This window comes from Fructobacillus fructosus KCTC 3544, assembly GCF_001438695.1.
In the GTDB taxonomy this organism is placed as follows: domain Bacteria; phylum Bacillota; class Bacilli; order Lactobacillales; family Lactobacillaceae; genus Fructobacillus; species Fructobacillus fructosus.
Genome location: NZ_JQBH01000004.1, coordinates 10,787 through 68,457, shown reverse-complemented (window position 1 = coordinate 68,457; position 57,671 = coordinate 10,787). Strand labels below are relative to the sequence as shown.

The following is a 57,671-nucleotide window of genomic DNA, read 5'->3' as shown; positions in this document are numbered from 1 at the left end:
GGCAAGGGTGGAGCTTCAACAGCTACTGAAATCTTTGGCTAACGAAGGCTATGCCATCTTTGTTTCTGATCATGACGATCATGGTTATTTGGATAAAATGACGGCTTTCTATCAATATCAAAAACAGCATTTTACCGAAGTTGCTCAGGCAGATTGGCCAAAGAAAGTGGCCAGTCAAGTTGTTGCCGTCCAAAAGGAAACACTGGGTCGACCAATTTTCCAGCTAAAACAACTGGTATTGGAAAATGATCAGCGCTTGCTCATTGAACAGGCACAGTTAGAAATGAAGTCCGGCGAATGCACGTTAATTACTGGACCCAATGGTTCTGGTAAGTCTTCTTTCCTGAAGGCCTTAGCCCGACTCCAAAAGGCAGAGGGGCAATTAACTTACCTCGGCCAGGACTTTCACCGTTGGAAGAAAAAAGACTATTATCGGCAAGTGACCTTGGCTTTTCAAAGTGCACTTGACCAGTTTTTAGACATTACAGTATCTGAAGAGCTTCAACAGGTGCAAAAAAACACCTACCAAAAGAACTACTGGTCGACGGAAAGAATCGAAAGAAGCCTTCATGCACTCGGCTTAGCGGGACTAGGTAATCGATCGGTTTACACACTTTCCGGTGGGCAACAAAAAAAGCTCCAATTGCTTTTAATGCTCGTGATGGCTAGTCCCGTCTTGCTATTGGACGAACCCTTTGCTGGCTTAGACGAACAATCCGTTGGGGTCGTTTTGGCTCTCTTTAAAGAAGTGAGGCGAGACCTAGACGTGACGTTGGTCATTGTTTCGCACCAAATCGCTCCGTTAGCTCCGATTGTGAACCGGCACTTAGCGCTTGAACATGCGGAGTTCGTGGATAAAGAGGGGGTGGCCGTATGATGAATGCCAGTCAACGGTTATTCTTAGCCTTACTACTGTCACTGGAAATTGTGTTAACCAACTCGCTTTCTTTCAATGTGATTCTCTTGCTGTTCTTTAACGGCTTGATCTTGTACCAGGGTTTGCCATTGAAACGCTATTTGTATTGTTGGGCGGTTGGGTTTATTCCGGCCATTGGATCATTCTGGTCCTTTTACCTGTACGCGCAGGGTGATTTGAGTCATCGGTTGCACGTTGGGTTGGTCATGGGGTCCCGTGTCTTCCTGCTCATTTTTGTGGGCGCTTGGTTGCTCAATAAGACAAAAGAGGCGGTTTTACTTCAATCGCTTCAGCAAAACCTCCACTTATCGAATACCTTTATCTACGGATTGATTGCGGCATTGAACTTTATGCCACGATTCAAGCAAGCCTTCCAAAATATTCAAGCGGCCAGCCAAATGCGTGGTGTTAGCCTACATTGGTACCAGCCGACCCTGTATTTCAAGGCGCTCATTCAAGCCATTCAGTGGTCTGAATCGTTGGCAATGGCCATGACAGCCCACGGATTTCAAGAAGGTGCGGAGCGGTCTGTGTATCAGACTTATCCATACAAAAAAGTCGGGTTTGCCTGGTTAGCCTTGGTGCTCATATTGACCATTGGGCTACTTCGACTGCTACCGTATTAGCATATGAAAACATTAATTAATAGCAAGAAATACGCAAGTTCGCTTATTTAATTACACAAGAATATAGGAGAATGAGATGACTTTTATTGAACAGTTTAAGAAGATTATGCAGGACGCCATGCCGGCTTTTTTGGCCAATCCCTTTATCAAGGATTGTGAAGCAGGACGTATCGATGCCCGGGCACTCTATACCTATATCTATCAAGACAACATTTACTTGGATGTCTACTTGCCGCTCTTTTCAAAGGGCTTGGATAACTTTGGTATTGATTCAGAGTCCTTGCGCCAGTTTGAGGGTGACCAAGAAACCGAACCACACTTGATGTTGCAAAAGTTGGCGGATGAAAAGGATCCGGCTGCTAAGGCGACCATCACCAAGGAATGGCTCCCGGCAACGACCGGTTACCTGAAGCATATTCAGGATAGCCAAAAGGAAGGCGACTTTATCTTCCTGTGTTCACTGGCTGCCTGTCCCTATGTATACGGTTACTTAACAGAAAAGATGATTGAGAGTGGGCAGATTAAGAAGGGCAATCCGTTTTACCCTTGGTTTGACTTTTACAAAGGGACGGATGGTCAATTAACGGTTGACTTCATGAAGGTCTTGGAAGAAGAAGCTGACAAAGTCGATGAGGAAATGCAATCGCGGGGATTAACCGCCTTTTACCAAGCCGTTCAGTTTGAAAACGATTTCTTCGAACAATCATTGGAGAAAGAGGGATGAGGGAAGCACAACAATACCCAACTGCTCTGACCATCGCCGGCTCGGACTCTGGTGGTGGTGCTGGCATGCAGGCTGATATTAAGACAATGCAACACTTTTCCGTTTTTTCGACCAACGTGGTGGTTGGTTTGACGGCACAAAACACATTGGGGGTCCAAGGGGCTTATCCAACGGATCCAGCGGCCATTGCCGCCCAGTTTGAGTCGGTGATGACTGACTTTGATATCAGAGCAGCTAAAACCGGTGCCCTTTTTGACGGTGTCCGTGTGTCCGAGGTCGCCAGGAACGTGGAACGTTTTCACATTAAGCAACTAGTCATTGATCCGGTAATGGTGGCCAAGGGTGGTGCACCGTTATTGGACAAAGAAGGGGTGGCAGCCATGAAAAGAGAACTGCTGCCAAAAGCGTTACTTGTGACGCCGAACATCCCCGAAGCCGAATTATTGGCCGGTTTGACAATTCAAACAGAAGCTGACATGGCAGAGGCAGCCCACCGGATTCAAGAACTTGGGGTTCCCAATGTCTTGGTGAAGGGGGGACACCTCGAAGGTGATGAAGTGTTGAACTATGCTTTGTTGGGCGATGATTCCTTCGTTTTGAAGGGAAAGAAAGTCCACACTGCTCGAAAGCATGGAACCGGTGATACCCTATCGGCAGCCATCACGGCTATGTTGGCACGGGGAATTAGCCTTAAGCAAGCCATCCTGATTGGTAATGACTACATGAACCATATTGTTGCCCAGCCACTTTTCATTGGGCATGGACATGGACCACTTAACCAAGCACTTTGGCCAAATCCCAATCAACGCTTTAACAATACGAACGAGCTGGACTTTTCCTGTCAACTCGTGGTTGGGTTGGAAAACGTTGGTGGGGACCGTGCCAAACTTTTTTCCCTAGTTAAGGAAGCCTGTTTAGCCGGTGTGACGGTTGTTCAGTACCGGGAAAAAGGAACGGTTCGACCAAGCTTTTTAGAAGAACTTGCCGTGGCTAAAGTCTTGAAAGAAATCTGTCAAGAAACTAAAACACTGCTCTTCATCGACGATAATGTCGATTTAGCGATTGCCGCTGATGCGGATGGTGTCCACGTTGGTCAGGATGACGCGAGCGTCCAGTCCATTGTGAAAAAAGCGCCAGAATTGCTAATCGGGCTCTCCATTTCTACAATGGCCGAATTAGAAGCCAGCCAAGCGGCGATGCCGGACTTGGCCTATATTGGCGTTGGACCGGTTTTCAAAACGACAACTAAGAAGGATGCGAAGCCAATCATTGGCCTTGAAGGATTACGGGAAATTAAAGAAGCAGCAACGGTTCCGGTGGTTGCCATTGGAGGGATTAATGAAGAACGGGCTCAGGCCGTTTATCAACACGGAGCGGATGGCTTAGCGGTCATTTCTGCCATTACAAAAAGTACAAACATAGCAAAAACTGTCCAACGACTTTGCAAAGATTAGGAGAAGCAACGCATGACTCTTTTAGAACAAATGCACCGACAACCAGCGATGGTCATTATGAATGGTAACCACGTCACGGAGCAGTTGGTTGCTGACGTGATTTCATACTTAGGTGGTTCGCCATTGGTTGCCGAAGATTTTCGCGATGACGAAGTGCTGGTTCCCCTAGCTTCGGCTGTTGACTTAAACATGGGAACGGTGTCGGAGGAAAGCCACAAGCGGTTAATTCATCTTGGTCGCTTTGCCAATCAGAATCAAAAACCAGTCGTTTTTGACCCGGTTGGTGCCGGTGCTTCGAAATTACGGAAAGAACAAGCATTGGCCATTATGGAAGCCGTGTCTGTCAAAGTCGTTCGCGGAAACTTAAGTGAAATTGCTGCTCTCTTGTCTGGGGAGCAGTCCCGACTGGGAATCGACTCGACTAGTGAAGCCGATGCCGTCCAAACTGCTTTGGATTATGCTCGTTGCAGCAAGGCTTGGGTTGTGATTTCAGGAGCAGTCGATACGGTTAGTGATGGTCAACGCGTGTTCCAAATTGACAACGGACATCCGTACTTGGCTAAAAACGTGGGGATGGGGGATGCTTTGGATGGCATTTTAGCCCTCGGATTGGCACATGCAGCGACTTTCGAAGCGTTCGTTCGAGTTGCAGCTATTTTGCCGGTGGCCGCAGACTTGGCCATGAAGGAAGGAACGGTTGAGGGACCAGCCTCCTTCAAGACTTCCTTACTGGATCACCTCTATCAACTCAATGACGACGAACTAACAAAGACGGCTAAAATTCAAGAAGTTTCACTCGCTTAGCTGATTTCGTGCGTCAGTTTCCCAACTTTGTGTTAGTCTAGAACTAATTGAAAAGATAAGGGGAATCGCACATGCCATTAATGAAAATTGATATGGTTAAGAACCAATATAAGCCAGAAGAGATTAAGGAATTGATGCAACTATCGTTTGATGTTGCCAAGGAAACCCTTTCACTGCCAGACCGTGATCGTTTTCAAATTGTGACGCAGCACGAAGATTATGAACTGAACTTCCAAGACGTTGGTCTGGGTTACGAACGAACGGCCAAGGCATTGTTCTTTACCATCTTGTCAACGCCACGACCAATGCCAGCAAAGAAAGCCTTCACTAAAAAATTAGTGGCGACTTTGTCAGATAAGGCCGGGGTGCGTCCCGAAGACGTGATTATTACTTTTGCTACCAATCATGCGGAAGATTGGTCATTTGGTTTGGGAAAGAATCACTTCCTAAACGGCGAATTGTAAAAAGAGCTTCATAAAAGCAGGGTTAACCGAAAGGTTAACTCTCTTTTTATTATGAATGATAGTGATGAAGGCGTTACAATAAAAGGGTAAGGAGTAACTATTTTATGAAAAAAACGCATGGCATTATCGGCCTTTTAGTGATTATTTTGTTGGTCTTAATTGGCTACGCGGTCTTCCAATCACTGAATGCGCAACACAAAACGACGACAAATTCCTCAACTGCTTCTGGTAAAACCGCCACGGTTTTTTTCCATGGTTACGGTTCATCACGCAATGCTGAAAAGTCAATGGCCCAGTATTTGGTTGACCAGGGTTATTCGAATCGGCGCGTGAACGTGACGGTTAAGGACAATAATCAGGTTGAAATGGGTCGGCGCATTCAAAAAGAAGACAAAAACCCGCTCATTTTGGTTCAATTTGATAATAACAAGAACCAAGATTTCACCAAGACGGCCGCTTGGGTGCAGACCATCATGACTAACTTAAAGAAGCAAGGGATCGACCAAGTTAACGTGGTGGGGCACTCCATGGGGAACATGGCCATTGCCTACTATTTGATGGCAACGGCTGATGGTAAAAGTGATTCGTTGCCAGTAGTTAAGAAACAGGTTGACTTAGCCGGTACCTATAACGGTTTGATGTTAACGGAGCCTGAATCTGATTCACCCCTGAAAGACGATGGACAACCGGTTAATCAGTCTGCGTACTACAAACGTTTATTACCACTGCGTGAGTATTATCAAAAGCACCAGGTTCAGGTACTGAACATTTACGGTAATTCACAGGGTTCTGGTAATAACGATACGACGGTTTATAATAATTCGTCTAAGTCCTTAAAGTACTTGGTTCAAAGTCCTTCGACTTATGAGGAAAAACTGATTACCGGTGCGGATGGACAGCATTCTAAGTTGCATGAAAACAAGGAAGTTGATGCGGCTATGCTGGCGTTCTTAAAGAAATAAAGAAAAAAGACGGCTTTGCCGTCTTTATTGATGAGCAGCGTATGGGCCTACAGTTGTCGGGATCTGCTGTTGAACAGCGACTGGAGCAAACACGTCAAATTATTTTAGCGGGAATTTATCAGATTAATTAGACGGAGTCGGTTGCTAAAGCAACCGACTTTTTTATTGTGTGATGCTTGTCAAAAGCGCTTGGACCTGGTTATAATGGTGGTAACAAATAAATAACGTCCGTTTAGGGGAGCTCCTTGGAGCTGAGAGTGCGCAAGCCGACCCTTCGAACCTGTTGTGTTAAGACACGCGTAGGGAAAACAGAAAAGACTAAGACAACCGTCCGTTCGCTTTTGCTGTTTCGGATGGTTGTTTTTTTGTGGACTGATGTACTAAGAGGAGAAAAAAATGCAGAACACGCAGTCGCAAAATTTACGTTTTATTACGGAATTGGCGCTTTTCATCGCCCTATCCGTTGTCTTGAGTTTCTGGTCCATTCGTCTTTGGGGTGAGGGTGGCTCCATTTCATTTCAAATGGTACCAACGGTGATTATGGCGTATCGTTATGGCTATAAGGGTGGGTTAACAGTCGGAATTCTGTTTGGACTCATCAAGTTAATCTTAGGTGCCTACATTTTGACACCCTTTCAGGCGTTCCTGGATTACCCATTGGCTTTCGGGTTGGTCGGTTTCACAGCTGTGACTGTCCCAATGGTTAAGAAGGCCTTTGCGAACAAGGAAATGGGAAAGGGGACACTCTGGTTGATTGTTGGCGTCTTCGTGGGGTCTTTCTTGCGTTTCTTGTCCCATATGCTGTCAGCCGTCATTTTCTTTGGTCAATACGCACCAAAGGGCGAGGGTGTTTGGTTGTATTCCACTCTTTATAACGGATCGTACATGTTACCATCCTTTATTGCCTCAGCAGTTGTCTTGGTCATCATTGCCCGTGTTTATCCAAAGATGATTACGGTTGATTGAGCTTTCTTGACTTTAGTAAGCACATTTGCATAAAAAGTCTTGACAAGGCAATCTCATTTTGTTTTAATGTGAGTATCAAATGAAACGAGAAAAATCATGAACAACTTTTTGACTCACAATTCAGCCGTCGTCGTCAGCGTCGTTATCCGTTAGGATAGGGTGCTGATTTTTGGCCTGCCTATCCGACATTAGGATGGGCAGCTGATTGAGTCATTGACGAAGCCAGTTGCTTAACGCAACTGGCTTTTTTGTTTGTTTTGATTAACGAGTTTCAAAAAAATGAGGAGTATTACCATGCAAGAACAACGAGCGAGTAAGCGACAGCTCTTACTGATCACATCACTAATTTTCGGTCTCTTTTTCGGGGCCGGCAACCTAATTTTCCCCGTTCAACTGGGACAGTTGGCGGGTGGCCACGTCTGGCCCGCCATCTCTGGTTTCCTTTTAACCGGGGCTTTGCTACCATTCTTGGCAATGCTCGGGATGGCTTTGACCAAGTCAACGTCGGTTTTTGACATTGCCAAGCCAGTGGCTCCTTGGTTTGCAACCATCATGGTTGTGGCCATTCACTTTTCATTAGGGCCACTCTTTGCCACGCCACGTACGGCGGCAACGGCCTTTGCTATGGGAATTGCGCCATTGATTCCAACGGCCTATCAGCAACTCGCCATGTTGATTTTTTCAGCCATCTTCTTCTTGATGGTTTACCGATTGACTTTGAAAGAGTCGAACTTAACGAAGTGGGTTGGTAAGTACTTGAACCCACTGTTCTTGATTCTGTTAGCAGTGATTTTACTGCTCGCCTTAATCATGCCGATGGGTGGCTTGGACCAGAAGGTGTCTGGTGCCTACAAAGTCGCACCAGCCTTCCAAGGAATCCTGGAAGGGTATAACACAATGGATTGTTTGGCCCTCCTAGCCTTTGCGGTTTCAGTTGTTTACGCCGTTAAGAACATGGGCTTCTCCGACAAGCAGGTACCAAAGCTTCTGGCTAAGTCAGGATTACTGGCCATCTTATTAGAGTCACTGATTTACATCGCCACGGCACTCTTAGGGGTAACGTCATTGGGCATCATGCCAGTTTCTGATAATGGGGGAACGGCTTTATCGAACGTTATCATTCACTACACGGGAAACGTCGGTATTTTGATGACGGGTCTGATTGTTACATTAGCTGTTTTCACAACGGCGATGGGCTTGTCAGCTTCCTTCTCACAAGATTTGCATAAAGTCTTTCCAAAGATTTCATACAAAAACTGGTTGCGTGTTATCACCGTCGGATCGTTTATCACCGCAAATGCCGGGTTGACTAAAATCATTGCCTTTTCAATTCCTGCCTTGATGATTATCTATCCATTCACACTGGCACTAACCATCTTGGCCGTTTTGAATAAGTGGGTGAAGCAAAGCCCCATCATGTACCGGACGGTGATGGCCTTTATCACCATCCCGGCTTTGCTAGATGGTTTGTTGGCTTCACCCGCTAAGTCAACCGATTGGGCGCTTCAGGTGGCTGATGTTTACCATGCCATCATTCCATTGGCTGCTGAAGGTTTCGGCTGGGTACTACCAGCGATTATTGGTGCTTTGGTAGCCATGGTATGGCAGGCCATTCAACGGAAGCAAACCGCCTAAAGAATTGACAAGTTTTTCTCATTATGTTTTAATTGATTTATCAAATTAAGTGAGTAAACAAATGACGAATTCATTCCAAAACAACCAAGCCATTATTATCAGCATTATTATTCCATAGGGGTAGGTGCTGATGTTTTGGGCTGCCTATCCAAAAACGGATAGGCGGCTGAGCGAATGAATGTTGACCAGCTGCGTTTTACGTAGCTGGTTTTTTTATTTGTCGAAAAACTTAAGATGAAAAATTAAAGGAGTTTTTCATAATGGAAAAGCAGAAATTAACAACGAAGCAGCTCTTCTTAGTGGCTTCGCTCATCTTCGGTATGTTCTTTGGTGCCGGAAACTTGATCTTCCCAGTTCAATTGGGACAACTCGCCGGTCATAACTGGCTGCCCGCCGTGCTTGGCTTCCTTTTGACAGGTGCCCTGTTGCCATTCCTGGCCATGTTGGCGGTTTCTTTAACGGATTCCAAGTCCGTCTATGACATTGCCAAGCCAGTCGCCCCTTGGTTTGGAACGGTTGTGCTGGTGGCAATCCACTTCACCATCGGTCCACTCTTCGGAACGCCACGTACGGCGGCCACGGCCTTTGCCATGGGTGTCGCACCATTGGTTCCTGCTGGTTACCAGCAATTGGCCATGCTTGTTTTCTCAGCCGTCTTCTTTGGTCTGGCCTACTTCTTAACGGTCAAACAGTCCAATTTGATGAAGTGGGTCGGCAAGTATCTAAACCCCATCTTCTTGGTACTTTTGGGCTTGATCTTGGTTTTGTCCTTGGTTTTGCCAATGGGGGACTTGAGTCAACACGTGGCTTCGGCTTACCAGCACCACGCGGCTTTTCAAGGAATTTTGGACGGTTATAACACAATGGATGGTCTAGCGCTCTTAGCCTTGGCCGTTTCAGTTGTCTACGCCGTTCGCGCCCTTGGTTTCACTGGAACAAACGTTTCGAAAGTCTTGGCCAAGTCAGGTCTGGTTGCCATCCTGATGGAATCACTCATCTACGTGGCCACGGTTTTGCTCGGTGTCTCGTCGCTTGGAACAATGAAGGTTGCCGCCAATGGTGGAACGGCTTTTTCTGAAATCATCACGCATTACACGGGGAACGTCGGTGTTCTTTCAACCGGTGTCATTGTGACCTTGGCCGTCTTCACGACTGCCATGGGATTGTTCGTTTCCTTTGCTCAGGATCTGCACCGCGTCTTTCCGAAGGTTTCTTACCTCTGGTGGTTGCGCCTCATCGCCTTTGGTTCCTTTGTCACAGCCAACGCCGGTTTGACCAACATCATCGCTTGGTCAGCCCCCGTTTTGATGCTCTTGTACCCATATGCCTTGGCGCTGACTTTGCTAGGGGTCACGAACAAGTGGGTGAAGCAAGACGGCACGATGTACCGCTTTGTGGTTGCCGCGGTAACGGTGCCTGCCTTCTTGGATGCACTGGCCGCTTCACCATTGGCTAGCCAAGCCTGGGCCGCAAACGTGGTCAAGGGCTACACAACCAACTTGCCGCTGGCTGCCGAAGGCTTCGGTTGGGTGCTGCCAGCACTGGCTGGACTCGTTCTGGCACTTCTCTGGAAGTTCTTGAAGAAAGAAGAGTTTGGAGAATAAGTTTGCTTATCAATAGTGACTATAAAAGTCAGCTCAGATCAGGGCTGGCTTTTTATTTGTTTGACAGTGAAGAATTTCATGCTAAAATTATAACAAAATGAAAAGGAAGGGAAGATTCACGATGTCAATGAAGCAGATGAACTGCTGCTGTTACGAAAAGTAAGAGCTAGCAATCGAAATCCAATATGAACGATTGATTAGCTCCTGTCCAAGGTGACTTTTTAGCGTTCATATTGCATCAACTTGACTATCTTCGTGGATATAAAGCCCGTTAAGTGCCAGTTTTTCAGTATGACGATACTGAGACACTGGCTTTTTTTATGGAGAAAATGATGTTAACAGATGAAAAATGGGAAGACTTATACCGCTTCCGTCACAATTTACACAAGCATCCAGAATTACCGATGCAAGAATTTGAAACAACAGCACGTATCGAAGAACGTCTTAAGACTCTAGGTCTTGAAATCATAACACCCACCTCAATGAGAACCGGAGTAGTAGCTGCTCTTGGACCAAAAGAGGCACCGGTTATTGTGTTACGTGCCGATATTGACGCCCTGCCAATACAAGAAAAAACAGCGCTTTCGTATTCCTCAGTTACTCAGGGAATCATGCACGCTTGTGGGCATGACTTTCATACCGTCAGTTTGCTTGCAGCGGCCGAAAGAATAAAGGAAATGGAAGGTAGTTTGAACGTACGTGTTCTTTTTGTTTTCCAGCCTGCAGAGGAAACGCATCAAGGGGCTGAATTAGTGCTTCGTTCCCACATTTTAGAGGATGCTCAATTCATCATCGGTTTTCATAATGATCCAACAATGTCAGTCGGAACCCTTTCGATTGAAGGAGGGGCTCGAAATGCGGCGATTGACCAATTTAAAGTTAGGCTCCACGGAAAGGGAGGACACGCTGCCCATCCAGATAAAAACGTGGACCCCGTTCTGGGAATGGCCAACATTATCTCGTCTTTGCAAAGCATCGTGTCACGGCACATCAACCCGCAGCACGCTGCTGTGCTGTCCGTCACCCATGTCGAAGCTGGGTCAACATGGAACGTCATTCCTGATGATTCCTGGTTTGAAGGCACGATTCGAACATTTTCAACCGCTGACCAAACGTTGGCCAGAGAGCGATTCGAGCAGATTGTTAAACTTCAAGGCGAAGCATTTGGGCTGTCCTCTGAAATTGATTGGATTTCTGGGCCACCTGTTTTATGGAACAACGTTGATTTAGTAAAGCAAGTGAAGGATTCATTGAGGAAGAAATTGAACATTGTCGAAAGCGCACCATCAGCGGGAGGAGAAGATTTTGCTTTTTATAGCCAATCAATCCCAGCGTTGTTTGCTGAAGTTGGATCAGGAATAAGCACTGGTCTTCATCACTCAGATTTAAAAGTCGATGATGAAGGACTGAAAACGGCAGCCGCTTGGTACGTTGAAACGCTTAAAATCTTGTCTAAAAAATTAAGTGCTTAAAAATTAAGTTGCTAAAGGAGAAGGCAAATGACAAAAAAGAAGATGATTTTGCTGATTGTAGGTTTAGGTATTTTGTTACTGGCTTTTCTTTCATTTGGTCCAAAGCATAAAACTAGTAAAAGCAAAGTGATTACAGTTGCAACGGCCCCCGGGCCTTACAGCGAATTATTCATGAACGGCATTAAACCCATCCTCGAAAAGGAAGGTTATACCGTTAAAAGTAAAAATTTTAGCAACTTATTAAATGCCGACATTGCTCTTGATAATAATGAAGCGGATTTAAGCGTTGACCAACATAGTGCTTATCTCAAAAACTTTAACAAAGAGAAAAAAGGTGTTTTAACTGGCATTATTAAGATTCCAACGATTCCCATGGGACTTTATCAAGGTGCGAAGAAGAGTTTGGCAGCTCTTCAGGACGGCGATCGAATTGCCGTACCTGAAGATGCCTCGAACAAGGCACGAGCTTACCGGATCTTGTCTCAGAATGGGCTGATTCGTTTGAAAGATGGTGTTAACGAAGTGACTGTGACGCAAAAAGATATTGCGGATAATCCGAAGAACTTACAGTTCACAGAGATTGATTCATCGACAATTCCACGCGTGAAGGACGAATTCGACTACGTCGTTTTGCCTGGTTCAGTTGCTTACGCTGCCAAAGTACCAGCAAAGGAGAATCTATTAAAAGAAAAAGTGATGGATGATTATTACTTGGTCCTCACAGTGAACAAGGTAAACAAGAACAAGAAGTGGGTCCAGGTTGTAAAGCACGCTTATGAATCAGAAGAGTTTAAGAGGTACTTCGAAAGTAAAAACGAGGACAATTCCTGGGTAACGGCTGATAAAAGCTGATTTTTACGAAACGAGCAAAAGACTCGTTTTTTTAATGGTCAACTAGTATGCTTTACAAAGTAGTCAGTATCCTGTAGACTGTCGTTATTGATGAAGAAAGGATCAGAAAAAATGGTGCAGACAATTTCTAGTCAACTATTGAAAGGGTTTCTTCAGGGAATTCTGTTGAGCATATTAGAAAAACAGCCGAACTATGGGTACGGAATTGCCATTGCGCTCGACGAGATAGGACTTGGACAGGTTCCGAAAGGAACGATTTATCCTTTATTAGCAACCATGGAAAAGAGAGGGCTGCTGAAATCGGAGAGTCGTCCGTCTTCTGATGGACCAGATCGAAAGTATTATTTACCAACAAGTGCTGGGATTGAAGCCAAGCAAGACTTTTATAATCAATGGCACCAGTTGGAGAAAACGATGGCATTCATGATGACAGGAGAAACAAATGACAGTTGACCAATTAATTGAACGAAATAATGAATTACGTACTGGACTAAATGACGATAATGAAAAATTTTACGCAGATTTTCTCGTTTATGCCCGCACGACGAACTGGTTGAAGGATGAACAGGCAATTGAAGAGCAATTACTGAGCATTCTGCAAGATATTTTAGAAGCGCAAAAGAACGGTCAAAATGCTGCAGAATATTTTGGGACAGATCCGCAACGGGTTGCTGATTCATTGTTAAAGAATTTACCCATTCGTTGGTCTTCCTTTGCGAAATTGCTTTTTTATACATTCTTTGGATACTTAGCCATCGCCTTTATTCCGGCCATTTCCGTTCCTGGTAAAGTCGTGGACCTTGGTTCCTACATGATGGCTGGTTTGTACTTAACGGTTGCCGCCTGTATTGCAACCTGGGTAATGGGTGCCGCTATCTATCGTTTCCAGAAAATAACACTGCCGAACTGGGTGAAGTTAACCATCGGTGCTTTAGCCGGAATTGTCTTGATTTTTCCAGCCTTTGCCATTTCATTGTGGTTAAAAACAACACTTCGATTTTCCTTTGATGGCTGGGTTGGAATCACAACGATTGTGGTCATGCTGGTTGTCTTAGCGATTTACCAGAAAATTGCCAAGGCTAACCAATTCATTAATCGCCCCATCTACTACTACATTATCTTCCAAGCCTTAGTCGGCATCGGCACCCGTTTGCCTTTTATGGAAGGACTCACGAGCACAAAGAGCGGAAAGCTTGTTCTGGTAGCTTTGCTGGTTCTCGGCTTACTCATCTTCTGGCTTGTTTCCTGGCGGACGTTAAAAAAGCTGAAGAATGATGATGAATAAACAAAATAAAAACGAACATCATTTGATGTTCGTTTTTTATTTGACTTTTAAATGGCGGGAACGAAAGGCAATGGCAAATCCGACAACCATCAAGAAAATTCCAAGCTAAGTACCAATAGGAAGAATTGCCCAAAAGGGCAATCAATTATGGCCCTAAAGTTAGACAAGTCTTTTCCAATCATCGTTATAGTGAAGGCTGTGATTTAATTAAAGGAGATCTACTTATGGGAAAAGCATTAAGTCGACTAGGTGGCTGGATATTCAGCCACGCTAAGTCGACAATCACAATCGTTCTGGCGATAACAGCATTAGTCATTGGGGTCGCCATTCATCAGGGAGCAGACTTTGCGGGGGCATCTCTGAACTTACCAAATTCACAGTCGCAAAAGGCGATGTCGGTAATGAACAAGGAATTTTCTCAAACCGATTCGTCGAAGGGAACCATTAAAATTGTTTTCCATAGTGAAAATGGTCAAGATTTAACATCCACTGATAATCAAAATAAGATTCAGGAATTGTTGAATCAAGTTCAGAAACAAGAGCATGTCAAGAATGTTGTCTCACCAGCAAATTTGCATAGTTACAGTGCTGATAAGAAGACGGCCTATGCAAGTGTTAACTACAATCAAAAGAGTGAAGATGTTTCAGCAACAGAAATTAATCGGGTTAAGAAGCAACTCGCCATTACGCGTGATGCAAAAATTCAAACCGAACTTTCTGGAAACGTGACGTTCTCAACAGTTGATCAAAGTGAAACGACTGAGGGCGTTGGGATTATTGTAGCGTACGTGGTTTTGGCCATAACATTTGCTTCATTACTGGTCGCTGGCTTGCCAATCTTGTCGGCTATTCTTGGCTTAGCCGTTTCAATGATGATCGTTATGCTTTTGACAAATGTCATGAGTATTCCTTCTACTTCTTCAGCCTTAGTTGGAATGATGGGGCTAGCTGTTGGTATAGATTACGCTCTCTTTATCATTTCACGTTACCGTCAGGAAATCGCTCTTGGTAAAGAACGCAAAGAAGCAATGAAGGCTGCAATGTCGACAGCGGGAGTATCCGTTGTCTTTGCCGGTGCTACAGTAATGGTCGCCATGGCTGCCATGGTGGTGTTGAAGATTGATTTTCTTGCAAAAATGGGTATCGCTGCTGCCATTGGCGTATTCTTCGCTGTATTGATGTCTTTGACCCTCGTTCCCGCTATTTTATTCTTATTAGGTGATCGTGTGACGGGGCAAAAGAAAAACGGAGTTTTGAATTCATTTGCAAAGTTCCGTATCAAGGGTGGCTTCGGTCGCTTTGTTGTTAAACACCGTATCAAGACCTTGGTATTGGCAATCGCTGCCCTGGTTTTGATTGCCATCCCCGTTCTTCACATGAACCTTGGATTGCCAAATGATGGGGAAAGTTCACCAAAGCAAACCGAACGTCGCGCTTATGATATGCAAAAGGCGGGTTACGGCGATGGCGTTAATGCAACGTTGGTTATTCTTGCTAAAACGGATGATGCTGCTAAGGCTAGTCATGCCGGTGATCAAATTAAGCAACTAAAGAACGTGGCCAACGTGACACCAGCAATGCCTGGAAAGTCAGGAAAGTACTATTTGCTTGCTGTCACACCGAAGACGGATGCAAATGATCCGAAAACAAAGAAATTAGTGACCGATATTCGCGACCTGTCAGTCAAGAAAACACAGGCTTCACTTATGGTCACAGGAGCAACAGCGATTAACGTTGATGTAACGGATGCCATTGCTTCTGCTATACCAAAGTTTGCTTTGTTGATCATTGCCTTTGCCTTCATCCTTTTGATGATGGCTTTCCGCTCAATCCTGATTCCATTAGTGGCGGTTGCTGGATTCGGTTTGTCACTCTGTGCAACCTTAGGCGCCGTCGTTTGGATTGTACAAGATGGAAACATGCTTGACTTCTTCCAAATTCCGTCAAAAGCCTCATTACTTGCTTTTATGCCAGTTTTGGTTATTGGAATTATGTTTGGACTGGCGATGGATTATGAGATTTTCTTAGTTAGTCGAATTCGTGAAGAGTATAATCGAACAAAGGATACGACGCATTCAGTTATTGTTGGCTTACAAGAAAATGGTACTGTCGTCTTTGCTGCTATCGTCATTATGGCTTCTGTTTTTGCAGGTTTCATCTTCTCTCCAGAAGGGATCATTAAGTCAATTGGTTTGTCCTTCACTTTCGGTGTTATTTTTGATGCATTGATTGTCCGAATGATCATTGTACCAGCGGCTATTGCACTATTTGGTAAGGCTAACTGGTATCTACCAAAGTGGCTGGATAAGATTGTGCCACAATTACACGTCGATTAAAATAAGAAAGGCTAGTTCAATGTATGGACTAGTTTTTCGTACATAAACAGGGAATTTAAATAAAATATGACTGACGAACATACGACTATTATTCAGAGAGAAACCTTACGAGGGTTGCGGTTACCTTTTATGCTTTGGGTTATTCTTGGTACGGCGATCGCTCTTTATGCTAGTTTTCATGAATTAACGCCCTTGGATGTGGTGTTGGTATCTGGCATTGGGATGATACAGGCCATTCTCATTGCGGTGACTTTTAAAAAAGTCATGATTCGTCAATGGTCAATGACTGCCCAAATATTAATGTTAATGCTGGTGATGTTTATCATTCATGGACTAGGTTCGGGCGTCATTCTCTTAGCTATTTCACCAATTTTAATTATTCAAGCAATTATTTTTGAACATCTTCGCTGGGCAAATATATCAACAATTATTGCCCTTGGAATTTTCTTTTTGGCATTTATTATTCAGCATAATAATTTTGCCTACGTTCTTTTTTACTGTGAAGTCGCATTGTTAATGCTCTTAATTATTTTCTTGTTTGCTAAAAACTATCAGAGTAGTTTGAATAAGCAAATTGATCTTCGGAATGCCAATGCCGAATTACAAATTGCCTATAATACGGTTGATCAATTAACGGCGGCACGAGAACGAGAACGAATTGCTCGTGATTTACACGATACGCTTTTACAAGATATGACTGGCCTTTCCATGCAATTGGACGTTTTGACTAAGCTACTTGAAAGGGGGAATGTTGATTCAGCCAAGGAAATTGCAGATAAGGCGAATCGATTGGCGAAGGAAACGTTAGTCGCCTCACGTCAAGTGGTAACCGCGATGAGGGATAAAGAGGAGCAGAATGTTTCGTTTCAAAATCGATTAGATATTCTTTTAAAGACGTTTTATTCGAATTATAATTTAAGTGTTCAGCGGCAAATACAGACCCAAGCAGTACTAACTGAACAGAGAGCTGCTTTACTAATTCGTGTGATTTCGGAAGCCTTAATGAACATCGTTAAACATAGTCAGTCAGAATTTGCTCTGATAAAAATAAACGAAGACGAAAAAGATTTGGTCATTCAAATTATCGATTACGGAGCGGGATTTGACGTCAAGCAGGGTAAAAAGCGGATGAAACACTATGGCTTACAGGGGATGCACGAACGTGTAAGTGAACTTAGTGGGACAATTGATGTAGAAAGTAAAATTGGGGAAGGAACGACCGTTACCATTCGGTTGCCAAAGTAAATGAACGTTTTAATTGTTGATGATCATATGATTGTACGAGAAGGATTAAAATTAATTTTAGAAAATGCCGATCGTGACTTTCAGGCTCTTCAAGCTAGCAAGGGTCAGGAAGCAATCAATCTTTTAAAGTCGAAAACCGATATTAAACTTATTTTACTTGATATCAAGATGGAAAAGGTTGATGGGATTGAGGTGATGCGCTTTGTTTCATCGCACTGTCCTGAAATTCCGGTCATTGTATTAACCACTTATGATACTGATGAAGTGGTCAAAGAGATGTTGGCTTTAGGAGCCAAATCATTTTTGCTGAAAGATGCGGATAGCGATAAAATCATCGAAACGATATCGCAGGTATTGGCAGGAAATACCGTTTTATCAACTGAAATGGCAGCAAAGGCTTTCCGTACAAAAAATGATGCCATTGTTTCGAATGCTCGACTAACCGAGCGGCAACAAGACATCTTAGATTGGCTGGTAGCAGGTTTTCGCAACAAAGAGATTGCCGATAAAATTTTTGTCTCGGAACGAACAGTTAAAAATGAGTTAACTCAAATATATAATCAGTTCGGTGTTTCATCGCGATCGGAAGCGGTCGCCTTTGCATTTAAATATGGATTAGTCAACGAATAAGAGCAAAGTGGAAATAATTCTTGCTTTGCTCTTTTTAGTTTTGTTCTTGACCTAAAGTTAACTTTAGGGTTTAAGGTGAATCTATCAAATGGAGGTGAATATGACAGAAAAAGTAACAGCAGGTCGTGATCACTTGGGGCAGGTTGCGTCTGATTTTGCCCGGTATAATGATGATATTTTGTTTGGTGAAGTCTGGGCCGACAAAACGTTGCCACCAAAAACAAGGAGCATTGCCACCGTTTCAGCCCTCATGTCGATGGGGGCTTTTGAGCAATTGCTCGTTCATATGGCAAAGGCCAAAGAAAATGGCGTGAGTGAGAAAGAAATGGCTGCTTTGATTACCCAACTGGCCTTCTATGCTGGTTGGCCAAAGGGCTGGTCTGCCTTTAACATTTTAAAGAAAGTATACGGAGAATAATGATGGCGAACTTTGATAAATTAAAGAACGGTGGAATCTTTGGCAAAGGTGTCTTGAATCCTTATGGCCAGTTTTTCATTGGTGATACCTTTTTGAATGGTTTGACAACAAGTCCGGATGAAAAAATTTCAGTTGGCACGGTGACTTTTGAACCTGGATCACGTAATAACTGGCACATTCACCATGATGGTTACCAAATTCTCTTGGTGACCGATGGGGAAGGATGGTACCAAGAAGAGGGACAGCCCGCACAATCATTGAAGCAGGGTGATGTCGTGATGACGAAAGATGGAATTAAGCACTGGCACGGTGCAAAGGTCGATTCCTGGTTCGAACACATTGCCATCACAGCCGGAACACCTGAATGGTTAAATACAGTGAGTGATGCAGAGTATAACAAGTTGTGAGCTACTTTGCATTCATGAGCTAGGTGGTTCACAATGATCGTAACGAGTATGAAAAAGGAGATATAACAATGAAAGCAGCCGTTTTTGTTAAGCCAGGACAGGTCGAGATGCAAGAAGTGGAGAAGCCAACCATTCAGGGGCCAAAGGACGCCGTGATTAAGACAGTCCGTGCTTCGGTTTGTGGGTCTGACCTCTGGTTTTATCGGGGAATTTCAAAACGCGAATCCGGTAGCCAAGTCGGCCACGAAGCCATTGGAATTGTCGAAGAAGTCGGCGCAGGGGTGACGAATGTTAAGCCTGGCGACTTTGTCATTGCGCCCTTTACTCACGGCTGTGGGGAGTGCCAAGCCTGCTTAGCCGGCTTTGACGGTGATTGTCTTGACCCTAATAAGGGTGGTTCAACTGGTTATCAAGCGGAATACATCGGTTTTAAAAACGCCGACTGGGCATTGGTTAAGATCCCGGGACAGCCAGAAGACTATACAGAAGATCAATTAAAGTCCTTTATGACTTTGTCAGACATTATGGCAACCGGTTATCACGCCGCAGCGACTGCTGAAGTCAAGGAAGGTGACACGGCCGTTGTCATGGGTGATGGCGCCGTTGGTTTGGCCGGTGTTATTTCTGCTAAGTTGCGTGGGGCCAAGCGGATTATTTTAATGTCCCGACACGCTGACCGTCAGGCCCTCGGAAAGGAATTTGGCGCAACGGACATTGTCGAGGAACGTGACCAAGCAGGTATTGACCATGTTATGCAATTGACGGGTGCTGGTGCTGATGCCGTTTTGGAGTGTGTCGGTTCCGAGCAAGCGGTTAATACTGCCGTAAAGTTGGGCCGCCCTGGTGCCATTGTCGGCCGTGTTGGTATTCCACAAGATCCAATGATGAATACCAATAACCTGTTCTTTAAGAACATCGGCTTGCGCGGTGGAATTGCGGCGGTCACGACCTATGACCGGGCCTCACTCCTACAAGCGGTCTTGGATGGCAAGATTAACCCTGGTAAAGTCTTCACCAAGCAATTTGAATTGAAGGACATTCAAAAGGCCTATGAAGCCATGGACAAGCGTGAAGCAATTAAGTCATTGCTGGTCTTTTAATTGCGAAATAAAAAAGCGCCATTGGCGCTTTTTTTAATGTTCATATGGGAAGTTCTCTTGGATTTGTTTTGGTAATTTGTCAAAGGGGATTGCCTTAACGGCCTCTTCAGAGCCTAATTTCATTGCCATTTCGTAATACCAGCACTTATAACGCAGCAGGTTATCGACTCGCTTCAAATCGTTTAACTGTTTTTCAACTTGGGCGCGTTGATTGACAAAGAGGTCTTTTCTTTCTTCAAAAGTTTCGGAACCCATTGTTGTCCAGTCCATGAATTGTTTGATGTCGGGAATGGATAGTCCGGATTTCTTTAAACATTCAATCACTTGAATGCCGGCCAACTCCTTATCAGAAAATTTCCGAATCCCGGATTCACGTTGCAGTCCAGGGAAAAGTCCTTCTCGATCGTAGTAGCGAAGGGTTGGTACGGAAAGGTTTGTTTTCTTTGAAACTTCACCAATTGTCAATGTCATCAAATTTCTCCTTTACCTAAAGTCAACTTTAGGGTTTAACATAAAACATGTTAACAGAATTAATTGAAAAAGAAAAGAAATGAGGTTTTTAGATGGCAATTAAAAACAAAGTTGTGATTATTATGGGAGCAACTTCCGGAATGGGTCGTGCGACTGCTCTGAAGTTAAACAAAGAAGGAGCAAAAGTCTTTATTTCCGGTCGTCGAAAAGAGCGCTTAGAAGAAATTGCTAAGGAAGTGGCTTACCCAGAAAACCTGAAGTACTTAACTGCGGATGTTTCACAGCCCCAGGAAGTGCGGGCGGTAATCGACCAGGCAATTGCGGACTTTGGTCGTGTCGATGTACTCTTTAACAACGCGGGTGTGATGCCGCTTGGACAGTTGTCAGATCCAAATTATGATATCTCGGTTTGGAAGCGTATCTTTGACACGAATTTGATTGGTGTACTAAACGGTATCAAAGCTGTGCTACCACAAATGCAAAAGCAGCAGAGTGGCCTGGTTATTTCGACTTCATCCGTTGTCGGACATGTCGTCATGCCCGCTGGTGCCGCCTACTCCGCATCAAAGTTTGGCGTGCGTGCCATTATGGAAACATTGCGGCAAGAAGAAAACCAGAACGGGATTCGTTCGGCCATTATTTCACCAGGTGCAACGAATACAGAACTAATTCATTCAATTGGTAACGAAGCCATTGAAAAGAATTTATCTGAGTCATTCGGTAATGATGCGGATTACTCACTACGAGCAGAAGACATTGCCAACGCCGTTGCCTACATGGTTGACCAGCCAGAACACGTGGATGTTAACGAGATGATTATTCGTCCACGAAAGCAAGAGATTTAAAATAATTTCTTTTGGATAAAAATGAAAGGGGATTAAAGTGAATAATTTTCAGACATTAAGGAACGGCGTTAAAATGCCCCTAGTTGGATTTGGCGTTTTTCAAATCAGTGATTTAGATGAGACACAACAGGTAGTTGAGCTGGCGATTAAAAATGGTTATCGATTAATTGATACTGCTTCGTCATATGGAAATGAAGAAGCGGTTGGCCGTGCGATTCAAGAATCTGGCGTCGACCGAAAACAACTATTCATTACAACAAAGGCATTTGTAAATGAAATGGGTTATCGACAGACAGTTCAGGCCTTTTATCAATCACTTGACAAGTTAAAGCTTGATTATATTGATCTCTACCTCATTCATATGCCATTCGGTGATTATTATGGCTCTTACCAAGCAATTATTGATTTATATAAGGCTGGTAAAATCCGCGCTATTGGTGTCAGCAATTTTGATGAGGCAAAATTAATTGATCTAGTTAAAAATGTCGAAATAGTACCACATGTTAATCAAATTGAACACCATCCTCACTTCCAGCGGCCCGAGTTACTCAAGTTTATGGCAGAAAATAAGATTCAACCAGAAGCTTGGGCACCCTTTGCTGAAGGGATGAATGGGATGTTTACCGAGCCGGTTTTGACGGAAATTACTCAGGCACATGAAAAATCAGTCGCACAAGTGATTCTTCGCTGGAATATTCAGCAAGGCATTATCGTTATACCAAAATCAACACATGAAAATCGAATTCAAGAGAATTTTTCTGTTTTTGACTTTGAGCTAACACAAGACGAAATGACGAGAATCAATCAATTGGATTTGAAGAAACCATCAATGTTAGATGTTAATGATCCGGCTGAAGTTGAGCGTGTTTATCACTATCTCGAAAATCCGGTCGTTACAACGTTAAAATAATAAGGAGGATTTATGATCTGGACAACTGAAACACTGAACCGCATTAACGAAGCCGACGACTTGCACATCGCACCATTCCGTGCAAACGGTGTTGCGGGAACCCCAACCTGGATTTGGGAGGTTGTTGTTGACAATCGCTTGTTCGTTCGTGCTTATAACGGTCAGAAGTCTTCCTGGTATCAAAGTGCGATGGCAAACAGGACCGGGATTATTCAAGCGGCTGGTCAGGACTTTGACGTGACTTTCCAGCCAATTGACGATGCGTCCTTGCTAAGCAAAATCGACGACGCCTACAAGGCAAAGTACGCACCATCCCCATACGTTACCCCGATGATTGCTGAGCAATCACGGCAGGCGACCGTTGAAATTCAACTGAAAGATAAGAAATGAAAAAATACAAAAAAGTTCTACTTATCCTGATTCCGCTCCTTGTCGTGGTGGTCGCTGCCGCGGCCTTTCTTTATCAACGGCAACAGAACCAAACGAAAAGCAATGAGCCCAAGCCAACGGAAGCAACGGTGTTCTTCCACGGTTATGGTTCATCACGAAATGCCGAAAAAAACATGAGTAACTATCTGATTAAGCAAAAGGTTTCGAACCGTACGATTAACGTCACGGTTTCAAAGAACGGAAAAGTCGACTTTTCAGGCCAAGCCAAGGCTGGTGACAAAAATCCAATTTACCTCGTCCAATTTAACGATAATCGTAATTCAGACTTTTCTAAGACAAACCAATGGGTAACGACTATTATGACCCAGTTGCACAAACAAGGCATTCAATCGGTCAACCTAATTGGCCATTCCATGGGAAACATGGCCATTGTCTATTATCTGAAGAATCATGTGCAGCAGAGTAGCCAGCTGCCAGCGGTTAAGCGCGAAATTGACATTGCTGGTCACTTTAACGGTTTGAACCGTCAAGAGGCGGCTTTCTCGTCATTGAATGAACAGGGACAGCCTAGTCAGGAAACCGACACCTTCAAGGCCTTAGCTGGATTGGAAAAGTACTACCAGAACAACTCAACGAAGGTGCTAAACATCTACGGGAACAGTACGGGATCGACACAGTCCGATTCGACGGTGCCAAACAATTCTTCCAAGTCGCTGAAGTACTTTGTTCAATCACCAAGTACTTACCAGGAACGGTTAATTTCAGGCAAGAACGCTCAGCATTCGAAACTTCACGAAAATCAAGAGGTAGATGAGTTATCAGTCAAGTTTTTGACGGATAAACTATCATAATTTATTTAATAAGGGACAAACATTTATTGTTTGTCCTTTTTTTAATTTGGCCTCACACATGAATGATTCAAAGATTCGTGAAAATGCCGAAAAAAACTACGAAGAATATGCAATTTCAGCCGAACGCATTGCATCGGCGGTCACCAATGTATTGGATATGCCAGCCGATGCTGCAGTGAACGATATTGCGATTCGTCCAATTAATCAGGTGCAGCAATCAGCCCAAACTCTTATTAACACACAAAAAAAACGCTCAACGTGAGCGCCATTTTGTTGCTTATTTTTTCAAGTTGTCAGTTGCATCTTCTTCCTTTGTCAGCAAAGCAAGTTGTTCATTGATGGAAGCTAGCATCTCCATTTGCATCTTTTGAATTTGCATGCTGTTTGGTTGATCTTGTTGGATGAGGTGGTCGACTTTGGCGTGCAGAAGGCGAATTTCTTCTTCAGACTTCAAGTTCACGTGGTAATCGTTTTTTGATTCCATCCGATCATAGTCAGAGGCACGATTTTGCGCCATCATGATTAAGGGCGCCTGAATGGCAGCGACCATTGACAGGAACAAGTTCAACAGGATGAAGGGGAAGGGATCGAAGTTGGCGCCGAAGACGTGCGTCACGTTGATGATAATCCAACCAAGCATGATAGCGACAAAGGAAATCACGAATGGCCACGAACCACCAAAGTGGGCAACACCGTCCGCAATCTTTTGTCCAAGGGTATAGGTGTTTTCGAGCTTCTTACCAACATCGATAATCTTGTAGTTATCGTTGTCGAGAACACGGTGCATCTTTTGGTGAATTTGCTTGTTCTTTTTCTTATCCTCTTGAATCATCTTATCAAGTTTTTGAAGACGATATTTTACCAAGTGTTCAGAACAGATAAAGCTCTGATCAGAAGCTTTCGGATGATCGGCGATAATTAATTTCTTAGTTTCCGGATCTAATTCGTGTAAGAAAGCACCACCCGCAAAGTCGTATTCGGCGTGGTCAATTAAGCATTGAAAGAGGCTGTCCTGTTCTTCTGCCATGCTAGCTCCTTTAGTTTATATTTATGAAGTATTTAAAACGAATACTTTCATTATAAACGTTCGTTATCTAACTTTGAAGAACTTTCACTAAAAAGGTGAAATTTTTCGAAATGTTCGTGTAAATACTGTGTTGTTAAACTGTTGGATTGCTCAGCTAATTCTTTTGGTTGGCCCATCGCCATGACACGTCCCCCCTGGTCACCACCGCGTGGGCCGAGGTCGATTAACCAATCAGCATTGGTCATCATATCAAGATCATGAGTGATAATGACGATAGTTGCGCCCTTTTCTTTGAGTCGGTTCAAGACACCGAGCAGTGTCTGAACATCTAAGGGGTGCAAGCCAATCGTTGGTTCATCAAAGACAAAGAGACTGTTTTTTTGACTTTTGTGTAGGTGGGAAACAAGCTTGAGCCGTTGTGCTTCACCACCAGAAAGAGAAGGCGTTGCCTGGCCAAGATGGAGGTAGTGAAGCCCAATCTCATCAAGTAGTTTTAGCTCTTGTTCAATCTTTTCTTCATCCTGAAACAGGGGAAGGGCCTCTTTAACTGACAAATTCAAGATGTCGACGATCGAATGTCCCCGCCAGAAAATGGTCTGGATTTTCTCGTTGTAACGACCCCCGTCACAGGTTGGACAGGTCTCAACGATGTCTGGTAGAAACTGCACATCCTCCGTAATTACGCCTAATCCTTGACAGGTTGGGCAGGCTCCGGACTTGTTATTGTAAGAAAAGTCGCTTGGCGTAAGGGCGGCTTTTTTCGCCGCTGGCTGAGCTGCAAAGAGTTCCCGAAGACCATCCATAATGTTGGTATAGGTTGCCAAAGTCGAGCGGGCATTCCGGCCGATTGGTTTGGCATCAATGGCGACCGTATTAGTTATTGACGTCGTCAGTGAACTTACCGTTTTCGGCAACCCATCCCCAGCTTTTTTGGCTTGAATGGCCGGTAAGAGGTTATCCAAAATCAGTGACGTTTTACCGGCTCCTGAAAAGCCCGTGATTGTCGAAATTTCGTGTTCTGGAATTTTTACCGAAACGTTGTTGAGATTATGAAAATGATCAACCGTGAGCGTTGTCCAGCCCTGACCCTGTGCATTGACTTTTTGATGGAGGATGTCGGCTTTCCCAGTCAAGAATGGCGCAATGAGTGAGGCTGGCTTCTTGGCTAAATCGCCTGGTGTTCCGGCATCAATGACGTGACCGCCAGCCTCACCAGAACCTGGACCAATCTCGATAATCCAGTCAGCTGCTGCAATGAGGTCCACCTCGTGGTCGACTACGACGAGCGAGTTGCCTTGTGCAATCAGTTGTCGAAAGACTTTGATAAGGCCCCGAATGTTATCCGGGTGTAGTCCAATGGATGGTTCGTCCAGCACATAAAGGACACCGGTAGTCTGGGCCCGGATTGTTTTAGCCAGTTGTAGCCGTTGTAACTCTCCGGTTGAAAGCGATGCGCCGGGTCGTGACATGGTTAAATAGTCCAGACCGAGTTCAAGGATTGGGCGCAACGTTCCCGTTAAGTTTTGAAAGAGCGTTTTGGCCAATTTTGTCATGTTTTTAGGTAAGGAAGAAAGGGTCTGTGTTGCCCAGCCTTCTAATTTTCCTAGTGGTAAATTGGACACCTGCACGATGTTTTGCCCGTCGACCGTCTGTTTTAACAAAGCCGGATTTAACCGTGAACCATGACAAGTTGGGCAGATGGAGAAATGGTAGAATTTGTTCAGTTTTTTGAGCGTTGCCTGACTTTTGACGTTGGCGAGTGAATCCATGACCGCATCATAGGCGTTTTCATAGAGGGAACCGTCCGAGTGATAGACGCGACCAGTTGAGGTATGAAAGTCAACCGGGTAGAGTTTCTTTTCCCCGTGTAAGACAATCTGTTTTTCTTTGTCCGATAAATCCTTGTAGGGGACATCGATACGAACACCCAAAGTCTGGGCAATTGAGGGCATGAAATTACGACCAGGCAGGTGCCAAGAAGCGACGGCTCCGTCCTTGATGGATAGATTCTCATCCTTAATCAACTTCTGTTCATCTAGTTCACGAACCTGTCCGGTACCGTGACAGGTGGGACAGGCACCCGTGCTATTAAAGGAAAAGTCTTCCGCTGAAAAGGCCGTAAAATGGACGCCACAAACGGGACAGGTAAGTTGCCCTTGATTATGGTGTTCACCCGGTTTTTCGGCGGCGTTCATGGCTTGAGCAATGGCAAGGGAAGGGGCCATTCGGTGGCCGTTTGGACAAACTGGCGAACCTAGGCGTGAAAAGATTAGCCTAGTGATATTGGCTAGTTCGCTAATGGAGCCCAAAGTCGATCGTTCCCCCGGCGTTGCCGGTCGCTGCTTTAAGGCAATGGCTGCCGGTATGTATTGAACTGAATCGACCTCTGCCGCTACATCCTTGCCCATTCGATTTTGGGTATAGGTGGATAAGGATTCCAAGTAGCGCCTGGACCCTTCTGAAAAGAGGATGCCCATGGCCAGGGAGGATTTACCAGAACCTGAGCGTCCCGAAATGGCCACAAACTGATTGAGTGGAATGTCCACGTTGATGTTTTTTAAATTATGTACTCGGCCGCCACGAACTTCAATTTGACTGGGGATGGATGGATGTTTGGTCATGTTGCCTCCTAATTAGCCTTTTCTTTTCGGATAGTTCAAGTATAGTACAATTAAGTAACTTTTGATTGGGAGTGTGTAGATGATTAAGCGACCGACTTTATTGAACAAAGGGGATGAAATCCGGATTATTTCACCCAGTTCATCCATCGCCCGTGTTGGTGGATTTAATGAAAATTTACGGGCAAAGAAACGTTTGGAAGCACTGGGCTTTCGGGTCAGCTTTGGACAGCATATTTTGGAAAACGATGTCTTTTACTCAAGCAGCATTGCCTCCCGTGTTGCAGACTTGCACGATGCTTTTCTTGACGAGCAGGTGAAGGCCGTCATGACGACCATTGGAGGTAACAACTCGAACGAGTTATTGCCATACATTGACTATGATTTGCTTGCAAAACATCCTAAGGTCTTTTGTGGCTATTCAGATACGACGAGTTTGCATAATGCTATCCGAGCAAAAACTGGCCTAGCGACTTTCTACGGTCCCGCCTATTCTTCCTTTAAAATGGACGAGTTGCAGGAGTATCAAAGTCAGTCTTTTCTTGAAGCAGTCAGCCATCGTTCTTTTGAATTGAAGCCGAGTGCATCCTGGTCATCCGATGCGTGGTTCGATTCTTCCGTTGCACGACAGCTGAAAGCAGGGGAATGGAAAGCCTACAATGAGGGTTCGGCTAGGGGCACTTCAACAGGTGGCAATATTCAAACTTACAATTTGCAGGCTGGGACCACTTATTTTCCTGAAGTAGCTAATCCCGTTGTTTTTGTTGAACAAGCAAAAGGGGGCAGTCCGCTTGAGTTTTCGAGTCAACTAGCACAGATTTTGCAACTTCATCCCGATCTTGCTGCTTTGGTCATTGGACGTTTTCCAGTGATAAATCAAATGTCTGAGAAGAATCTGCAATTAATCCTCGACAAATATCCCGTTTTGCAAACCATCCCCGTTCTTTACGACGTGGATTTTGGACACACACAGCCGATTTTTACCCTGCCTCTGGGTACTAATTTTTACGTTAAGGCCAGCAAAGACGGCAACAGCAAACTTACTGTTTTGTAAGGTCGTGCTTCTTATCATCCTGACTTAAATGCCTTATAATGAACTTACAAAGATAAAGAACTGAAGGAGCTGTTCATGTCTCGTTTATTTAGCCAGGTGGCTGGTCCGCTGATTTTTTCGCTCATTTTGTCGGCCATCCTAACCTATGTTTCTCATCGTTTAATTCAAAAAAATCGCTACCGACTGCTCTGTGGAATTGTTGTCAACATCACCATTCTTGCTTATTTTCTAACGCTGACATTACTTTTGGTTTCGCTTAATCAGCCAACGCTGCTGAGTGGCTATTTCGTGCTCTTAGTCATCATTACGATTCCAATCTTCTTGTTATTGGCCACGTCGGCCTACCTATTTATTTTTAACGGTTTGGTTGTTTGGCGCCGGGAAAGTCATTCGTTGGGGAATGTCTTAACCTTGATTATTGGCTTTCTTTTAATCATTGTGCCAGCCGGATTCCGTTTGCTAAACAGCTGGTGGCCAAATTCGAAACCAATCGCTTTTTTACAGAACGTTTCGATTCTTTTTGTTCTCTACCTACTCTTTTGGGTGCTGACTTTCTTAACCTCTTTTTTCATCACCAAAGTCTTTCGACCAAAAAATGACCAGGAATACGCCATCGTATTGGGCTCTGGCTTAATTGGTGGTACTAAAGTGTCACCATTACTGGGATCACGAATCCAGGCCGCCATTGATTTGCAAAAGAATCAGTTTGAAAAGACGGGCAAGATGCTGACGATTGTCATGTCTGGTGGACAAGGTGGTGATGAGAAGCTGCCCGAAGGTGTTGCCATGAAAGAATACGCCGTCGAACACGGTGTGCCCGCTGACAAAATTTTGGTCGATGACAAGTCCAAAAACACCTACGAAAACATGCTCTTTTCAAAGCAATTACTGGAAGCACACGGCTTTGATATCAATAAGGGCATTTTTGCCACGAACGATTACCACGTCTTTCGTGCAGCGGGATACGCCCGTTTGGTTGGTTTAAATATTAACGGTATTGGCGCGAAGACTTCTTCTTACTTCCTGCCAAACGCATTGATTCGTGAATACATTGCCATCTTGCTCAATCACAAGCGCTTTCACGTTGTGATGGCGGAGTTGATTGTGGTGATGAGTGCGTTGATTTTTATTTAACGATGCGTACTCTTCCATTTGTTAGTCTGAATAAGCTACTGAAAGGTTGAACGATGAAAAAAGTTGTTCTAATTACTGGTGCAACCGGTGGAATTGGTTTTCAAACAGCCCGATTTCTTCAACGTGAGGGATACATCGTATATGGAGCTGGTCGTGATGAAGAAAAAATTAAAAAACTTGATCAGGCAGGGATCCATGGCATTCAGTTCGACATGACTGACAAAGATTCGATGGTCGCCGCTGTTACAACAATTATTTCGCAAGAGGGACACATAGATGTTTTAATTAATAACGCGGGATACGGTTCGTACGGGGCCATTGAAGACGTTGATTTGACTGAGGCTCGCCGGCAATTTGAGGTGAACTTGTTTGGCGTAGCTGAACTAACAAAGCTTGTTCTCCCACATATGCGCCGACAAAAAGAAGGTCGTGTTATCAACGTTTCATCCATGGGTGGCCGGTTTACCAGTTATTTTGGGGCATGGTATCATGCAACAAAGTATGCGTTAGAGGCGTTTTCAGATGCCTTACGAATGGAGGTTGCCTCATTTGGAATTCAAGTGGTGCTGATTGAACCTGGCCTAATTAAAACGGATTGGGGCTTTATTGCAGCGGAGCATTTAAAAGACTCAGCTCAAAACGGCGCATATGAAAAAGATGCTAATCAGGCGGCTGAGCATTTAAAAGCGATTTACAGTGGTCAGTTGCTTTCTCAGCCAGTAATTATTTCAAAGACAATCAGTAAAGCAGTTTCCAAGAAAAGGCCGAAACCCCGTTATCTAGTTGGTTTCGGTGCAAAACCGTTAGTTTTTCTGCACACGATTTTACCTGCGCGTTGCTTTGATTTTTTGATGGTTCGAGGGCTTCGGTGACAATGAAAGTGAAAAAGACACGCTAAGGTTACGATACCTAAGCGTGTCTTTTTATTTTGTAATAACAATGCCATAGATTTGCTCATTAAATGCTACGTTTTTGGCGATTTTCGCTTGTGATCTTTGTTAATCGACTGTTTTGTTTCAAGCGATAGCGTGGCGAAGTTATTGTACAAGATATTGATAAGAACGGATAACTATCGGATAATTAAAACAGTTATTTACTGACCAAAAAGGAGAGTGACGATGCAATCTGTGACTTATTCAAACGTTCGTAAAAATTTGAAACGGTTCATGCAACTAGTTAATGATAATGCGGAGGTCGTTGTCATTACCTCAAAGCGTTCTGACGATAATGCCGTTTTAATTAGTCAGGATGAATATGAAAACCTCATTGAGAATGCCTATCTTCGTCAATCGAAAGCAAATGTTGACCATATTAATCGTTCTCTTGAATTGCTACGCGCTGGTCAAGGAAAGACTCGCGAGTGAGACGGATGAAGATGATTCGGTCAACCGAACACATGAAAAAGCACGCCCAGACTTTTACATCCTGGCGTGCTCTTTTTTATGTGCTTAAGGAAAGCTTAGCACATGTCCATGCCCATCTTCTTGTAGGATTCAAGGCTTGAAATCTTTAATTCGCTGACTTTGCAGCCGCGTTCCTCGGCGAGGGCGTTCATTAACGTGTCCATGGCCATTAGGTCGTACTTCTTTTCAGGTTCTTCCTTGGTCCAAACTTGCATCTGGGCCATCATACCGCCGTCTTCGTGTTCGATGATGTGGCAGTGGTACATGAAGACACCTTCGTAGTTGAACTTCATCTTGATTCGAACCGTTTCACCAGGGTTAACGGAAACCGTGTCCTTGTAGCCTAATTCGTTAGGGTAAGGGGCTTCACCGTTACGCGAAACAATTTGGAAGGAGCCACCGTGCATGTGGTAAGGGTGAAGCATTCCGCCACAGCAGTCGTTGGTGTTGGTAATATCCCAGTACTCGGACTTGCCAAGTTCTTGCCGGTCATCAATCCGCATCATACCGAACTTCTTACCGTTCAACATGACTTCTTCATCCGTTCCAGACATCACCACTTGGTGCACGTGGGCGTTTGGTTCTGGATCAGGGTATGAAGTGTCGGCCAAGTGCTCTGGAATTTCGGTGTCATCCTTGGCGAATTCCTTGATGTTGAAAGTCAAGATTGGCATATCATCGGAGTACAGGCTGACTTTGTCACCAGGCTTGTAGTCCTTAAAGTCCAAGATGAATTCGGCACGTTCGGCACAGGTAATCATGAACTTCGTCATCTGAACGGGTTCTGGCAAGAGACCACCATCGGAAGCGATTTGGGTCATGACCAAGTCGTCAGATAGGTGCAAGCGCCATTCGCGACGGTTGGAACCATCCAAGAAACGAACGCGCAGCTTTTGGGTTGTGACATCAAATTCAGGGTTGACGGTTCCGTTTAACATCGCTGTTGGACCGGCGGTTCCATCAGGATCGTAGTCGCCATCATAGTCCCACTGGTTATCCTCATGGAAACGACGGTCTTGTAAGACAACAGGGATGTCATCGACACCATAGTTGTGTGGAATTGGCAAGCTTGCTTCGTGCTCATCCTTGACGTAGGCCATGGCAGCAAGTCCGTGCCAAACGTCCCAGCCAGTCAATGGACATGGGTGGGCGTGCAACCATGTAGTTGACGCGGGTTGGTCGACTTTGAACGTGATTTCCTTTGCTTCACCGGGGTAAACGGGGGCATGACAACCACCATCGATGAAGGGACCAGGTACGTCCAATCCGTGCCAGTGGAAAGTCGTGAGTTCCGGCAAGGTGTTCTTCAACGTCACGTGGTAAGTCTTACCACTCTTAAAGACAATCGTCTTACCGAGCAGGCTTTGGTTGTAGCCCCAAGTCCTGGTCTTTGGTCCGGGAACAATCTGGGTTTCACCAGGTTGGGCGTGAACGGTCAACCAAACATCGGTATCGGTTTCCTTATCCGGTTTTAGGATTTCTGGAATGTTCAACGGTACCGTTGGGGAATCATACTTCTCCAAGGGTACATAGCCACCATCGTGGTAATCGTAGGCTGATTCGTTAAAAAAGTAGTCGTTATAGATCGGCTTTTTTGATTCTGTCATCATATTTCCTCCTCTATCTACGGATAGTATACAAGAATAGTTCTAATTTGTGTAATAAATATGTTATGATTTAGTCACACAAGTAGTAATCATCAAAAAAGAGGAGCGGGAGACATGTCATTTAATCGAATTTTCCATTTCATTATGGCCTTAGTTTGGGTTTACACGATTTATCTTTTAGCTAGTATGCAGGGGATGTTAGCCATGTACGTCATGGCTGGCGGTATGCTAGTTGATTCAGTTTACGCCATGATTTCGAATGGGAAGGGCTGCTAACTTCTTAGCCCACTAGTGGACAAACAAAGCCTACAGAATGGGTATTCATGGTCAAAATGAACATGGTTAGCTATTCTGTGGGTTTTTTAACTATAAAGGAGGGTGAAAACGATGCCTAGTCAAAAGCAGAGTTCCGATCAATTGGCACAAATGCCCATCGACCAGTTCTATCAAACAGTAGCAAGTAGTGACAATGGGCTAAATGCCAATCAGGTGAAAACGCAAGAGGCAAAGTATGGGCCGAATGTCATTACTGCCGCAAAGGGTCAAAATAAACTGTGGCAGTTTTTGAAGAACTTCACCAGTTTAATGGCCATTCTACTCTGGGTTTCTGGTTTCATCGCCATCTTTGCCCAAATGTTGGAATTGGGAATCGCCATCTGGGCCGTCAACATGATTAACGGGCTCTTTAGTTTTTGGCAAGAAAACCAGGCCCAGAAGGCTTCGGATGCTTTGAAGAAAATGTTGCCAACCAAGGCAACGGTTATTCGCGACGGCCAGTCACAGCAAATTGACACGGCGGCGATTGTGCCGGGTGATTTATTGGTCATTTCTGCGGGCGATAGTATCTCGGCCGATGCCCGGGTCATTTCTTCTGATTCGCTACAAGTTGACGAATCAGCCTTAACCGGTGAATCTGACCTGACCGACAAAAAAGCAGACTACCACCATGGAGAGGGTAAGTTTGCTGAGCAAAATTTGGTTTATGCTGGAACAGTGGCCTCTGCTGGTTCTGCCAAAGCCATGGCTATCAACACGGGAATGAACACGGAATTTGGACAAATTGCCAAGTTAACTCAGGGACAACAGTCCAAGCCATCCCCACTCGAAATCGAATTGAACCGTTTGACCCGTCAGCTGTCCATTATCGCCATTTCAATCGGGGTTGCCTTCTTCTTGGCGGCGATTTTCTTTGTTCATTATCCGGTGGCCCAGTCCTTCATCTTCGCCCTTGGAATGGTTGTGGCCTTTATCCCTGAGGGCTTGCTCCCCACGGTGACTTTGTCATTAGCGCAGGGTGTCCAGCGAATGGCTAAGAAGCATGCTTTGGTAAAAAACCTAAACAGTGTCGAAACGCTGGGTGAGACGACCGTGATCGCTTCGGATAAAACAGGGACGCTCACGCAAAACCAGATGACCATTAACAATGTCTGGCTTCCTGACAAAGTCTATACGGTGTCCGGCGAAGGATACGTCAATAATGGTCAGGTGATGGATGGGGATCAACCTGTAAAAGCAGGAAAAAATGCTGATCTAGACTTATTGTTAAAGGCAGTGACCTTAAACAACGACACGGCGGTTAAAGCAGCAAACAAGCCCGATGGCCAACCACAAATCGTGGGGACGCCCACCGAGGCCTCACTCGTGATTTTGGCTCAAAAGTATCAGCTCAACAGCGATGAGCTAAATGCGCAAAATCCTCGTCAGAAAACATTGGTTTTCGATTCCGATCGAAAGCGGATGTCGACGATTAATAAAAAAGAGAAGGGGCAACTGACCCTCTACACGAAAGGTGCTCTGGACGGTGTCTTGGCCAAGACTAAGTCCATTTTGACGAATGGTCAGGTTCGGGACATTACGGACAATGATGTTCAACAAATTCAAGCAGCTAACGAGTCCTATGCGAAGCAAGGACTCCGTGCTTTGGCGGTTGCTTACCGTGATTTGTCAGACAGTGAAAGTCAGGATTTATCGAAATCCACTGCTGAAAATACTGAACAGAATTTGACTTTTGTCGGCTTGACCATCATGGCCGATCCACCACGTCCTGAAATCTATGCAGCGGTGAAGAAGGCCCACCAAGCCGGTATTCGCATCATCATGGTTACAGGTGATGGACCAATCACTGGAAAGTCAGTGGCCGTCAAAATTGGTTTGGTATCCAATCAGGCCCGCGTGGTTACGGGAGATGAGCTAACCAACATGTCCGATGATGACCTACGCGAGGCAGTCAAGGGTGAAGTACTCTTTGCTCGCGTGGCTCCTAAACAGAAATACCGCATTGTGAAGGCTAACCAAGCGAACGGTGAAATTGTGGCGTCGACGGGGGATGGTGTCAATGATGCCCCAGCTTTGAAACAAGCTGATATTGGGATTGCCATGGGCGCTACCGGAACCGACGTCGCCAAGGAAGCGGCCGACATGATTTTGACGGACGACAACTTCGCATCGATTATTGCCGCCATTGAAGAAGGCCGAACGGTGTACAGTAACATTCAAAAGTTCTTGCTTTACATCTTGAACTCGAACGTCCCTGAAGCCTTCCCATCCGTTCTTTTCCTCTTTTCTGGGGGCTTAATCCCATTGCCACTGACAGTTATGCAGATTTTAACCATTGATTTGGGAACGGACATGCTCCCAGCGCTGGGATTGGGCTCTGAAAAGAGTGAACCTGGTGTTATGCAGGAACCCCCACGTTCACGAAAAGCACACCTACTGAATAAGTCCATTATTTGGAAAGCATTCGCGCTCTACGGGTTGGTCGCTTCCTTAATTTCATCGGCTGCCTACTTCTTTGTGAACTACGCCTATGGTTGGCCCAAGCACGCGCTGTCAGCCTCTGGTTCCGTCTATGCCGAAGCAACCACCATTACCTTGGCGGCCATTGTGTTCTGCCAGATTGCAGCGGCCATGAACGCTCGTACCAAGTACACGTCTGTCTTTAAGATTGGTTTCTTCAGTAACCGACACATTATCACGGGAATTATCTTCGAAATCTTCCTAATTTCACTGATTATCTATGTACCATTCTTACAGGGCGTCTTTAACACACATGCCCTAGGTGTGGCCGAATGGCTATTCCTGATTGCCATTCCAATCCCATTGATCCTCTTAGAAGAATTACGAAAGTGGTTTGTCCGGAAGTATTTCATGAAGTTGAATCAATAGTTGTTATATTTAGAAGCAATCCACCTTGGGGATTGCTTTTTTCTTTTGAAGATTTTGGACGTTGTTTGACTGTTCATTTTAGAAAGCCTAGAATAGTGTAGCGAACGCGATACCGAAAGTAGAGGGATAATTATGGAACGGTTCATGTTAATTCTGTCATTCATTGGAGAATGGCTACTCTTCATCTTTCCTTTATATCAATCCCGATTGGAATTGGAAGAACAGGAATCAACGATTCGAGCCCTTACCAAGGATGATCGTCAATCTCCGAAAATCTCTTCTTGGTATTGGCTATTGCCATTTTATAAAATTGCTTATGAAAAAAGGCGAGCCATCGAAATCATTCAAAAAGAGGGGTTGAGTTCAGGGGAGCTGAAAGAAATTCTACGGTACTTTGATAAGGCAACGGCTTGGTTCTACGTTTCATTGGCTGGTTTGCTAAACAGTATCCCGACTACTTACGAAGTTTTTGAACATTTTAACCTAGGTCATCACCTTGTTGCTTACTGGTTGACCGTGCTTTTCTTAATCGCCTTTGGGTTCGTTAATTCAAGTTACCGAATGGGTCAACGACGTAAAAAGACAATGTTTGCAAAGGTTCTCTCAAAAAAATAAATCAACTTCTTCTGGTTCTCCATAAGGGAGGACCTTTTTGTTTTGTCTCGAATCTGCTAGTATTTAGCTAACGAAACGATGAGAAGGGTTAGGTTACCATGGTAGAGAAAATTAAAGAGTCCAATATTGCGATGATTTACTTCGCCTATCAGGACTTTTCACAAAACATTGATTTGGATCGTTTTCACATTACCAAAACACAGCACCGGATTCTTTTTTTGGTGAGTCACTTAACGAAGCCAACCATTAAAAAAGTCTTGAAAATCATGGGGATTAGCAAGCAAGGCTTTATCAAGCCATACAAGGACTTGGAAGAACGAAATCTATTGGAAACGAGGCCATCACAGGATGATCCCAGGATAAAAGACTTGTACTTGACTGACGAAGGGCAGGCCATGATTACCGAACTAAACCGAGACCAGAGCAAAAAGATTAATCACTACTTAGAAAAGCACGATGGTGATTGGCAAAAGGCGTTAGAAGACATGGTGACCCATTATTTACAAAGTTTTTAAAAATTAAAAATAAACTCTTTTATTAACAATATTGACAAGAATGTGTTCGGAGGAGTAGACTTTATAGGTAAACTTAGTTGACCAATAAAGATAGGGGTAATACATGAAACCAGTTGTACAATTTGGAACGATGCAAATGTTGGTTGAGAGTCTTCTCGACGGTTTTGTAACGGCTAAAGATGTGTTAGCTTCCGGTAATACTGGAATTGGAACGGGTGCTGGTGTCGATGGTGAGTTGATCATGTTGGACGGTGTGGCTTACCAAGTTGACGTCCACGGACACGTAAACAAGGTTGCCGATGACTTTCCCATCGCTTTTGGTGATGTTCATCAAGCAGATTTCAAGCCACTGAAGCACTTTGACAACATTACGCTTGACGATTTGCAAAAGGAAATTCTGAAGGAAGTTGGCACTGAAAACCTCTTCTTCGCCGTTAAGATGACTGGTGAATTCAAGACGGTTGAGACTCGTGCCGCTGCCAAGTCCAAAAAGCCTTACCCAGGCCTTGGCGAAATTGCCAAGACGCAGGTTATTTTCGACAAAGATGACGTGAAGGGGACGATGGTTGGTTACTTCACACCACTTGTCTTCCAAGGTGTCGGCGTTCCCGGTTTCCACCAGCACTTCTTATCTGATAATTTGGACTTCGGTGGTCATGTCTTAGGCGCCACGCTCAAATCCGTTGATGTTTCCATCCAGATCTTGTCTGGTGTTACGATTAACTTGCCAACGAACAACGAAGATTACAAGAAGGCCGACTTAACGGACCTTTCAAGCTTAAACGGTGTCATTGCTGACGCAGAATCATAAGCAAAATCCCTTATAAATTAGAATGTAAATGAAAGGAAACATGGGTTTCGACTTTTCTCTGATCAAAACCCATAGTAAAAACATGTCTGAACAAAAATTTGGTGCTGATATTGTCACCGACAGCCTTGTCAACCACGACGTTGACATTGTCTTTGGTATCCCAGGTGCAAAGATTGACCGTTTGTTTGAAACTTTGGACCACCCAAAGCCAGGGCAAAAGGTGCCCAAGTTGATCGTGACTCGTCACGAACAAAACGCGGCTTTCATGGCACAAGCTTTTTCACGTATCACTGGTAAGACCGGTGTTGTGGTTGTTACTTCTGGCCCAGGTGTCGGAAACTTGGTTTCTGGTTTGATGACGGCTAGTGCCGAAAACGATTCTGTTTTGGCCATTGGTGGTCAAGTGCCACGTCGTGACTTGAACCGTTTGACTCACCAGTCAACGGATTCTGTGTCATTGTTCAAGTCGATTACAAACTACAGTTCTGAAATTCAAGATCCAAACAACATTTCAGAAATCATCGCCAACGCCTTTGCTGCTGCAAACGGTGCAAAGCGTGGGGCTGCCTTTGTTTCATTGCCACAAGATGTTGATGATTCACCGGTTTCAATCGAAGCTTTGCCTGAAGTGCCTGCTGCTAAGCAGGGGGGTGCTTCATTAGAAGACTTGAAGTGGTTGGCTGAACAAATCAAGCAGGCTGAATTGCCAGTTCTTTTGGTCGGTGCTCGTGGTTCTGATGATGACACGGTTGACGCGTTGCACGCTTTGTTGGGTGACACGAAGTTGCCAGTTGTTGAAACTTACCAAGGTGCCGGTGTTATTTCACGTGACCTTGAAGAGGATTCTTTCTTTGGTCGTATCGGACTTTTCCGTAACCAAACGGGTGATAAGCTCTTGTCAAAGTCTGACTTGGTTGTGACGGTTGGTTACGATTCCATCGAATACGAACCACGCAACTGGAACAAGGAAAACACCTTGAACATCGTGGCTTTGGATACAACGCCCGTCGAAATCGACAACAACTTTGTGCCAAAGCGTCAATTAATTGGTGATCTTAGCCAAAGCTTGAACTTGCTGGCAGAAGACATCAAGGGTTACGAAATTCCAGCAGCCGGACAAGCCGTCTTGAAAGAAATGAAGGAAGACTTGGCCGAGGCAGATAAGCCTACTTACACGCCTGCCTCTGAAAACTTGAGCCATCCGTTGGATGTCGTGGAAGCCATCCAAAACCACGTAACGGATGACATGACGGTTTCAACTGATATCGGTTCTCACTATATCTGGATGGCCCGTCACTTCAAGTCATACGTGCCTCGTCACTTCTTGATCTCAAACGGTATGCAGACACTTGGTGTTGGTTTGCCATGGGCCATCACGGCTGCCATGGTTCGTCCAGGTGCCAAATCTGTTTCCGTTTCTGGTGATGGTGGTTTCTTCTTCTCCGCAATGGAATTGGAGACGGCCGTTCGCTTGAACTTAGATACAGTGCACATCGTTTGGAACGATAACGCTCACTACGACATGGTGAAGTTCCAAGAAGAAATGAAGTACGGTGAATGTGCTGGTGTTGACTTTGGTAACATCGACATCGTTAAGTACGCCGAGGCATTCGGTGCCAAGGGTCTTCGCGTTGATAAGCCTGAAGATTTGAACAAGGTGCTTGACGAAGCCTTCGCTGCCCACGGTCCAGTTGTTGTGGACGTGCCAGTTGACTACACGCACAACTACGAACTTGGTTCACAGTTGATTGAGTCAGAAGGATAATGACAAGTTATTTAAAAAAGGCAACAACCTGAGGGTTGTTGCCTTTTTTGTTGGAAATGTTTATTTAATCTTACTAATTGACTTTTTATGAGTAAAATGCCATAATCGTTTAAAAGTCGTAAGCCGTTTATCATATTTTGATGAAAGGCCGAGTTGCGTCATTCAGAGAGAAGGTTTCTTTTGCTTGAAGTTAAAAATTTAAAGCGGCAGTTCGGTCAGAAAAAACAGCCGTTTACCGCCGTGGCTGATGTTTCATTCCAAATTAGAAAAGGTGAAATTGTTGCCTTACTAGGCCCTAACGGTGCTGGAAAAACAACAACAGTTAAGATGATTGCTGGTTATCTTAGCCCAACGGCTGGCCATGTAATTATTGATGGACAGGATGCCGCCTTGTCGCCAAAATTAGTCCAAAACCAGGTTGCTACTGTTTTTGGTGGGGAACTTGGCTTTTATGCCCGTGCTTCCGCTTTCGATAATTTGAAGTTTTTTTCGGTCCTATTTAAGATTCCTCGAAAAGAGCGCAAAAAAAGGATTGAGGAAGTGCTATCAGCCGTTCAATTACAAGACGTCCAGTATCAGAAAGTTGGTGAGTTTTCTCGCGGCATGCGGCAGCGATTACACATTGCCCGAGCCTTGTTAAAAGATACTAACATTATTCTGTTAGATGAACCAACGAACGGGTTAGACGTGGAAATTGCCCATGAAATCCGGGACCTCATTAGAAAGCTCGCTGACAATGGAAAGACCATTCTACTCACTAGTCACACCATGAGCGAAATTGAAAGTTTGGCAGACCGAGTCTTGCTCATTGGTGCCGGAAAAATCGTTCATGATGGCACGGTTGAAAGTGTTGTTAAGCTTTCCGGCGTAACGAAAGTTAACCGTCCGGCGACGTTAGAAGAATCCTACCTTGCCTTGGCCGACGGTTTAAGGAGGTAGAAAATGAAAGATTTTCTGACGATTGTTTACTTTCACCTTAAACTATTTGCACAAAACAGTTATTTTCGTACCATTGTTTTTGTAACCACTATCAGCTATGTCATGATTCAATACGTGGCAGCCTACGCGGTACATGATCTAGGTAACCCAAACATTTGGCTACGAGCTGGCATTATCGGTACTTGGGCGGCCGGTACGTCAGCTGCTGGCGTTATCCCTTTTCAAAAGTATCAAGGAACCTTGCCCTACATTCTTGATAGCCGCAGGGGCGATGCCTTTAGTCTGTCAGCCCTAATTATTCCAGCGGCTTGTTTTGGACTATTAGCCTTTCCAATTTCGTTTTTGACCAGCTTTCTGCTAGGTATTAATGTCGTTAATGGACACTTTTTTGCCTTATTTTTTGGTATTCTTGGCCTCTGGGCCTCTGTTATTTTACTAGACTTCGTTGTTGCTGGTACTTTTGTATTAACGCCGAACGCAATGCTCTATGAAGGATTATTGATGGCACCAATCTTGATTGGGTCGGGCATTTATCAGATACCGGGACAGTGGGGAAGAACGGTCCAAGTATTCGGTTGGTTCCTGCCCATGACGACACCGGTTAAACTGATTCTTCACCCGACAACGGTCACAGGAGTGGACCTGTTACAATTTATGATCATTTCAATCGTTTGGTTAGTCTTGGCAAAGTCATTGTTGAACTATTGCATGAAAAAAGTTCGCTTAGTCGGCGAGATGGGGGGACTGTAATGTTAAAGTTAGCGATACAATCCCTACCTTATTTTCAAAATTATCGGACTTTTTTGATTACCTTTATTGTCGAACCGCTTTTTAGCATTCTGATGGTGGGGTTGTTGAGTTCGCAGTTTAGTAGTTCCTTTTTTATTCATACCATTGTGGCGATGAGTATTATTTCAGGTGCGCAAACCCTAATTGCCACATTAAATACCGAGTTTGTCGATGATCAAAAACGAGGCATTGACCTTGAGTTGGCCGTTAGTGCACCTTTTTCGATTCCCTATTGGCTATCAAAAATCATGGCCGCTCTTCTGGTAGCAATTGGACAGGTACTTGTCATCTTAACGCTGATTCGGTTGCTAGCAGGTGATGGTAGCTGGTTAGGGCGAGCATTCGCCATCACGCCGGTTGCTCTAATTTTTGCCTGTATTGTTGGTTTTGTGGCCACTGTTGCCGCATGGCGTAAAAGTGATCCCTATTTTTTCGGAAACGTTGTGGGCATCTTGATTGTTCTCCTAAGTGGCGTTATCGTTCCGCTTAGTCATTACCCGGTCTGGTTAAAGATTTTAACCGAATTGCTGCCGTTTTCCCACTTAATGCAGTGGCTGATTACAGGAAAGGGCGAGCTGTTGATTGATGTTGTGATTGCCTTATTCTGGTTGATATTGGCAGCGCTGGTGTATCGCCGGAAACTTAAAAAGGTCAAGGAAGAAACGAATTATTTATAGAAAGTCTAGCACTCCAAAACAAAGCTAGACTTTTTATTTAATATTTTATTGAAATCGCTTTCATTTATAACAAAAGAGTGCTACTATATAGACATAGACAATAGGAGGAAAACAATATGTTGCTTGGAAGTGTTGAAGCTGGTGGAACAAAGTTTGTCTGTGCCGTTGGCGATGAAAATTATAAGGTTATTGATCAGGAAACCTTTCCGTCAAAGGATCCCAAAGAGACGTTACAACGAACGGTCGACTTTTTTAAACGTTTTCCGGAACTGGATGCCATTGGGATTGCGGCATTCGGTCCTGTTGAAGTCCGCCTGAACCATCCCGACTACGGTGTGATTACGAAGAAAACACCGAAAGTCGCCTGGCGGGGGATTAACATTGTTGATAAAATTAAGAATGAAATTAACGTGCCAATCTTTTTGACGTCGGACGTCAATGGATCGGCCTATGGTGAATATGTTTCGGCAAAAAGCCATGACGAAGGCGTTGAGAGCGTGGTTTACTATACGGTCGGAACCGGTGTTGGTGCTGGAATCGTGATTGATGGCCACTTTATCGGTGCCCTCGGTTTGCAGGAGATGGGCCACGTCAAAGTCAAGCGCCATCCAGCTGACTTGGCCTTTAAGGGCATCTGCCCACACCACGGTGACTGTTTGGAAGGCTTGGCTTCCGGCCCAACTTTTGACGCTCGTCTTGGTAAGAACGGAAAAGAAGTTCCGATTACTGACCCAATCTGGGACATCATGGCTTATTACTTGGCCCAAGCTGCCGTGCAAACAACTTTGACGGTTCGCCCAAACAAGATTGTTTTTGGTGGTGGGGTGATGTCACCGGAGTTCTTGAACATGATTCGCGAGCACTTTGCTGATGAATTAAACGGTTACGTCGACGTACCACCTTTGGACGAGTACATCACGATGCCAGAGATTGAGAACAATGGTTCGGCTACACTTGGTGACTTTGCCTTGGCTAAGAAAGTCGTAAAAGTCGGTGAGGGCCACGCCTTTGCCATCGACCGTTGATGGATTAAGGAAGCGAGGAGAGAAAGAATGTCTTATATTACTTTTAATAGCGACAGTGTGAAAAACTTTGTTGCGGATCATGAATTAGACGAAATTCAGCCATTGGTATCGGTAGCCCACGAGCAACTCGAAAACCGTTCGGGCGCGGGTGCCGACTTTACCGACTGGGTGACGTTGCCAACGGATACAAAGCAGGCTGACCTGGACCGCGTCAAGGCTGCTGCTCAGCAGATTCAGTCCGATTCTGACGTCTTGGTGGTCATCGGGATTGGTGGTTCTTACCTCGGTGCCAAGATGGCCATCGATTTCTTGAACCCAATGTTTAACAACGAATTGGCCAAGGACCAGCGCAAGGGTGTCAAAGTCTACTTCGCCGGAAACTCCATGTCGTCTGCTTATTTGACGGACCTCATCCGTACCATCGGCGACCAGGACTTTTCCCTGAACATCATCTCCAAGTCCGGAACGACGACTGAACCCGCGGTTTCCTTCCGTGTCTTCAAGGAATTGTTGGAAAAGAAGTACGGTAAGGAAGGCGCTAAGAAGCGCATTTACGCTACGACTGACGGTCAGCGTGGCGCGCTTCATAACGAAGCCGAAGAGGCTGGTTACGAGACTTTTGTCATTCCCGACGGTGTCGGTGGTCGTTTCTCTGTCCTGACTCCAGTTGGTCTTTTGCCAATCGCAGCCTCAGGTGCTGACATCGATGCCTTGATGCAAGGGGCTAGGGATAGCGAACGAGAATACGACAATGAGGATTTGAAGAAGAACGATGCTTACCGTTATGCCGCTTTGCGCCGAATCCTCTATGACAAGGGTTACACGAGTGAATTGCTGACGAACTGGGAACCAAGCATGCAATACCTGTCCGAATGGTGGAAGCAGTTGATGGGTGAGTCAGAGGGTAAGAACCAGAAGGGAATCTACCCAACGTCTGCCAACTACTCAACCGACCTTCACTCACTCGGTCAATACATCCAAGAAGGCCGCCGCGACCTCTTCGAAACGGTTGTCAAATTGGATAACCCAATCGTTGATATGCCACTCCCTACCGAAGAAGGAAACAACGACGGGCTTTACTACCTCGAAGGGAAGACCATTGACGAAGTGAACACGAAGGCCTTCCAAGGTGTCGTCCTTGCCCACGTTGACGGAGGTGTGCCAAACCTCGCCGTTCACTTGCCAAAGCAAGACGAGTACACACTAGGTTACTTGATCTACTTCTTCGAAAAGGCCGTGGCCATTTCCGGCTACCTCTTCGCCGTCAACCCATTCAACCAACCAGGTGTTGAAGCTTACAAGACTGCCATGTTCGCACTCTTAGGCAAGCCAGGTTACGAAGAAGAAACAAAAGAATACTCAAAGCGTTTGGGAAAGTAAGAATGTAAAGTAAAAGGCAGTCCGTGTTGATAACGGGCTGCCTTTTTCATCTACGATTCTTTTAACAATCTACTTCCTCATCCTCTTCGTTCATAAAGATTACATGTCCATCTTCAAAAGCCGCAATACGTGCTAATGAATGAATATTAGTAAGTCCTGCGTCAAGGACGTTTTGCCGACCCGGTTGGAAGGACTTTTCAATCACGATGCCAGCGCCAACGATGCCGGCATTTGCTTGCTCAGCAATCGTCTTTAATCCTAGAAGAGCCTGACCGTTTGCTAAAAAATCATCGATTAGAAGTACGCGGTCGTCTCCTATTAGAAAGCGCTTATCGACGCGAATCTGTTTTGTCGTCTGCTTGGTGTAGGAGTAGACATCAGCCGTAAAGGCGTCATCCGTTAAGATTCGTGATTTACTCTTACGGGCGAAGACAACAGGAACGTTCAGCGCCAGTCCCGCCATGACAGCAGGTGCGATACCAGAAGCCTCAACCGTTAAAATCTTCGTCACACCCTGGCTGGCGAAAAGGCGAGCAAATTCCTTCCCCATATCCTGCATCAACTGGGAATCGATTTGGTGATTTAAAAAGGAATCGACTTTTAAAATATCTTTCCCAAGCACACGACCATCGGCTTGAATTCTCTTTTCTAATTCTTTCATGGTAACTCCCTTAACTAGTTCATGATTTTTTTATTTTATCATTATTGAGGATTTGTTTTGTTTTTCTGATTGTTGTCTGGGCAACCGTTCAAAAAAAGGTTCAACAAAACGGCAAGAAGAGTGGTCACGACAACACCGTTTGTCAGGATTAACTTGAAAGCTTCAGGAAATTGGTTGAGAAAAGTCGGGACAGCACCAATACTAAGTCCAGCGCCAATTGAAAGACCGGCGGTCAACAAATTGCCTTCTTTAGTCAGATCGACTTTTCCGAGAATCTGAACCCCTTGAATCGCAATGGTAGAGAACATGACCATCATGGCGCCCCCAAGAACAGCACTTGGAATGATGGTGGCTAGCGCGCCGAATTTTGGTAACAGCCCGAGAACGAGTAGGAGACAGGCTGCGTAGTAAATCGGCTGTTTCGTTTTCACACCAGACAGACGGATAACAGCCACGTTTTGAGAAAAAGTCGAGTAGGGAAAGGTGTTAAAGATACCTGAAAGGATGGCAGCAAGTCCTTCTGCTCGATAGCCTCGGGCGAGATCTTTTTGACTAAGATTTTGCCCAGTGATTTCAGCGAGGGCAAAGTACACACCGGTTGCTTCAATCATGGCAGTCAGGACGATCACAATCATTGTTAAGGAAGCGGACCATGAAAAAGTCGGCATACCTAGAAAGAAAGGGGTTGGTAAGTGGAACCAAGCGGCATTTCCGACCGGCTTAAGCGAAACAGCGCCGAAAAAGGCCGAAAAAATCGTACCTAAAACAATCCCAAGTAGAATCGAAATGGCTTTCAAAAAACCTTTAGCAAATTTCATCAAGATCAAGGTAATCATGATGGTGATCAGGCCAATCATCAAGTTTTGATAGGAACCGAAACTTCTCGCAGTTGTTGTGCCGCCACCCCAATTTTGGAGAGCAATCGGTGTTAGACTTAACCCAATCACGGTAATCAATGAACCAGTGACGACGGGTGGGAAAAAGCCACGTAAGCGGGAAAAGCTACCAGCAACTACCACGACAAATAGTCCTGCAACAATCGTCGCGCCGTACATAGCACCGTATCCAAGTGTGGAACCAATGTTAATTAACGGAGAAACGGCTTGGATTGAAGAACCAAGGACGACTGGTAAGGCAATTCCGGTAACCGGCGTTTGTTTTAGTTGAAGCAAAGTTGCCAAACCCGTGCAGAAAATATCAACGGAAATCAAGTAAGCCAACTGAGTGGCAGAGAAGTGCAAAGCTGTTCCAATTAATAAAGGAACTAAAACTGAACCGGCGTACATCGCTAGAACGTGTTGGAGTCCAAGCAGGAGCGCTTGGACTTTAGGAAGTGGTTTTGTTGGGTTTTCCATGATATCTCCTTGAGTTGGTGAAGTCCTGTCATACTCGATTTTAAAAATGACACACCGAGCCCTCTATCGGGAGAAACAAAAAAGCGCGTAAAGAATTCCAAGCGCGCTTTAAAACCCTTGGTGATAGTCGTCCTTTTTGCCGGACGGTAGAAACTCGGTTAGCATTAAAAACCGGATATAACGCCAAAATAGTGAATGTGTTGTAATATGAAAACGAATGTTTTTATTTCAATTTTAAAAAAATAGCAAACGTTAAAAATAATTCCTGTCTTGTTCTTTCTAACAAATATGGGCTTTTTTTCTTACCAAATTTTTGTTAGAACATGTGTTGCTTCACGTTCAGGACCAACGGCAAAGGTGTGAAGGGGGAGACCAACGATTTCAGAAATCCGAATTAAATAATTCTGAGCATTAATTGGTAAGTCCTGAATATTGGTGACACCCGTGATGTCTTCTTCCCAGCCGGGTAGTTCTTCGTAAATTGGGATACAACGGGCAACTTCTCGGTTATTAGCCGGGTAGTGGTCAATGATTTTACCGTCTAAATTATAGGCAACGGCGATTTTAATGGTCTTAAAACCGGTCAAGACATCTAAACAGTTTAAGGAAAGTTGTGTCATTCCAGAAATCCGAACCGCATGGCGAAGAACAACGGTATCCAACCAGCCAATACGACGTGGACGCTTGGTCACGACACCATATTCATGAGCCACTTCGCGAATGGTGTTTGCTATTTCATCGTGAAGTTCGGTCGGAAATGGCCCTTCACCGACACGGGAGGTATATGCTTTGGAAACCCCTACAACCTCGTTAATACGGGTTGGTCCAACTCCCGTGCCAATAGTTGCGCCACCAGCAATGGGATTTGATGAAGTGACAAAGGGGTATGTTCCTTGGTCGATGTCGAGCATGGATCCCTGAGCTCCTTCGAAAAGGACCTTTTTATTTTCATCTAAGGCTTTGTTAATTAAGTAAGATGTATCCGTTACCATGGGCTTCATCCGCTCACCGTAGGACTTATATGTCTCATAAATACTATCAAAATCGAGTGCTTGCTGACCGTACAGCTTCGTTAAGATTTCGTTTTTAGCTGCTAAAGTCGCTTTTAAACGAACTTTTAGAATCTCTGGATCAATCAAATCACAAACACGAATCCCAATCCGCTCGACTTTATCCATGTAAGCAGGACCAATTCCCTTTTGAGTCGTCCCAAGTTTATGACTCTTTTTTTCTTCCTGCAGCCGGTCGAGTAAGCGATGGTAGGGCATAATGACCTGTGCCCGGTCTGAAATTACAAGATTTTTTGTATCGATTTCGTATTTAGCTAGGTAATCGATTTCGTTAAAAAGGGTTTCGGGATTCAAAACCACCCCGTTACCAATGACATTTTGGACATTTTCCAAGAGGATTCCCGACGGAATCAACTGTAAGTGAAGCTTTTGATTGTCGAGTACAAGGGTGTGCCCGGCATTATCACCGCCGGAATAACGGACAACAAAATCAGCTTTTTGGCTAAGAAAGTCCGTGATTTTTCCTTTTCCTTCATCTCCCCATTGACTTCCAACGATAACAGTTGCTGGCATGATTCACTCCTTGCTTTCTTCATTCATTCGATGCAACAGGACCATCATAACGAACGTTAAAATAAAAAACAAGGTTATTATACGAATGTTATTCGTTTTATATGATTAAATATTAAAAATATATTGATTTATACGCATTAAAAGCGAACGATAAAGTCCTTTTTGTGATAAAATTTAGTTATTCGAGAAAACGGGGGAATATGATGCTAGATCGTTATGCACGCCCGGCCATGGCACAAATATGGTCGATGGAGAACCAATATAAAGCGTGGCTAAAAGTTGAGATTGCCATTGATCAGGCCTGGGCCGAACAGGGACTCGTATCATCTGATGAATTAAAGGCAATAAAGGAAAACGCTTCTTTTAGTTTGGACAGAATCAAAGAAATCGAGAATCAGACGCACCATGACGTTGTCGCCTTTACAAGGGCAGTTTCGGAAACGCTTGGTGCAGAGAAAAAATGGATTCATTACGGTGTCACGAGCACCGATGTCGTTGATACGGCAAACGGGCTACGTTTAAAACAAGCCAACCAAATCATTCTAGAAGATTTAAAGAAACTTCACGCACTGTTAAAAGAGCAGGCCGTTCAATTTAAAGATACGGTGATGATTGGTCGCACGCACGGTGTCCATGCTGAACCGACCTCTTGGGGATTTAAATTAGCACGCTGGTACGACGAAATCGGACGGCATATCAACCGTTTCGAACGGGCTTCTTCCGCAGTAGAAGTTGGTCAAATTTCTGGTGCAGTGGGGACTTTTGCAAACATCCCACCGGTCATCGAAGAATCAGTCTGTGACTTGCTTGGCCTCAAGAACCAACCAATTACCAGTCAGGTTCTACCACGTGATTTACACGCCGATTATCTTTCGACGATTACCTTGATTGGCTCTTCTTTGGAAAACTTTGCCACTGAAATCCGTTCCTTACAACGAACTGAAATTCGTGAAGTTCAGGAATTCTTCGACAAAAAACAAAAGGGTTCGTCCGCCATGCCTCACAAGCGAAACCCAATCGGTTGCGAAAATATCTCTGGTTTGGCACGGGTTCTTCGCGGATACCTCGTTCCAGCCTATGAAGACATTACACTCTGGCATGAACGGGATATCTCACACTCATCCGTCGAACGCATCGTTCTCCCCGATGCAACAACCTTGATTGACTACATGTTAACCCGTTTTACTAAAATTTTAGCCCAGCTTGAGGTTTACCCAAACCGAATGAAAGAAAACTTAAATAAGACAGGTGGTTTGATCTACAGCCAGCGTGTCTTATTGAAATTGATTGACTCAGGATTGAGCCGTGAAGCAGCTTATGACTTGGTTCAGCCATTAACTGCTAAGGCGTGGGACGAGGGCATTTCATTTGAGAAATTAGTCAAAGAGTCGCCGGAAATTAAGCAAAGGTTGAGCTCAGATAGCTTGGCAGATGCCTTTGATTATAATTACCACCTCAGACGAATTGATGAGGTTTTTAAGCGCCTAAAAATTAACTAGCATCGAATAAAAAGAAGCACCTGCATTAGCGGGTGCTTTCTTGTTTAGTAATCCGTTAAAACGACGTAATCAACCGTTTTGAGGCTGGTCAGACTTTTTCCTCCAGCATATGAGATTGCAGAGGATAGGTCTTCCTTCATGGCTTTTAAAGTCTTTTCGAGGGGACCTTTGTATTCGACTAAGAGGCTTTGACCCTCAACGTTGTGTTCATTTCCCTTTTGACGAGCTGAAGCAGAACCGTAGTAGGCTTTATAGGCTTTGCCGTTTTTTTCGATAACTTCACCTGGCGTCTCATCATGACCGGCAAACATGGAACCAATCATCACCATGGTTGCACCAAAACGAATCGACTTAGCAATGTCACCGTGATGACGAATACCGCCGTCTGCAATAATCGGTTTCGTCGCAACCTGTGCACACTGAGAAAGGGCAGCAAGCTGCCAACCATTGGTCCCAAAGCCGGTTTTATCCTTTGTGATACATGCTTTCCCTGGGCCAATGCCAACCTTTGTTGCATCGGCTCCAGCCGCTTCTGCTTCGACGATTGCTTCAGGCGTCCCCATGTTACCAACAATTAGGAATGTTTCTGGCAACTTTTTCTTGATGTAAGCAACCATTTGAAAGACATAATCGGAGTGACCATGGGCAACATCAATGGTGATGTATTCCGGTATAATATTCTTTGATTTAAATAAGTCAATTAATTCATATTCTTCCTCTGTAATGCCAAGACTGATTGATGCAATTAATCCTTTTTGTTGCATTGATTGAACGAAGTCAAAGCGCTGGTTCGGATTGAAACGGTGCATAACATAAAAGTAACCACGAGCGGATAACCACTCAGCTAGGTTTTGATCAATGACGGATTCCATATTGGCAGGCATCACTGGAATCCGAAACGTGTGCTGACCGAGTTGAACGCTTGTATCTGCATCTCTTCGACTTTTTAAAATGCTTTTTTTAGGTAAAAGTCGAACTGTGTCATAATCAAATGTCTTCATAATTTCTCCATTCCTTCAGGGAGCTACAACAACCAAAGGGGATTTTCCGATTAATCATCGCATCACATTGAAAAAAATATGTTTTTTTAACCTTTTCGGTTACCCCATGTATTAATATACGGTTTTAAACAGATAAAGACAAATAATCCCTCTTAAGTAAGCATTTTTTAGTTGAATATTCTTAATTTAAGATGGATTCAATTGATAATGTTCGTTTTTTTGTTTTATAAAAGCATATATTTAAAATCACTAGAGTATATACCAGTTCTTATCTTAATTTTGGTACTCATATACAATGACATGCGAGGGGACCGATTAACTATGGCTAGTACAAATGAACTAAAGAAAGTTGGGGCGTCGTTTCTCGTTGACTTTTATTGACATTCAAACAGAGGACTGCTATTCTTTTGGTAACCGAACATCGACAGGAAGAGTAAAAAACGGCGGTTCCACAGCGAGTCAACGTCTGGTGCAAGTTGACGATCCTAAGTTTTTGAACATGGTCCTTGAGTTCTTCGCGCTGGTGAGCAATTCGTTAGCCAGCACCGGGTGCGCCCGTTATCGCGTCAGGGTATCTCTTCATGGACGTACCTATCGAGTAACCAGCAGTGATGCTGGTTAGAATTCAGGGTGGTAACACGATTTTATTCGTCCCGTAGTCTTTTGACTACGGGACTTTTTTATTACCCTAAAACGAAGCAAAGCATCTGAAAGGGGTCTTATATGACTATCAAGCAAAACCACAACCGCCATCCATTTGCCGGGTACACCATCGGCATTCTTGCACCCAATCTCGATTACGAGAAGACGCTCGGCAACGTCGCCAACGCTGAGACTTTCGACTATCCCGTTCTTTACGAAGTTGTCGATATTGACCTGGAATTACTTTTTCAGGGCGACGAATCACTAAACGAAACCATTGTCGCTGCCGCTCAAAAACTCGAAGCCAGCGGAGTTCGAGCCATCATCGGCGCTTGTGGTTTCTTTGCCAACTTTCAGAACTTGCTCAAAGAAGCCGTGAACATTCCAGTCTTCACATCAAGTCTGTTACAAGTACCTCTGATTGAAAACTCACTAGCACCCAATCAAAAAATCGCTGTTTTCGCTGCCAACGGCGAAAACATCCAACACGCACTTGCCGCAGCCGGAAACACCAACACCAATCGCTACGTGCTAGTTGACGTTAACCAATTGGAAGAGTTCGCTCCAATCCGCTACGGCAAGAAGCCACTCGACAACGAAGCCCTCGAACGAGCTTTATCTGACCTGGCCAAGGAAACAGTTGACAGCGACCCAAGTATCGGCGCCATTTTACTCGAATGCTCCGATCTGCCCCCATACGCCAAAGCCGTGCAGGAAAAGACTGATTTGCCAGTCTTTGACTTTCTAACGTTAATTAACTTTGTTCATCAGGCGGTGAAACAGAGGAGGTATTGAGATTGTTATTAGGTATATTCGTCTGGCTTCTTTAGTAATTCACCATGTTATAATTTGTTCAAGAAGTGAAGGGGAGAAGTGAGTATGTTTTTTAGACGTAAACGAAAAAAAGAAAAAGAAACAGCAGAAGCAGCAGATTACTTAATGGATATGATTAATCGCTATTATCATCGAAATACGATACTCGATCGTTATTACTTCAAGAATGAGGTTGATAATGGTTGTTTTTTCTCAGATACAGAGAACAACGTACCATACGAACAACGTGGATTACCATATCCTAAGGAAACACAGGAATATCACCAATACCTTGTTAAGGACCTTATTAATAATGAAACAATGAAAAAAGCATATGAACGTCTGTCTGATAAAGAAAAATATGAATTTTCAATTACTGCAAAGCGTTGGCATACAACAGTTGAAGGACTTTTAAACGAGAAAATAGTTGAAGGACGTATTGGTCCCGCATTCGGCTATGATGGTAGCAATCCTGATGCTCGACAAATAGTTACACCAATTAGCGTCAGTTGGTTAAAAGCAATGGGATTTTTAGAAGATGTAGATGGTACCACTCATCAAATCATGACAAACGCTGGTATTAATCCAGAAAAAGAAGCAGAGGTTGCGGAAATTCTAAAGAAACTTGGCTTAATAGAGGAAATCGAATGAATATTAATGAAGAACGAGAGTGGCTAGAAAAAATTGTTAATGAACGAGGATACAATCACGATAATCTTCATTACAGTATTTTTTCACCTGGTAGAAATATTTATGAGGTTCGGATTGATCTTCTCGACAATAATCAATATTTTGTCAGTTGTACAAATGAACGAGCTTGGTTTGTTGATTTTGAAAGATCACAAAAAACTTATGATTCTTTTAAAGAAGCTGCCGCAGACTTTTTAGATCGTTTGGATGCGGTTGTTGAATATAATCGGCTGGCTGTTAAGCCTGACACAATACCGACTATTGATTATCATTCTCCACTATGGGATGAAATGGAAGAGTAAAAAGCAATGGTGGGAACATAATGAAGATTAGTCAAATCATTAACAATGAAATGAAGAATCCTGAATTTAGAAAAGAATACTTATCTGTAAAAGAAAATTCAGCAAGTACTATCACAATGTACAACGCTAACAAATTCAACATTTTTCATTGAAAAGTGTGTGGGTGAAGTATAAGTAGATTTAAAACAAAAAGGACGATTATCGTATGAGTACGGTGAACGTCCTTTTTTGGTATACTGATTGAGAATACTCAAATTATAAATAAAATCGATTAAACTGGAGAGAGAAGGATATGACGGATCAAAAACAAAAAGAATTCGAGATGATAATAACGTCGGAAAACATTATCTCAACTGATCCAGAATTTACGATGAATAATCTACGTCTAGGTGATGCCTATGGTCCGATAGATATTGTATTTATCAACCATGATGACGAAAAGATTGAACGGCAAAGAGAAAAGGGTGAACACCAGGTTTCAATTCAGAAAATTCCGCGCCTTACCTGCCAAATTTATGAAAAGCAATTAGAAGCATTATCACCACAAGAGAAGAAAAATTTTCCAATTTGCCGCTACTCGTTATCATCTGAAATCATTCGTGGAATTTTTCCAAGTAAAGAAGCATTCAATGAATACGATAACGATTTTAGATCCGTAACATATACCTGTGCTGACAGAAACCTCATGGTTTTGTACTGTTGGAATATTTTCTCAACACTGATTTTTGTACAAGAGTGTCTGAAACGTTTCGGACAAGCGGGTGACAAATTCATTTTGACATACAAACGCGTCAAGTCAAACGAAGAATACATCGAAAATGAACTTAATGAACCTGAAAATGATCGCCTCTATTACTTAAACGCCTTCTCACAAACACTCCTTGAATCGAAAAATGTTATTTTCCGAGGCGCTCCAGGAACTGGAAAATCATATATGGCCAAAGAAATCGCAGCGGACATTATTAGTGAAGGGCACGTTAACGACTATGATTCACTTACCGATGAGCAGAAGAAACAAGTAGAATTTGTTCAATTTCATCCAAGTTACGATTATTCTGACTTTGTTGAAGGATTACGACCAAGAATAAACGATAACGGCACCATGAATTTCCAATTGGAAGATGGTATTTTTACTAAATTTGTAAAAAAAGCGCAGAAAAACATTGAAAATGCCGATAAAAGTATCGATACGCTGGAAAAAGAGACCTCAGCTAAAGATATTTTAGATGAGTATCTTTCAAGAATAGATCTTGGCGTTGATCAATTAAAGATTGCTAGTGGTAACAGATTCTATATAACTGCTTTTGACGAAGCTTATATTTATATAGCGATTCCTGACAATACAACCATTAACGAGTTGAAGCTTAACAAAGTCGAACTGCTATTAATGTTAGAATCTGGAACAGATTTTAATAAGCGTAAAGAATTGACCGACTTCTTTGGAAAGACACATGGTACCCAAGCGTACTCTTATGATTTAGCGATTTTTAAAGAAATAAAAGCACAAAAAATCACTTCTCCCCAAACAAAGATTGAGCAAGAAGGCGAGAAACCCTTTATCTTCATCATCGACGAAATTAATCGTGCTGAAATCTCAAAAGTCCTTGGGGAACTGTTCTTTTCAATTGACCCTGGCTATCGTGGTACAGCCGGCGAAGTCTCGACTCAATATGCCAGCCTTCATGAAAATCCGGAAAAGAAGTTTTCAATTCCTAAGAATGTCTATATTATCGGAACCATGAACGATATTGATCGTTCGGTTGATAGTTTTGATTTTGCCATGCGCCGTCGATTCCGTTTCATTGAAATTAAGGCCGAAGACCGATTAGAAATGTTGAATAGTTTAGGTGAAGAATTAAAAGAAGAAGCCATTAATCGGATGGAAGCCCTATATAACGAAATATCAACAGTCGATGATTTAAATGAAAATTACTTCATTGGTGCATCCTATTTCTTGAAGTTGAAAGCTCTGACTTTTGATCAATTATGGGAAGACTATCTACTTCCTTTACTACAAGACTACGTCCGTGGCATGTATGACGAAGAGGGTATCTTAAAACGGTTTGCACGAGCATACGGCTACTCCTCAATAACTGGTGATGTCTATGAAAACGTTGAGGGTTAAAGATAATGCATCGTTGTTGAAAGAAGCTTTCGTCCCCATTTCTAGCCTAGTTAACCGAGTTAGTGATAAAACTCTGGGCCAACTTGAAAAAGAAGGTATCTTTGTTTTCCCAGATTTAATAAAAGATGCTGAAGACATTACAAGAGAACAAATGATTATCAAAAGTAAGGATAATTATTATAAAACAAGTAATGTAATGGGTTTTCTTGGATATGGAGACGATCAACTAGTTATTGAATCAAGATTCAGCACTAACGAACAAGATTATTTTTTACAATATATGCTGGAAATAGTAATGGATTTTCCAAATATACTGGACCTAAATACAAGTGCCAACCAGGAAAATCAGCTATTCAACTTACTTGTCTTTCTGTTCCCGATCTACCTAAAATCAGCAATGAGAAAGGGTGTATTTAAGACATATATCAATAACAACTATAACGATTCGAACATCAAGGGAAAGATTGATATTCCACGCCACATCAAAGAGAATACGCCTTTTCTTGGCAAAGTCGCCTATAGCAAACGTGAGTTTTCATACGATAATTATTTAATGGAACTTATCCGTCATACCATTGAGTTTATAAAACATCAGGCCTATGGCAAGACTTTGATGAAAAAAGTTAAAAAAGAAGTTGATTCAATAGTTGATACAACTAAAAATTATTCTCCTCAAGAAAAAATCAAGATTATTCAGATAAATAAGAAAAAGCCAATCACACATGCTTTTTATCATGAGTATCGATCACTGCAACGACTCTGCATTATGATCTTACAACATGAAAAACATCAGATTGGCTCTGGTATGAAACAGGTCCATGGCATTCTCTTTGATGGCGCATGGCTATGGGAAGAATATGTCAACTCGCTTATCCAAGATAAGTTCTATCACCCAATGAATAAAGGCGGAAACGGCGCCCAGTGGCTATTCTCTACAAAAAATAGCAAGGTTGGCTTAATTTATCCAGATTTCATCAGTAAAGATACTGACAATCGAATCATCGCAGATGCTAAATACAAACCAATGCACAATATTGGAAATCGTGACTATTTGCAAGTCTTAGCTTATATGTTCAGATTTGATGCACACAAAGGTTATTTCTTGTATCCTGATCAGAATGGTGATGATTCATTACAGTTGAAGTTGAATCAAGGAGTGACGTATGAGAATGATGTCCAGCCTCATAGAGATATTATGGTAACGAAGTGTGGGTTAATAATACCTGACAATGCGACGTCTTATGAAGATTTTGTGATGAAGATGAAGAAAAAGGAGAAAAAGTTTGTTGTTAGAATGATGGGGTGAAATAGTTCAAAACATATCTAGCGAAATATATCATGAATTTAAGAAATAGATCATCAATTTAACGGTTAAATTTACCATTCATTATCAGGCAGAGTATCTTCGATATCTATTCCGTATTGTGTTTCAAACATTTGTTTTAAGTAACTATTTTGTGAATCTAAATATTTATTTTTCTCAATAAGAGAATCTTTTTCACTAGTTAAATAATTATATCTAGTAGTTGCATCTGAAGGAGAAATGACGGATGACATCGATGCAAATGTTAAATTCCTAATTTCCTCTGTAATATTTAAAATATTTATTTTATTTTCATCTATTTTTCTTTTGTTATCCCAATAAATATTTAGACGATCTGACTGTGTTGAAAGTTCATTTTTAATGGAGGGAACCTTTGTTCCATTGCGATATTGAACAAAATTGTTATTACTTAAAATATAAAATTCTGCTTCTGATTCTCGACATAATTCATCAATCATATTAATTCTCGGACCCATTCCATTAAAAATTAAATCATTTTTTTCATGAGAAGTCCCATCATCAGTAACAAATATAACTTTTTTTATTTTAGTATCTTTGGCTTTCTTTTTAATGTCTTCCCAAATCAAAAGATCACCATATTTTTGCTCATAATGTAATGAATCAAAATAGCGGCGTGCTTCACCTTTCTGTTCATCGTTAAATCCAGGAGCAAGCTTATATTTATATCTTTCTTTTCCTTTTTCCTGAATTTGATTAATTTCTTCTTGAGTTGGTTTTTCACCTATATAAGGATTAATCAATTCTACTAATTTATCAAATTTAGTAATATATAAAGATTGTAGTTTGTCTTTAGTTTCAGAACCAAATTCGTTAGTTAATTCATCTAGATATTTATTAGTTAAAGAAAGAACTCTCTTATGTTGTCCTTTTTCTAAAATAACTGCTAATTTTTTTATTTCCTGATTAATAGTTTGTTTTATTAATTTATTTTTTTGTAACTCTTCTATTTTTTTATTTTGTCAAATTTGATTCTATATTTATTAAAATTAAACTCGAGTGCAACTATATAAGGTACATATATATTAATATCTTTCAATGCTTTAAGATACTGACTACCATATTCATCAGGTAAACTAAGTATTGCGAGTAAGTAATTTGTATCTGGAACAATTAAAGTCTCTTCATCCTCTAAAAACTTTGATTCAAACTTATTAATCAAGAAGGGATAAAAATAACTCTTAAAATCTTTACTACACATTTGCATTCCTCATTATGTCTTTTGATATTGTTCACAGCTATTACAAGATTAATATATCATATCGTTATTATTTTTAGCATAATTATTTTCGTATCATGTTTATCACAATACTTTACATAATATATATTATCGAAAGTAACATATGCACGGCATTTGTCAACCCCTAATGCAACAGTTTAAGAAATCAATCGGGATAAATCCTCGATAAAGCTGATTATATCAGCTTTTTTATGTTTTAAAAAAATTTGTGGTCACCAAAAAAGCCTGCCTATTTTGATAGCCAAGTACATCTTTTGATGAAGCTTATTTTTACGTTATCCAACTTAACTGTAGTTTTTGATAGCTGAGATGTCGTTTAAAGGCACTCAGACGCGTTTTAAAGCCATGTAAAGCCATCGGACGAGTATTGATACTCAACAAGACTTTTTTGAGCTCTGAGGGCTTTACATGGCCGAAATTGGTTTTCTTTGGGAAATACTCTCTTAGTGTGCGATTAAAGTTCTCGTTGGTGCCTCTTTCATACGGCGAATAGGCATGGGCATAGTAGTACTTAATTTTGTGCCGGC

Annotated in this window: 57 protein-coding genes, 1 riboswitch and 1 other annotated feature (1 of these 59 cut by a window edge); of the genes, 46 read left to right on the top strand and 11 right to left on the bottom strand. The window is 43.4% G+C overall.

Annotation, left to right across the window (positions count from 1 at the left end; all coding sequences use genetic code 11):
• The 20 genes from IV71_RS02735 to IV71_RS02640 all read left to right on the top strand — a co-directional run.
• A protein-coding gene (locus tag IV71_RS02735) for an ATP-binding cassette domain-containing protein (protein ID WP_010690872.1) crosses the window boundary here: on the top strand, positions 1-877 show its 3' portion. Its footprint begins 518 nt before the window's first position; 877 of the gene's 1,395 nt are visible here — the last part of the coding sequence; its start codon lies beyond the left edge, outside the window; it ends in the stop codon at positions 875-877.
• Entirely contained in the window at positions 874-1,542 is a 669-nt protein-coding gene (locus tag IV71_RS02730) for an energy-coupling factor transporter transmembrane component T family protein (RefSeq protein ID WP_010690871.1), read from the top strand. The genes IV71_RS02735 and IV71_RS02730 overlap by 4 nt, the downstream gene beginning before the upstream one ends.
• Before the next feature lie 76 nt (positions 1,543-1,618).
• Positions 1,619-2,266: a TenA family protein gene (locus tag IV71_RS02725; protein WP_010690869.1), complete on the top strand. Its 648-nt coding sequence runs from the start codon at positions 1,619-1,621 to the stop codon at positions 2,264-2,266.
• The gene (thiD, locus tag IV71_RS08510) at positions 2,263-3,720 is read left to right on the top strand and encodes a bifunctional hydroxymethylpyrimidine kinase/phosphomethylpyrimidine kinase (protein ID WP_010690868.1); all 1,458 of its coding nucleotides are present in this window, start codon (positions 2,263-2,265) and stop codon (positions 3,718-3,720) included. Before IV71_RS02725 ends, thiD begins: the two co-directional genes overlap by 4 nt.
• A 12-nt stretch (positions 3,721-3,732) precedes the next feature.
• Positions 3,733-4,524 carry a hydroxyethylthiazole kinase gene (gene thiM, locus IV71_RS02715; RefSeq protein WP_010690867.1) on the top strand — a complete coding sequence of 264 codons (792 nt, stop codon included), beginning with the start codon at positions 3,733-3,735 and terminating at the stop codon, positions 4,522-4,524.
• Positions 4,525-4,595: 71 nt separating this feature from the next.
• Entirely contained in the window at positions 4,596-4,988 is a 393-nt protein-coding gene (locus IV71_RS02710) for a tautomerase family protein (RefSeq protein ID WP_010690866.1), read from the top strand.
• A 104-nt stretch (positions 4,989-5,092) separates the two neighbouring features.
• On the top strand, positions 5,093-5,950 hold the full coding sequence (locus IV71_RS02705; protein ID WP_010690865.1) for an alpha/beta hydrolase: 858 nt from the start codon (positions 5,093-5,095) through the stop codon (positions 5,948-5,950).
• 224 nt (positions 5,951-6,174) lie between these two features.
• Positions 6,175-6,273: riboswitch (TPP riboswitch) on the top strand.
• Between the two features lie 73 nt (positions 6,274-6,346).
• On the top strand, positions 6,347-6,916 hold the full coding sequence (thiT, locus tag IV71_RS02700) for an energy-coupled thiamine transporter ThiT (protein WP_010690864.1): 570 nt from the start codon (positions 6,347-6,349) through the stop codon (positions 6,914-6,916).
• Between the two features lie 294 nt (positions 6,917-7,210).
• Positions 7,211-8,551 carry a branched-chain amino acid transport system II carrier protein gene (brnQ, locus tag IV71_RS02695; RefSeq protein ID WP_010690863.1) on the top strand — a complete coding sequence of 447 codons (1,341 nt, stop codon included), beginning with the start codon at positions 7,211-7,213 and terminating at the stop codon, positions 8,549-8,551.
• A gap of 260 nt (positions 8,552-8,811) precedes the next feature.
• A complete protein-coding gene (brnQ, locus tag IV71_RS02690; RefSeq protein WP_010690862.1) occupies positions 8,812-10,155 on the top strand; it encodes a branched-chain amino acid transport system II carrier protein in 1,344 nt (447 codons plus the stop codon).
• A 332-nt stretch (positions 10,156-10,487) separates the two neighbouring features.
• Positions 10,488-11,627 (top strand): amidohydrolase, encoded by a 1,140-nt coding sequence (locus tag IV71_RS02685; RefSeq protein ID WP_010690861.1) that lies wholly within the window; start codon positions 10,488-10,490, stop codon positions 11,625-11,627.
• A 27-nt stretch (positions 11,628-11,654) separates the two neighbouring features.
• Positions 11,655-12,479 carry a MetQ/NlpA family ABC transporter substrate-binding protein gene (locus tag IV71_RS02680; RefSeq protein ID WP_010690860.1) on the top strand — a complete coding sequence of 275 codons (825 nt, stop codon included), beginning with the start codon at positions 11,655-11,657 and terminating at the stop codon, positions 12,477-12,479.
• Between the two features lie 111 nt (positions 12,480-12,590).
• Positions 12,591-12,932, top strand: coding sequence for a PadR family transcriptional regulator (locus IV71_RS02675; protein WP_029489801.1), 342 nt, complete (start codon positions 12,591-12,593; stop codon positions 12,930-12,932).
• Complete coding sequence (locus IV71_RS02670; protein WP_010690858.1) at positions 12,922-13,764, top strand: DUF1129 domain-containing protein; 843 nt, start codon at positions 12,922-12,924, stop codon at positions 13,762-13,764. The genes IV71_RS02675 and IV71_RS02670 overlap by 11 nt, the downstream gene beginning before the upstream one ends.
• A 224-nt stretch (positions 13,765-13,988) precedes the next feature.
• Entirely contained in the window at positions 13,989-16,100 is a 2,112-nt protein-coding gene (locus IV71_RS02665) for an MMPL family transporter (RefSeq protein WP_010690856.1), read from the top strand.
• 66 nt (positions 16,101-16,166) lie between these two features.
• A complete protein-coding gene (locus IV71_RS02660; protein ID WP_081460864.1) occupies positions 16,167-17,345 on the top strand; it encodes a sensor histidine kinase in 1,179 nt (392 codons plus the stop codon).
• The gene (locus tag IV71_RS02655) at positions 17,346-17,975 is read left to right on the top strand and encodes a response regulator transcription factor (RefSeq protein ID WP_010690853.1); all 630 of its coding nucleotides are present in this window, start codon (positions 17,346-17,348) and stop codon (positions 17,973-17,975) included. It begins immediately after the preceding gene.
• Positions 17,976-18,075: 100 nt separating this feature from the next.
• Positions 18,076-18,393, top strand: a complete 318-nt coding sequence (locus tag IV71_RS02650; RefSeq protein ID WP_010690850.1) for a carboxymuconolactone decarboxylase family protein — start codon at positions 18,076-18,078, stop codon at positions 18,391-18,393.
• On the top strand, positions 18,393-18,800 hold the full coding sequence (locus IV71_RS02645) for a cupin domain-containing protein (protein ID WP_010690849.1): 408 nt from the start codon (positions 18,393-18,395) through the stop codon (positions 18,798-18,800). Before IV71_RS02650 ends, IV71_RS02645 begins: the two co-directional genes overlap by 1 nt.
• Positions 18,801-18,868: 68 nt before the next feature.
• Entirely contained in the window at positions 18,869-19,900 is a 1,032-nt protein-coding gene (locus tag IV71_RS02640; protein ID WP_010690847.1) for a zinc-binding dehydrogenase, read from the top strand.
• 33 nt (positions 19,901-19,933) lie between these two features.
• Here IV71_RS02640 and IV71_RS02635 read toward each other — a convergent pair whose 3' ends face one another.
• On the bottom strand, positions 19,934-20,371 hold the full coding sequence (locus IV71_RS02635; RefSeq protein WP_010690845.1) for a MerR family transcriptional regulator: 438 nt from the start codon (positions 20,369-20,371) through the stop codon (positions 19,934-19,936).
• 92 nt (positions 20,372-20,463) lie between these two features.
• Between IV71_RS02635 and IV71_RS02630 the strand changes: the two genes are divergently transcribed.
• From IV71_RS02630 to IV71_RS02610, 5 genes are read left to right on the top strand one after another with little or no spacing between them, the layout of a single operon-like run.
• Positions 20,464-21,216 carry an SDR family oxidoreductase gene (locus IV71_RS02630; RefSeq protein ID WP_010690843.1) on the top strand — a complete coding sequence of 251 codons (753 nt, stop codon included), beginning with the start codon at positions 20,464-20,466 and terminating at the stop codon, positions 21,214-21,216.
• A 37-nt stretch (positions 21,217-21,253) separates the two neighbouring features.
• Positions 21,254-22,126, top strand: coding sequence for an aldo/keto reductase (locus IV71_RS02625; protein WP_029489797.1), 873 nt, complete (start codon positions 21,254-21,256; stop codon positions 22,124-22,126).
• Positions 22,127-22,138: 12 nt separating this feature from the next.
• Positions 22,139-22,516, top strand: coding sequence for a DUF2255 family protein (locus IV71_RS02620; RefSeq protein WP_010690841.1), 378 nt, complete (start codon positions 22,139-22,141; stop codon positions 22,514-22,516).
• Positions 22,513-23,367, top strand: a complete 855-nt coding sequence (locus IV71_RS02615) for an alpha/beta hydrolase (protein ID WP_010690840.1) — start codon at positions 22,513-22,515, stop codon at positions 23,365-23,367. The genes IV71_RS02620 and IV71_RS02615 overlap by 4 nt, the downstream gene beginning before the upstream one ends.
• A gap of 58 nt (positions 23,368-23,425) precedes the next feature.
• Positions 23,426-23,629, top strand: a complete 204-nt coding sequence (locus IV71_RS02610) for a hypothetical protein (RefSeq protein ID WP_010690839.1) — start codon at positions 23,426-23,428, stop codon at positions 23,627-23,629.
• A 15-nt stretch (positions 23,630-23,644) separates the two neighbouring features.
• Here IV71_RS02610 and IV71_RS02605 read toward each other — a convergent pair whose 3' ends face one another.
• Complete coding sequence (locus IV71_RS02605; RefSeq protein WP_010690837.1) at positions 23,645-24,394, bottom strand: DUF1003 domain-containing protein; 750 nt, start codon at positions 24,392-24,394, stop codon at positions 23,645-23,647.
• A 50-nt stretch (positions 24,395-24,444) separates the two neighbouring features.
• Positions 24,445-27,015 (bottom strand): AAA family ATPase, encoded by a 2,571-nt coding sequence (locus IV71_RS02600; RefSeq protein WP_010690835.1) that lies wholly within the window; start codon positions 27,013-27,015, stop codon positions 24,445-24,447.
• 79 nt (positions 27,016-27,094) lie between these two features.
• Between IV71_RS02600 and IV71_RS02595 the strand changes: the two genes are divergently transcribed.
• From IV71_RS02595 to IV71_RS02580, 4 genes are all read left to right on the top strand, one after another.
• The gene (locus IV71_RS02595; protein ID WP_010690834.1) at positions 27,095-28,066 is read left to right on the top strand and encodes a S66 family peptidase; all 972 of its coding nucleotides are present in this window, start codon (positions 27,095-27,097) and stop codon (positions 28,064-28,066) included.
• Positions 28,067-28,141: 75 nt separating this feature from the next.
• On the top strand, positions 28,142-29,200 hold the full coding sequence (locus IV71_RS02590; RefSeq protein WP_010690831.1) for a YdcF family protein: 1,059 nt from the start codon (positions 28,142-28,144) through the stop codon (positions 29,198-29,200).
• Between the two features lie 53 nt (positions 29,201-29,253).
• A complete protein-coding gene (locus IV71_RS02585) occupies positions 29,254-30,072 on the top strand; it encodes an oxidoreductase (RefSeq protein ID WP_056995003.1) in 819 nt (272 codons plus the stop codon).
• 246 nt (positions 30,073-30,318) lie between these two features.
• Positions 30,319-30,564, top strand: coding sequence for a type II toxin-antitoxin system Phd/YefM family antitoxin (locus IV71_RS02580; protein WP_010690828.1), 246 nt, complete (start codon positions 30,319-30,321; stop codon positions 30,562-30,564).
• Between the two features lie 95 nt (positions 30,565-30,659).
• Here the strand turns inward: IV71_RS02580 and IV71_RS02575 are convergent, their stop codons facing one another.
• Positions 30,660-32,210, bottom strand: coding sequence for a multicopper oxidase family protein (locus IV71_RS02575; protein WP_010690827.1), 1,551 nt, complete (start codon positions 32,208-32,210; stop codon positions 30,660-30,662).
• A 114-nt stretch (positions 32,211-32,324) separates the two neighbouring features.
• Here IV71_RS02575 and IV71_RS08210 point away from each other — a divergent pair, with 114 nt between their 5' ends.
• From IV71_RS08210 to IV71_RS02525, 11 genes are all read left to right on the top strand, one after another.
• Complete coding sequence (locus tag IV71_RS08210; RefSeq protein WP_010690826.1) at positions 32,325-32,486, top strand: hypothetical protein; 162 nt, start codon at positions 32,325-32,327, stop codon at positions 32,484-32,486.
• A 111-nt stretch (positions 32,487-32,597) separates the two neighbouring features.
• On the top strand, positions 32,598-35,375 hold the full coding sequence (locus tag IV71_RS02570; protein ID WP_010690820.1) for a cation-translocating P-type ATPase: 2,778 nt from the start codon (positions 32,598-32,600) through the stop codon (positions 35,373-35,375).
• Positions 35,376-35,507: 132 nt separating this feature from the next.
• The gene (locus tag IV71_RS02565; protein ID WP_010690819.1) at positions 35,508-35,990 is read left to right on the top strand and encodes a hypothetical protein; all 483 of its coding nucleotides are present in this window, start codon (positions 35,508-35,510) and stop codon (positions 35,988-35,990) included.
• Positions 35,991-36,088: 98 nt separating this feature from the next.
• Entirely contained in the window at positions 36,089-36,505 is a 417-nt protein-coding gene (locus IV71_RS02560) for a MarR family winged helix-turn-helix transcriptional regulator (RefSeq protein WP_010690818.1), read from the top strand.
• A 103-nt stretch (positions 36,506-36,608) separates the two neighbouring features.
• Positions 36,609-37,316 (top strand): acetolactate decarboxylase, encoded by a 708-nt coding sequence (gene budA / locus IV71_RS02555; protein WP_010690815.1) that lies wholly within the window; start codon positions 36,609-36,611, stop codon positions 37,314-37,316.
• Between the two features lie 82 nt (positions 37,317-37,398).
• Complete coding sequence (gene alsS, locus IV71_RS02550) at positions 37,399-39,081, top strand: acetolactate synthase AlsS (protein WP_029489791.1); 1,683 nt, start codon at positions 37,399-37,401, stop codon at positions 39,079-39,081.
• Between the two features lie 180 nt (positions 39,082-39,261).
• Complete coding sequence (locus IV71_RS02545; protein WP_010690808.1) at positions 39,262-40,020, top strand: ABC transporter ATP-binding protein; 759 nt, start codon at positions 39,262-39,264, stop codon at positions 40,018-40,020.
• Between the two features lie 3 nt (positions 40,021-40,023).
• Positions 40,024-40,770, top strand: a complete 747-nt coding sequence (locus IV71_RS02540) for a hypothetical protein (RefSeq protein WP_010690807.1) — start codon at positions 40,024-40,026, stop codon at positions 40,768-40,770.
• A complete protein-coding gene (locus IV71_RS02535) occupies positions 40,770-41,486 on the top strand; it encodes an ABC transporter permease (RefSeq protein WP_010690805.1) in 717 nt (238 codons plus the stop codon). The genes IV71_RS02540 and IV71_RS02535 overlap by 1 nt, the downstream gene beginning before the upstream one ends.
• 116 nt (positions 41,487-41,602) lie before the next feature.
• Complete coding sequence (locus tag IV71_RS02530; protein WP_010690804.1) at positions 41,603-42,511, top strand: ROK family protein; 909 nt, start codon at positions 41,603-41,605, stop codon at positions 42,509-42,511.
• Positions 42,512-42,538: 27 nt separating this feature from the next.
• Positions 42,539-43,891 carry a glucose-6-phosphate isomerase gene (locus IV71_RS02525; protein WP_010690803.1) on the top strand — a complete coding sequence of 451 codons (1,353 nt, stop codon included), beginning with the start codon at positions 42,539-42,541 and terminating at the stop codon, positions 43,889-43,891.
• Positions 43,892-43,952: 61 nt separating this feature from the next.
• Here the strand turns inward: IV71_RS02525 and IV71_RS02520 are convergent, their stop codons facing one another.
• The 3 genes from IV71_RS02520 to IV71_RS02510 all read right to left on the bottom strand — a co-directional run bounded on the left by IV71_RS02520 (position 43,953) and on the right by IV71_RS02510 (position 47,490).
• Positions 43,953-44,552 carry a xanthine phosphoribosyltransferase gene (locus IV71_RS02520; RefSeq protein ID WP_010690802.1) on the bottom strand — a complete coding sequence of 200 codons (600 nt, stop codon included), beginning with the start codon at positions 44,550-44,552 and terminating at the stop codon, positions 43,953-43,955.
• 41 nt (positions 44,553-44,593) lie between these two features.
• The gene (locus IV71_RS02515) at positions 44,594-45,907 is read right to left on the bottom strand and encodes a nucleobase:cation symporter-2 family protein (protein WP_010690801.1); all 1,314 of its coding nucleotides are present in this window, start codon (positions 45,905-45,907) and stop codon (positions 44,594-44,596) included.
• A 302-nt stretch (positions 45,908-46,209) separates the two neighbouring features.
• Positions 46,210-47,490, bottom strand: a complete 1,281-nt coding sequence (locus IV71_RS02510) for an adenylosuccinate synthase (protein ID WP_010690799.1) — start codon at positions 47,488-47,490, stop codon at positions 46,210-46,212.
• Between the two features lie 203 nt (positions 47,491-47,693).
• On the opposite strand from IV71_RS02510, the gene purB reads away from it, so the two are divergent.
• Positions 47,694-48,989: an adenylosuccinate lyase gene (gene purB, locus IV71_RS02505; RefSeq protein WP_010690798.1), complete on the top strand. Its 1,296-nt coding sequence runs from the start codon at positions 47,694-47,696 to the stop codon at positions 48,987-48,989.
• A 44-nt stretch (positions 48,990-49,033) separates the two neighbouring features.
• On the opposite strand, the gene IV71_RS02500 is transcribed toward purB, so the two are convergent.
• Positions 49,034-49,990: a GMP reductase gene (locus tag IV71_RS02500; RefSeq protein ID WP_010690796.1), complete on the bottom strand. Its 957-nt coding sequence runs from the start codon at positions 49,988-49,990 to the stop codon at positions 49,034-49,036.
• Between the two features lie 412 nt (positions 49,991-50,402).
• Positions 50,403-50,649: a binding site (T-box leader), on the top strand.
• 64 nt (positions 50,650-50,713) lie between these two features.
• Between IV71_RS02500 and IV71_RS02495 the strand changes: the two genes are divergently transcribed.
• The 5 genes from IV71_RS02495 (at position 50,714) to IV71_RS02475 (ending at position 55,868) form a co-directional block, all read left to right on the top strand.
• Positions 50,714-51,427 (top strand): aspartate/glutamate racemase family protein, encoded by a 714-nt coding sequence (locus tag IV71_RS02495; protein WP_010690795.1) that lies wholly within the window; start codon positions 50,714-50,716, stop codon positions 51,425-51,427.
• A gap of 84 nt (positions 51,428-51,511) precedes the next feature.
• Complete coding sequence (locus tag IV71_RS02490) at positions 51,512-52,096, top strand: glycohydrolase toxin TNT-related protein (RefSeq protein ID WP_010690794.1); 585 nt, start codon at positions 51,512-51,514, stop codon at positions 52,094-52,096.
• Positions 52,093-52,437: an Imm59 family immunity protein gene (locus IV71_RS02485; RefSeq protein ID WP_010690793.1), complete on the top strand. Its 345-nt coding sequence runs from the start codon at positions 52,093-52,095 to the stop codon at positions 52,435-52,437. Before IV71_RS02490 ends, IV71_RS02485 begins: the two co-directional genes overlap by 4 nt.
• 292 nt (positions 52,438-52,729) lie before the next feature.
• Positions 52,730-54,562: an McrB family protein gene (locus IV71_RS02480; RefSeq protein WP_010690791.1), complete on the top strand. Its 1,833-nt coding sequence runs from the start codon at positions 52,730-52,732 to the stop codon at positions 54,560-54,562.
• Positions 54,543-55,868, top strand: coding sequence for a 5-methylcytosine restriction system specificity protein McrC (locus tag IV71_RS02475; RefSeq protein ID WP_010690790.1), 1,326 nt, complete (start codon positions 54,543-54,545; stop codon positions 55,866-55,868). The genes IV71_RS02480 and IV71_RS02475 overlap by 20 nt, the downstream gene beginning before the upstream one ends.
• 71 nt (positions 55,869-55,939) lie before the next feature.
• Here the strand turns inward: IV71_RS02475 and IV71_RS02470 are convergent, their stop codons facing one another.
• From IV71_RS02470 to IV71_RS08335, 3 genes are all read right to left on the bottom strand, one after another.
• Positions 55,940-56,854, bottom strand: a complete 915-nt coding sequence (locus IV71_RS02470; RefSeq protein ID WP_158534685.1) for a PIN-like domain-containing protein — start codon at positions 56,852-56,854, stop codon at positions 55,940-55,942.
• Complete coding sequence (locus IV71_RS02465; protein ID WP_029489787.1) at positions 56,851-57,105, bottom strand: hypothetical protein; 255 nt, start codon at positions 57,103-57,105, stop codon at positions 56,851-56,853. Before IV71_RS02465 ends, IV71_RS02470 begins: the two co-directional genes overlap by 4 nt.
• Before the next feature lie 309 nt (positions 57,106-57,414).
• The coding region (locus tag IV71_RS08335; protein ID WP_420889347.1) for a transposase at positions 57,415-57,671 on the bottom strand (257 nt) is incomplete at its 5' end.

Excerpts from the sequence above, each read along its gene's own strand:
- IV71_RS02730 (WP_010690871.1), top strand. The coding sequence starts at position 874 with ATGATGAATGCCAGTCAACGGTTATTCTTAGCCTTACTACTGTCACTG.
- IV71_RS02725 (WP_010690869.1), top strand. The coding sequence starts at position 1,619 with ATGACTTTTATTGAACAGTTTAAGAAGATTATGCAGGACGCCATGCCG.
- thiD (WP_010690868.1), top strand. The coding sequence starts at position 2,263 with ATGAGGGAAGCACAACAATACCCAACTGCTCTGACCATCGCCGGCTCG.
- thiM (WP_010690867.1), top strand. The coding sequence starts at position 3,733 with ATGACTCTTTTAGAACAAATGCACCGACAACCAGCGATGGTCATTATG.
- IV71_RS02710 (WP_010690866.1), top strand. The coding sequence starts at position 4,596 with ATGCCATTAATGAAAATTGATATGGTTAAGAACCAATATAAGCCAGAA.
- IV71_RS02705 (WP_010690865.1), top strand. The coding sequence starts at position 5,093 with ATGAAAAAAACGCATGGCATTATCGGCCTTTTAGTGATTATTTTGTTG.
- thiT (WP_010690864.1), top strand. The coding sequence starts at position 6,347 with ATGCAGAACACGCAGTCGCAAAATTTACGTTTTATTACGGAATTGGCG.
- brnQ (WP_010690863.1), top strand. The coding sequence starts at position 7,211 with ATGCAAGAACAACGAGCGAGTAAGCGACAGCTCTTACTGATCACATCA.
- brnQ (WP_010690862.1), top strand. The coding sequence starts at position 8,812 with ATGGAAAAGCAGAAATTAACAACGAAGCAGCTCTTCTTAGTGGCTTCG.
- IV71_RS02685 (WP_010690861.1), top strand. The coding sequence starts at position 10,488 with ATGTTAACAGATGAAAAATGGGAAGACTTATACCGCTTCCGTCACAAT.
- IV71_RS02680 (WP_010690860.1), top strand. The coding sequence starts at position 11,655 with ATGACAAAAAAGAAGATGATTTTGCTGATTGTAGGTTTAGGTATTTTG.
- IV71_RS02675 (WP_029489801.1), top strand. The coding sequence starts at position 12,591 with ATGGTGCAGACAATTTCTAGTCAACTATTGAAAGGGTTTCTTCAGGGA.
- IV71_RS02670 (WP_010690858.1), top strand. The coding sequence starts at position 12,922 with ATGACAGTTGACCAATTAATTGAACGAAATAATGAATTACGTACTGGA.
- IV71_RS02665 (WP_010690856.1), top strand. The coding sequence starts at position 13,989 with ATGGGAAAAGCATTAAGTCGACTAGGTGGCTGGATATTCAGCCACGCT.
- IV71_RS02660 (WP_081460864.1), top strand. The coding sequence starts at position 16,167 with ATGACTGACGAACATACGACTATTATTCAGAGAGAAACCTTACGAGGG.
- IV71_RS02655 (WP_010690853.1), top strand. The coding sequence starts at position 17,346 with ATGAACGTTTTAATTGTTGATGATCATATGATTGTACGAGAAGGATTA.
- IV71_RS02650 (WP_010690850.1), top strand. The coding sequence starts at position 18,076 with ATGACAGAAAAAGTAACAGCAGGTCGTGATCACTTGGGGCAGGTTGCG.
- IV71_RS02645 (WP_010690849.1), top strand. The coding sequence starts at position 18,393 with ATGATGGCGAACTTTGATAAATTAAAGAACGGTGGAATCTTTGGCAAA.
- IV71_RS02640 (WP_010690847.1), top strand. The coding sequence starts at position 18,869 with ATGAAAGCAGCCGTTTTTGTTAAGCCAGGACAGGTCGAGATGCAAGAA.
- IV71_RS02635 (WP_010690845.1), bottom strand. The coding sequence starts at position 20,371 with ATGACATTGACAATTGGTGAAGTTTCAAAGAAAACAAACCTTTCCGTA.
- IV71_RS02630 (WP_010690843.1), top strand. The coding sequence starts at position 20,464 with ATGGCAATTAAAAACAAAGTTGTGATTATTATGGGAGCAACTTCCGGA.
- IV71_RS02620 (WP_010690841.1), top strand. The coding sequence starts at position 22,139 with ATGATCTGGACAACTGAAACACTGAACCGCATTAACGAAGCCGACGAC.
- IV71_RS02615 (WP_010690840.1), top strand. The coding sequence starts at position 22,513 with ATGAAAAAATACAAAAAAGTTCTACTTATCCTGATTCCGCTCCTTGTC.
- IV71_RS02610 (WP_010690839.1), top strand. The coding sequence starts at position 23,426 with ATGAATGATTCAAAGATTCGTGAAAATGCCGAAAAAAACTACGAAGAA.
- IV71_RS02605 (WP_010690837.1), bottom strand. The coding sequence starts at position 24,394 with ATGGCAGAAGAACAGGACAGCCTCTTTCAATGCTTAATTGACCACGCC.
- IV71_RS02600 (WP_010690835.1), bottom strand. The coding sequence starts at position 27,015 with ATGACCAAACATCCATCCATCCCCAGTCAAATTGAAGTTCGTGGCGGC.
- IV71_RS02595 (WP_010690834.1), top strand. The coding sequence starts at position 27,095 with ATGATTAAGCGACCGACTTTATTGAACAAAGGGGATGAAATCCGGATT.
- IV71_RS02590 (WP_010690831.1), top strand. The coding sequence starts at position 28,142 with ATGTCTCGTTTATTTAGCCAGGTGGCTGGTCCGCTGATTTTTTCGCTC.
- IV71_RS02585 (WP_056995003.1), top strand. The coding sequence starts at position 29,254 with ATGAAAAAAGTTGTTCTAATTACTGGTGCAACCGGTGGAATTGGTTTT.
- IV71_RS02580 (WP_010690828.1), top strand. The coding sequence starts at position 30,319 with ATGCAATCTGTGACTTATTCAAACGTTCGTAAAAATTTGAAACGGTTC.
- IV71_RS02575 (WP_010690827.1), bottom strand. The coding sequence starts at position 32,210 with ATGACAGAATCAAAAAAGCCGATCTATAACGACTACTTTTTTAACGAA.
- IV71_RS08210 (WP_010690826.1), top strand. The coding sequence starts at position 32,325 with ATGTCATTTAATCGAATTTTCCATTTCATTATGGCCTTAGTTTGGGTT.
- IV71_RS02570 (WP_010690820.1), top strand. The coding sequence starts at position 32,598 with ATGCCTAGTCAAAAGCAGAGTTCCGATCAATTGGCACAAATGCCCATC.
- IV71_RS02565 (WP_010690819.1), top strand. The coding sequence starts at position 35,508 with ATGGAACGGTTCATGTTAATTCTGTCATTCATTGGAGAATGGCTACTC.
- IV71_RS02560 (WP_010690818.1), top strand. The coding sequence starts at position 36,089 with ATGGTAGAGAAAATTAAAGAGTCCAATATTGCGATGATTTACTTCGCC.
- budA (WP_010690815.1), top strand. The coding sequence starts at position 36,609 with ATGAAACCAGTTGTACAATTTGGAACGATGCAAATGTTGGTTGAGAGT.
- alsS (WP_029489791.1), top strand. The coding sequence starts at position 37,399 with ATGTCTGAACAAAAATTTGGTGCTGATATTGTCACCGACAGCCTTGTC.
- IV71_RS02540 (WP_010690807.1), top strand. The coding sequence starts at position 40,024 with ATGAAAGATTTTCTGACGATTGTTTACTTTCACCTTAAACTATTTGCA.
- IV71_RS02535 (WP_010690805.1), top strand. The coding sequence starts at position 40,770 with ATGTTAAAGTTAGCGATACAATCCCTACCTTATTTTCAAAATTATCGG.
- IV71_RS02530 (WP_010690804.1), top strand. The coding sequence starts at position 41,603 with ATGTTGCTTGGAAGTGTTGAAGCTGGTGGAACAAAGTTTGTCTGTGCC.
- IV71_RS02525 (WP_010690803.1), top strand. The coding sequence starts at position 42,539 with ATGTCTTATATTACTTTTAATAGCGACAGTGTGAAAAACTTTGTTGCG.
- IV71_RS02520 (WP_010690802.1), bottom strand. The coding sequence starts at position 44,552 with ATGAAAGAATTAGAAAAGAGAATTCAAGCCGATGGTCGTGTGCTTGGG.
- IV71_RS02515 (WP_010690801.1), bottom strand. The coding sequence starts at position 45,907 with ATGGAAAACCCAACAAAACCACTTCCTAAAGTCCAAGCGCTCCTGCTT.
- IV71_RS02510 (WP_010690799.1), bottom strand. The coding sequence starts at position 47,490 with ATGCCAGCAACTGTTATCGTTGGAAGTCAATGGGGAGATGAAGGAAAA.
- purB (WP_010690798.1), top strand. The coding sequence starts at position 47,694 with ATGCTAGATCGTTATGCACGCCCGGCCATGGCACAAATATGGTCGATG.
- IV71_RS02500 (WP_010690796.1), bottom strand. The coding sequence starts at position 49,990 with ATGAAGACATTTGATTATGACACAGTTCGACTTTTACCTAAAAAAAGC.
- IV71_RS02495 (WP_010690795.1), top strand. The coding sequence starts at position 50,714 with ATGACTATCAAGCAAAACCACAACCGCCATCCATTTGCCGGGTACACC.
- IV71_RS02490 (WP_010690794.1), top strand. The coding sequence starts at position 51,512 with ATGTTTTTTAGACGTAAACGAAAAAAAGAAAAAGAAACAGCAGAAGCA.
- IV71_RS02485 (WP_010690793.1), top strand. The coding sequence starts at position 52,093 with ATGAATATTAATGAAGAACGAGAGTGGCTAGAAAAAATTGTTAATGAA.
- IV71_RS02480 (WP_010690791.1), top strand. The coding sequence starts at position 52,730 with ATGACGGATCAAAAACAAAAAGAATTCGAGATGATAATAACGTCGGAA.
- IV71_RS02475 (WP_010690790.1), top strand. The coding sequence starts at position 54,543 with ATGAAAACGTTGAGGGTTAAAGATAATGCATCGTTGTTGAAAGAAGCT.
- IV71_RS02465 (WP_029489787.1), bottom strand. The coding sequence starts at position 57,105 with ATGTGTAGTAAAGATTTTAAGAGTTATTTTTATCCCTTCTTGATTAAT.